This is a genomic window from Nocardia sp. JCM 34519.1 (assembly GCF_020361265.1).
Classification (GTDB): Bacteria; Actinomycetota; Actinomycetes; order Mycobacteriales; family Mycobacteriaceae; genus Nocardia; species Nocardia arthritidis_A.
This window is the reverse complement of record NZ_JAIRBR010000028.1, coordinates 56,866-106,310: the sequence shown is the minus strand read 5'-3', so window position 1 is coordinate 106,310 and position 49,445 is coordinate 56,866. Positions and strand designations below refer to the sequence as shown.

Below are 49,445 nucleotides of genomic sequence, written 5' to 3'. Positions count from 1 at the left end.
CTGGCCGCGTTGTCGTCGTCGCCGATACAACCCCGGTATCGGCTCCTCCTCCGCCTTGCCAGGCGACGAGCTGGACCACGGAGGCATCCGGCCGGACTTCGAGGACAGGCCCTAAACCCGGCGGATCCGCCGATACGTGGGCAGGGCCTTGGTGGCGGCGGCGAGTTCGGTTGCCAGCCACTCGAAGTCGTGATCGCCGAGCGGGGAGACGGTGATCCGCAGGTGATCCGAGCCCGGATGGTCGCGCACCTCGAACGGGCCGCCCGGCGCGGCCTTGATCCCGGCGGCGGCCAGCGAGATCATCGCGGCGTTCTCCTCGGCCACCGGCAGCCACAGGTTGATGCCGTCGGCGCGCGGTGCCTGCACCCCGCGCCGGGCCAGGGCGCGGCGCAATTCGGCTGAGCGCCTGCGGTATTCGGCCCGCGCGTGCTCGACGGCGCGGACAGCGTCCTGATCGTCGAGCATGGTGAGCAGCAGGCGCTGCAACAGGCGAGAGGTCCAGCCCGGTCCGAGCATGCGGCGTTCGACGACCGGATCGAGCAGCCGCGCCGGTCCGCCCACGACGGCGATCCGCAGATCGGCGCCATGCGATTTGGAGTAGGAGCGGATGTGCACGGTGCGGCCGGGCAGCCGTGCGCCGAGCGAACGCAGTGGGGCGGAGGCGATTCCGGTGGAGTGATCGTCCTCGAACACGAGAGTGCCGGTGGGCGCGAGGATTTCGGCGAGGTCGCGGACCCGGCGCGCGGTGAGCGAGGCTCCGGTGGGGTTCTGCGCGCGCGGTTGCAGGATCAGCGCCGCGACACCGTATTCGGTGACCGCGGCCGCGAGATCGGCGGGTAGCGGGCCGGATTCGTCCATTCGCACCGGGACGGGCCGGGCGCCGATGCGGCTCAGCAGATCGAGAAACGGTGGGAAACAGGGATCTTCGACGGCCACCGCGTCGCCGAGCCGGACATGCGCGGTGAGCAGGCGGTCGACGGCGTCCAGCGCGCCGTCGAGTACGGCGATGGTCTCGGGCCGGAACGGCCAGTCGGCCCGCAGCTTCGCCGCGAATTCGGGCAGCACCGCATCGCCGAGATAGTTCGACGCGAGGTCGCCCCCCGTCCCCGCGTCGGCCAGCACGCGCAGCGCCGCGCTCGGATCGGGCAGCAGCCGGGCGTCGGGTGTGCCCCGGGACAGATCGAGCCGGAAGGCACTGTCGGAGGGCGGATGCAGCCGCTGATAGCGCCCCTCCGGTTGGGAAATCCGGGTCGCCACCGGTTCGCCGACGAAGGTGCCCGCCCGGCCGCGCGCGATGATGGCGCCCGTCGCGGCCAGCGCCCGCCAAGCCTGGTTGACGGTGGCGGGGGAGACTCGCAGTTCCCTGGCCACCTCGCGCACCGTCGGCAGCCGAGTGCCCGGTTGTATTGCGCCGGAACGGATTCGGCGGCTCATCGCGGCCGCGATACCGGCCGGGGTTCGGTCCTCGAGATCGGTGAGAAAGCTCGCGGCGGACCCGCCCGCGGCCGGTTGCGCGCCGTCCGCGGGCGCATGCTGATCGGTCGCTGGGTCGATTGTCACGATCTCATTCTGCTCGGCCGAAAGTCGTTGTAATTCAAGGGGCCCAAAACGTAACGGGCGCGAAACTGTTTCCGTAATCTTGTAACACAACTGAATCAGTTCAGGGTGGAGGATCACAAACATGGCAATCGTGCGAGCCGCCCTAGTCCAGACAAACTGGACGGGCGACAAAGAGTCGATGATCAAGGCACACGAGGACTACGCGCGGCAGGCGGCCGCGCAGGGCGCCCGGGTGATCTGCTTTCAGGAGTTGTTCTACGGTCCGTACTTCTGCCAGCTACAGGACGCCAAGTTCTACGACTACGCCGAATCCGTACCCGGCCCGACGACGGAGCGATTCGCCGCGCTGGCAAAGGAATTGGGCCTGGTGATGGTGCTGCCGGTGTACGAGCAGGAGCAGCCGGGCCTGCTGTACAACACCGCGGCGGTGATCGATGCCGACGGCAGCTACCTGGGCAAATACCGTAAACACCACATTCCGCACGTCAGCGGGTTCTGGGAGAAGTTCTACTTCCGTCCCGGCAATCTCGGCTGGCCGGTATTCGATACCGCCGTCGGCCGGGTCGGCGTCTACATCTGCTACGACCGGCATTTCCCGGAGGGCTGGCGCGCGCTGGGCCTGGCCGGCGCGGAAATCGTGTTCAATCCGTCGGCCACCTCGCGCGGACTGTCCGGATATCTGTGGAAGCTGGAACAGCCCGCATCGGCCGTTGCCAACGAGTACTATATCGGCGCGATCAACCGGGTCGGCATCGAAAGCGATTACGGTGACGACGATTTCTACGGCACCAGCTATTTCGTCGACCCCGAGGGCAAATTCGTCGGCGAGGTGGGTTCGGATCGCGATCCGGAACTGATCGTGCGCGATCTCGATATGGATCTGATCAAGACGGTGCGCGACCGGTGGGCCTTCTACCGCGACCGCCGCCCGGAGGCCTACGGGCCGCTGGTACAGCCGTGATAGCGGGGGATGCGGCATGAAGACATTCATCCATGGCGGCACCGTGGTCTCGGCCACCGGATCCCAACCGCTGGACGTGCTCGTCGACGACGAAACCATCGTCGCCGTACTGCAACCCGGTTCCACCGCGCTCGGCGCGGACCTGAAGGCCGACGCCGACGTCGCCATCGACGCCACCGGCAAATACGTGATTCCCGGTGGCGTCGACGGACATACGCATATGCAGATGCCGTTCGGCGGCACCGAGGCCTCCGACACCTTCGAAACCGGAACCCGCGCGGCCGCCTGGGGCGGCACCACCACCATCATCGACTTCGTGGTGCAGAAGCCCGGCGAGCGCGTCCAGGACACGCTGAACCTGTGGCATCAGAAGGCCGCGGGGCAGTGCGCCATCGATTACGGCTTCCATCAGATCGTCGGCGAGGTGAACGACGAATCCCTCAAGGGGATGGCCGAATTGGTGTCGGAGGGGGTGACCAGCTTCAAGCTGTTCATGGCCTATCCCGGCGTCTTCTACTCCGACGACGGGCGGATCCTGCGGGCCATGCAGTCGGCGGGTGACCTCGGCGCGTTGCTGATGATGCACGCGGAGAACGGAATAGCGATCGATGTGCTGGTCGCCCAGTCCGTCGCGCGCGGCGACACCGCACCCTACTTCCACGGCACATCGCGGCCGTGGCAGCTGGAGGAGGAGGCCACCCACCGCGCCATCATGCTGGCCCAATTGACCGGCGCGCCTTTATATGTCGTGCACGTCTCGGCGAAGCAGGCGCTGGAGCAGATCGCCGCCGCGCGCGGCAACGGGCAGAACGTCTTCGGCGAAACCTGTCCGCAGTATCTGTACCTCTCGCTCGAAGAACAGTTGGGCGCACCGGGTTTCGAGGGCGCCAAATGGGTGTGCTCGACGCCGCTGCGATCCAGGGCCGAGGGGCACCAGGACGCGCTGTGGCGCTACATCCGCACCGGCGATGTCACCGCGGTCAGCACCGATCACTGTCCGTTCTGCATGAAGGATCAGAAGGAACTCGGCATCGGCGATTTCAGCAAGATTCCCAATGGGATCGGCGGCGTCGAACACCGGATGGACCTGATGTTCCAGGGCGTCAAGAACGGCTGGATCTCGCCGGAGCGCTGGGTGGAGGTCTGCTGTACCACGCCGGCGCGGATGTTCGGCATGTATCCGCGCAAGGGTGTGATCAGCCCGGGCGCCGACGCCGATATCGTGATCTACGACCCCAATGGGCACACCAGCATCGGATACGGCAAGACCCACCACATGAATATGGACCATTCCGCTTGGGAGGGTTTCGAGATCGACGGCCACGTCGACACGGTGCTGTCGCGGGGCCGGGTGATCGTGGACGGCGGCCGGTATTCGGGCAGCACGGGCCACGGCCGGTTCGTGAAACGCGGACTCTCACAGAACCTCATCTGAGCACGCAGTTGGATTGGAGTGTGCCGCATGGATATCGGTGTGGTGCTGCAATGCACGCCGCCCGCCTCGCGGGTCGTCGAACTGGCCAGAATCGCCGAGACACACGGGTTTTCGCACGTGTGGACCTTCGATTCGCATCTGCTGTGGCAGGAGCCGTACGTCATCTACAGCCAGATCCTGGCCGCGACGCGCAAGATCGTCGTCGGCCCCATGGTGACCAATCCGGCCACCAGGGACTGGACGGTGACGGCGTCCACCTTCGCCACGCTGAACGATATGTTCGGCAACCGCACGATCTGCGGGATCGGGCGCGGTGATTCCGCGGTGCGTACGCTGGGCGGCAAGCCGACCACCATCGCGACATTGCGTGAATCCATCAGGGTGATACGGGAATTGGGGAACGGTCGAGCCGCGCGCATCGGCGATACCCAGGTGCGGTTCCCCTGGGCGGCCGATTCCCGGCTCGAGGTGTGGGTGGCGGGCTACGGTCCGCGCGCACTCGACCTGACCGGCGAGGTGGCCGACGGGTTCATCCTGCAGCTGGCCGATCCCGACATCACCGCGTGGACCATCGCGCGGGTGCGTGCCGCCGCCGAGCGGGCCGGGCGCGATCCCGGATCGGTCAAGATCTGTGTCGCCGCACCGGCATACGTCACCGACGGGACGGCGGCCGCCCTGGACCACGCCAGGGAGCAGTGCCGGTGGTTCGGCGGTATGGTCGGCAATCACGTCGCCGATATCGTCGCGAAATACGGTGCGGGAAGCGAGATTCCGGCCGCGCTCACCGAATATATCGCTGGGCGGCAAGGTTACGATTACAACCAGCACGGCCGGGCCGGGAATACGCACGCCGAATTCGTGCCGGACGCCATCGTGGACCGGTTCTGCCTGCTCGGCACGCCCGACGATCAGCTGGCGCGGCTGCGCGAGCTGGAGAAGCTGGGCGTGGACCAGTTCGCCGTCTACCTCCAGCACGACGCCAAGACGGCGACTCTGGAGGCGTACGGCGAATCGGTGCTGCCGCGGCTCGCGCCTCCGGTGACCGCGACGGAGGCGGTCGGGTGACGCTGCGTGGATTCGGCGGCCGCGGCGCGCGAGCCGGGTACGCGGTCGCCGCGTTCGCGCTGCTCGCCGCGCTGTGGGAACTGGTGAAATACCTTGTGCCGGAACAGGGTTTGAGCGTCGGCGGGCAGCGCCTGCTGCCGCGCACCACCGATGCGGCGATGCCGCACGTGTGGTCGGTGGTGACCGTGCTCGGGGAGCGCGACGGAAAGTCGACCGTCGGCGCGACCCTGCTGCGCACCGCCGGATTCACCCTCGGGCTGGCCCTGCTCGCCCTGGTGCTCGGCACGGTGGTGGGCGTGCTGCTCGCGGTGCTGATGCAGCGGTTCGCCTTCGTCGAACGCGGACTGCTGCCGTATGTCGTTGTCTCGCAGACGGTTCCGCTGATCGCGCTGGCGCCGCTGGTGGCCGGGTGGGGCGGCAAGATCGTCATCGCGGGGCAGCCGTGGCAACCGTGGATGAGTATCGCGGTGATCGCGTCGTATCTGGCGTTCTTCCCGGTGGCGGTGGGTATGCTGCGCGGGCTGCAGGCCCCGGCCAAGGCGTCGGTCGAACTGCTGCACAGTTATTCGGCGAGTTGGTGGCAGACGCTGGTGCGGCTGCGCTTCCCGGCCGCGGTACCGCATCTGCTGCCCGCGCTGCGACTGGCCGCCGCCGCCTCGGTGATCGGCGCGGTGGTCGCCGAGATCTCCACCGGCACCGCGGGCGGAATCGGCCGCCAGATCATCGTTTTCGCCCAGCAGGCGACCGGTGACGCGGCCCGGCTCTATGCCGCCGTGCTGGCGGCCGCACTGCTCGGCGTCGCGGTGACCACCGTCGTCGCCCTGATCGAATTCGCATTGCGCCGCTACAGCCGTCCTGCGGGAGCGCGCGACTCAGGAGGTACCCGTTGACCGCGCACACATCGCCCGACGAGGTGACGACCACCGAAGGCAGCACGATTTCGGCCGTCGCCGAACCTGAAACCCGGCTACCAGCGGTCGAATTGGCACATGTCGGCAAGATCTTCCAGGCCGGATCGGTCACCGCACTGCAGGACGTCTCGCTCACCGTCGCGGCGGGCGAATTCGTCTCGCTCATCGGACCTTCCGGCTGCGGCAAATCCACCCTGCTGCGGATCATCGCCGATCTGGAGGAGCCGACCAGCGGCACCGTGGCGGTACACGGCAAAACGGCCCGCCGGGCTCGGATCGATCAGGATTACGGCATCGCCTTCCAACAGGCCGGATTGCTGGATTGGCGCACGGTACAGGCGAATGTGGAGCTGCCGCTCGAACTGCACAAGGTGCCCAAACGCGAACGCCGAACGCGCAGTGCGGAATTGCTGGAGATGGCCGGGCTCACCGAATTCGCCCGGCGCTATCCGGCCGAGCTGTCCGGCGGCATGCAGCAGCGGGTGGCCATCGCCAGGGCGCTGGCCCGCAAACCGTCGCTGCTGCTGATGGACGAGCCGTTCGGTGCGCTGGACGAGATGACCAGGGAGCGGATGCAGGCCGAATTGCTGCGCATCGCCGAGGAGACCGGCGCCGCGGTGGTTTTCGTGACGCATTCGATTCCGGAGGCGGTATTCCTGTCCGACCGGGTGGTGGTGATGTCGCCGCGGCCCGGCCGGATCACCGAGATCGTGCCGACCGGCTGGGATCGCACCGAGGCCGACGCCGACGATATCCGGTCCAGCACACCGTTTTTCGATGCGGTCGCGGCGGTGCGCGCGGCGCTGCACGGCGGGCACGGCGCCCGGGCGGCCGGACGGGAGCTGCGATGAGGGCGCTGCCGCTGAAATCCGTACTGCCGCCACTGATTTTCGGGGTCGGGGCGCTGGTGCTGTGGCAGGTGGTGACGGTGGCGGCCGGGGTGCCCTCGTTCCTGCTGCCGTCGCCGACGGCGATCGCGCACGAATTCGCGGACAATTTCGATCGGATCTGCGCGGCCGCGCGGGCCACCGGAGCGAATGCCTTGATCGGTCTGCTGATCGGCGCCGTTTCCGGCATCGCGGCGGCCGTGCTGGCGGTACGCTTCCACGTGATCGACGGCCTGCTCACCCCGCTGGCCGCCGCCGCGGCGGCCGTACCCATCGTCGCCCTTGCGCCCCTGTTGAATTCGATGTACTCCACCACCACCGATACCCCGCGGCGAATGGTCGTGACGATCGTCGTGTTCTTCCCGATGTTCGTCAGCACGGCCCGCGGTCTGCGCCAGGTGCCCCAGGTGCACACCGACCTGATGACCTCGTACGCGGCGGGCGGCTGGCAGGTCACCCGCACCGTGCGGCTGCCCGCCGCGCTGCCGCACCTGTTCACCGGGTTGCGGATCGCCGCGCCGGGCGCGGTGATCGCCGCGATCATCGCCGAATACTTCGGGGGTCTGCAGAACGGACTCGGCAGCCGCATCACCTCGGCGGCCGCCAACACCGCCTATCCCAGGGCCTGGGCATTTGTGGTCGGCGCCATGATCGTCGGCCTGCTGTTTCTGGCCGCGGTCCTGATTCTGGAACAACTCACTCGCCGTCCCCGCACCAAGCTGGGCCTGCTCGACTATCCCCGGAGATCGAAATGACAGTTGCCACCAAGCGATTGCGCGCCTGCCTGGCGCTCGCCGCGGTGGTCGCGGCCACCCTCACCGGCTGCAGCACCACCGAAAGCGGTTCCACCACAACGGCCGACGGACTCACCAAGGTCCGCTTGCAGTTGCAGTGGTTCAAGCAGGGCCAGTTCGCCGGCTACCTGGCCGCGGTCGACAAGGGGTTCTACAAGGAGCAGGGCCTATCGGTCGAAATCCTCGACGGCGGAACGGATATCGTGCCGCAGACGGTGCTGGCGCAGGGGCAGGCCGACTATGCCGTGGCCTGGGTGCCGAAGGCGCTGGCCTCGCGCGAGGCCGGGGCCGGGATCACCGATGTGGCACAGATCTTCCAGCGTTCCGGCACCAAACAGGTCTCGTTCAAGGGTGAGAACATCACCGGCCCGGCCGCGCTGCGCGGTAAGACGGTCGGAAACTGGGGCTACGGCAACGAATTCGAACTCTTCGCGGGGATGACCAAGGCGGGCCTCGACCCGGCCAAGGACGTGAAACTGGTGCAGCAGCAGTTCGATATGAACGCCTTCCTGTCCAAGGATATCGCCGCCGCCCAGGCCATGTCGTACAACGAGTACGCCCAGGTGCTGGAGACCAAGAATCCGGCGACCGGAAACCTCTACAGTCCAAGCGATTTCAACCTCATCGACTGGAACGATCAGGGTGTCGCGATGCTGCAGGACGCGATCTGGGCCAACACCGCCAAGCTCGGCGACAGCAAATATCAGGACCAGACGGTGAAATTCATCGCGGCCTCGCTGAAGGGCTGGGCGTACTGCCGCGACCACGTCGACGAATGCCGCGACATCACCGTGAAGGCGGGCAGCACGCTGGGCGCCTCGCACCAGCAGTGGCAGATCAACGAGGTGAACAAGCTGATCTGGCCGTCCCCCAACGGAATCGGGATGGTCGACAAGGCGGCATGGGATCGCACCGTGAAGATCGCCAAGGAGACGAAGAACCAGGACGGCGCGACGGTGTTGAAGAAGGATCCGGACGCGGGCGCCTATACCAACGAGTACGTGACGAAGGCCTTGGACCTGCTGAAGAACAGTGGAATCGATGTCACCGGAACGGGTTACCAGCCCATCCAGGTGACCCTGACGGAAGGCGGTAAGTAAGGTGACCGATCACGTCTTCTATCCGTGGAGCGCGCAGGCGAGCGTCGACCCGGTGCCGATCGTCGGCGGCTCGGGCTCATATTTCTGGGACGCCGACGGCAAACGGTATCTCGACTTCTCCTCACAATTGGTGAATCTCAATATCGGACACCAGCATCCGGAGATGATCGCGGCCATCGTCGCGCAGGCGCAGCGGTTGACCACCATCTCGCCGACGGTCGGCAACGAGGCGCGCAGCGAACTGGCCCGGCTCATCGTGGAACGCGCACCGGGTGACCTGAACCGCATCCTGTTCACCACCGGCGGCGCCGAGGCCATCGAGCATGCGGTGCGGCTGGCCCGCAGCTATACCGGACGCACGAAAATGCTTGCGGCGTACCGGTCCTACCACGGCGGCACCGGCACCGCGATCGGGTTGACCGGTGAGCCGCGGCGCTGGGGCGCCGAGCCGACCAATGTCGACGTGGTCCGTTTCTTCGGTCCCTATCCGTACCGGTCCCCGTGGGGCACAAGCACTCCCGAAGAGGAGACGGCGGCGGCGCTGGCGCACCTGCGTCAGGTGATCGAGTTGGAGGGCCCGCACCTCATCGCGGGCCTGATCCTGGAGACGGTGGTCGGCACCAACGGCGTGCTGGTTCCGCCGCCCGGCTATCTCGCGGGTGTGCGCGAACTGTGCGACGAATACGGCATCGTCTACATCGCCGACGAGGTGATGGTCGGATTCGGCCGGGTCGGCGAATGGTTCGCGGTGCAGGCCTTCGGCGTCGCGCCCGACATCATCACCTTCGCCAAGGGCGTCAACTCCGGATATGTGCCGCTCGGCGGGGTGCTGATGGCCGAGCGGATCGCCCGGCGCTACGACGATACGGTCTACCCGGGCGGGCTCACCTACGCGGGCCATCCGCTGGCCTGCGCGGCGGGCGTCGCGTCGATCGGCATCTTCGAACGCGAGGGCATCCTCGACCACGTTCGGTCTTCCGGTTCGGATGTGCTCGGAAAAGGCTTGCAGGACTTGGCGTCTCGGCATCCGAGCGTCGGCGAGGTGCGCGGGCTCGGCTTCTTCTGGGCGCTGGACCTGGTGCGCGACCCGGCCACCAGGGAGCCGCTGGTGCCGTTCGGCGCCGCGGGTGCGGCGGCCGCCCCGATGGGCGCGGTCACCGCCGCCGCGAAGGCACGCGGGCTGTGGCCGTTCAACGCGGGCAACCGATTCCAGATCGCCCCGCCGCTCACCACCTCCGCCGACGAACTGCGCACCGGACTCGAGATCGTCGACGAGGTGCTTTCGGTGGCCGACGGATACGTCACGGGATGACATAACGGGATCGTGTCGCGGCGTGGATCGCCGTTCGCGCGAGCTAAATTCGACGCACCTACCCTCCGGGAGCTGCGCCATGACCGATACCGAAGATCGTCAGGAGCTCGCCTCACCCGATACCCGCCCGCCGGTGGCCACCGGCGGGATCGCCGCCGTCGCCGCGGTATCGGCGGTCGTACTGCTGTTCGCGGCGAGCAGATACGACTACTTCGGCGACGAGCTGTATTTCCTGGCGGCCGGGCGGCACCTCTCCTTCGGTTACGCCGATCAGGGACCGGTGCTGCCCGTGCTGGCGCGGACCATGGACACCATCGCGCCGGGTTCGTTCTTCCTGCTGCGGCTGCCCGCGGTGCTGCTCACCGTGCTCGCGATCGTGTTGACGGCGCTCATCGCCCGGGAGTTCGGCGGCGGCCGCGCGGCGCAGGTGCTGGCCGCGCTCGGCTACGCCACCTCGCCGTTCCTGCTGCTGCAGGGCAAACTGCTCACCACCAACGCGGTCGACACCGTGCTGTGGGTGATCATCACCTGGCTGCTCGTGCACTGGGTGCGCAGCCGCTGGGATCCGCTGCTGCTGTGCGCCGCCGCCGTCACCGCCATCGATATGCAGGTGAAATGGCTGATCCCGTTCTTCTGGATCGCGGTGGCGGTCAGCTCGCTGCTGTTCGGGCCGCGTGAGCTGGTGCGCAGGCCGCTGCTGTGGGCGGGTGGTTTGCTGGTGCTGGTCGTGACGGCCCCGACGCTGCTCTGGCAGAGCCACCACGGCTGGCCGCAGCTGGAGATGGGCAAGGTGATCAGCGGCGAGCAGGGGATTCTCGGCGGTTGGCTGATGTTCATTCCGCTGACGGCGTTGACCGCCGGATACCTGGGTGCGGTGCTGCTGGTGTACGGCGTGTGGGTGCTGCTGCGCGAGCCGCGGTTGCGGGCGTACCGGTTCCTCGGTGTCACGTTACTGCTGCTGGTGGTGACCTTTCTCGTGGTCGGTGGGCGAATCTATTATGCGGCGGGCATGTTCGGGGTGGTGATGGCCGCGGGCGCGACCGGGATCGTCGCGCTCGCCGAGCGGCTCGGTACCGGCGGACGGCGGGCGCTGATCGCGGGCGGCGTCGTATTGACAACCGTCGCGGCGGGTTTCGTGCTCTGGGCGACGCCGTGGCGGTCGGCCGACGGTATCGAGCCGCCGAAGAGCCAGGCCGACGCCACCATCAATATCGGCGTATACGGCGAATTCGGTTGGCCCGAACTGACTTCCGCGGTGTTGCGGGCCTATTACGAACTGTCGGAGCAGGAGCGGGCGAATGCGATCGTCATCACCGACACCTACTGGCAGGCGAGCGCGCTCGACCAGTTCGACCGGAATCGCCTGCCGCCCATCTACAGTCCGAGCCGCGGCTACGGATACTTCGGCGCCCCACCGGATTCCACGAGTGTGGTACTCGCCGTCGCGGTGAACGAATCGTTCCTGCGCTGGGATTTCGACCGGGTCGAGCCGGTGGGCAAGGTGGACAGCAGGCTCGGCTACCCGGGCAGCACCCAGGACGTCACCATCTGGAAGTGCACCGGGCTGCGGCATCCGTGGTCGCAGGTGTGGCCGGTCTGGATGCATCTGTAGCGCGCATTATTCTTCGTCCATGACCGAGATCTGGCACAACCCGCGGTGCACGAAGAGCCGTGCCGCGCTCAGCTTCCTGGAAGACGCGGGCCTCGACTACACCGAACGCCGCTACCTCGATCAGCCGCCCACCGTCGCCGAACTCAAGGCGGTGTTGCGGCGGCTCGGTGCGGAGCCGTGGGAGATCACCCGAACCGGCGAACAGGCGGCGAAGGATCTCGGCATGTCCACGTGGGGCCGCACGCCCGCCGATCGGGAGCGGTGGATCGAGGCGCTGGCCGCGGACCCTCGGCTGATCCAGCGGCCGATCGTGCTGCTCGACGACGGCCGCGCGGTGCTCGCGCGTTCCGAGGACGCGCTGCGCTCACTCGAATGACCGCGTTCAGGTGAACATTTCGGGGACGAGCACCCGGGTGTCGGGGACGAACGGCCAGTCCGGATCGGCGAGGTGCGCGCGCAGCCGCTCCTCGGTCCACCACCAGCCGTCCGCGATCTCCTCCGGTTGATGCCGGATCGGCCCGTCGTAGCGCAGCTCGTACGCGAAAAGGTGGCAGCGCATGGGCCTTCCGAGCCATTCGCCGTCCCAGGACGCGCTGGCCAGCGGCAGCGGCGGGGTTTCGGCGACGATGCCGAGTTCCTCGGCGAGTTCGCGGGTCGCGGTGTCGGCCGGATCCTCGCCGGGGTCGACGACGCCGCCCGCCAGGCAGTCGTGCATACCGGCGAAAACCATTTTGGTCTCGGTGCGGCGGTGCACGTATATCCGCTCGCCGTCGCCGGAGCGGACCAGCACGCCGGCGCTGGCGTGCCAGAGCCCGTCGCGGTAGACGGTGGCCCGGTCGGCCGCGCCGATCACCCGTCCGGCGCTGTCGTACACCGCGATCCGCTCCGAGTGTGGTTGTGCCGGCACCGGAAGAGGGTACCGTTGTGCCGTCCGGTATCCGAAGAGAGGACCGCGTCGATGACGTTGCCGCGCGCGCTCGGGAAATTCAATCGGTACGCCACCAATCAGGTGGCCGGTCTGGTCGCGGGCCGGGCGCCCGGATTCGGCATCGTGGTGCATCGGGGCCGAAAATCCGGGCGGGTATACCGCACCCCGGTCTCGGTTTTCGAACGCGATGGCGGTTACCGCATCGCGCTCACCTACGGGACCGGCGTCGACTGGCTCAAGAATGTGCTCGCCGCAGGGGATTTCGAGCTGCAGGTCAGGGGGAAGGTCGTCGAATTGACCAATCCCGTTGTGCACCATGATCCTTCGGCCGGTTGGGCGCCCGCGCCGGTGCGGCTGGTGCTGCAGACCATCTCCGCGACCGATTACGTGCAGGCCCAACCGGCCTGAGCTCGGTTACGTACGGTTCTTGACCCGCTTGGGCCGCACGCCGGGCTTCGGGGCGTTCGTGGCCCGGATCTCCGCGGTGCGCTGCGCCGCCGCGGCGGCCCGTTGCCGCTCGTCGGCGTCGAGCCTGCGATAGACCAGGTGCTGCTGGGCGAAGGTGCATGCGTTGTTGGTGACGAAGTAGAACAGGATCGCCACCGGCATCACCATGCCGCCCACCAGTGCCATCGCCGGGAACAGCCACAGGCTGAGCGGGCGCATGAACGGAATCGGCGTCGAATCCTGGCGCGCCATCGAGGTGCGTGCGGTGAAATGCGTTGCCACCGCGGCGATCAGCATGAGCGGCACGGCGACCAGCGCCGCCGATGCGACGAGATCACCGGCGGTGGCCATCGCCGTCGACAGCGGTACGCCGAGGATCTTCGCGTGCAGGAACGACTGCACGTCGTCGGCGCCGAATACGTAATTCGGTGTCGCGGCGTTCTGTTCGGGTGTCATCCGGCCCGAGGACAGGAACGGCAGATTCGTGTGCTGCCCGGTGCGATCGAAGGATCGCAACACATGGAACAGCCCGAGGAAAAGCAGGAGCTGCGCGAATACGGTCACCATGGTGAGCAGGGTGGCCAGGGCGCTTATCCCGTTCTCCTGATACAGCTTCTGCAGTTCGGTGCTCTGCTTGATCCGGTCCGCTTTGTACTGCTGCTGGATCTTCTTCATCTCCGGCCTGATGCGCGCGATAACCGCTTGGGTGCGAGCTTGTTTCAGGAACGGCAGAAAAAGTACGGCGCGGAAGGTGAGCACCAGGAATACGACGGCGAGAATCCAGGCGAGCCCGCTCGCCGGACCGAAGACGAATCCGAAAACGCTGTGCCACACCGCGAGTACGGCCGACACCGGATAGTAGATGAAGTTGAGCAAGGTGGATACCTGACTGTGGGGCGTGCGTCGCGCACGCGCGGACGTTGGTCAACCGCTGCCGACGTCCCCGCGGCCGTGCCTCGGGCGCGGGTGGTCAGCCGACCGCGCGACCGGGCGCTCGTGGCCGGACCCGCCCCGGCGCGTCCGGATTGCTCTGCCGCAGAAAGGATCCCCGCAATCGGCGCTGCGCGGACGGTGGCGGACCGGAGACGTAGACCCGGATCGGCACCAGCCGGGTGGTCTGCAATGCGACCAGCGCCAGCACCAGCTCGGCGGCCACCATACCGACCACCGCGAGTGATGTCGCCTTGTCCGGCACGGCGAACAGCGCCAACGCGGGCAGGACGGTCGCGAAGATCGCAAACGCCGTCAACTGTGCCCGCGTGAACATGCTGCCGAGCGTACCTGCGGCGGTCGGGCGCGGCCAACAGCGGCGACCGGGCGGACCGGTCGGTACCGTTGGTGATATGGCACTGAGTTCACAGGAACGTCAGGAATTTCTTGCTCAGCCGCATATCGGTGCGCTCGCCGTCACCGCGGGCCCCGACCGTGCCCCATTGACCGTCCCCATCTGGTACCAGTACGCACCCGGCGGCGAATTATGGGTGCTGACCGGCCCGAAGAGCCGCAAATTCGCCCTCATCGAGCAGGCGGGCCGCTTCAGCCTGATGGCCGAGACCCTCGAACCGAGCGTTCGATATGTCACGGTCGAGGGCCCGGTCACCCGGGTTGTTCCGATGACCGACGAACTGCACCTCGAGATGGTCACCCGCTATCTGGCTCCGGAGAAGGTCGACGCCTACCTCGCCAAATCCGCGACGTTCGGCCCTCAGGTCGCCATCTATATGCGCCCCGAGCACTGGCTCTCCGCCGACCTCGGCGCCCTTTAGCGCCGGTTCACGCGTTACGAGCCTGGCTTGCGGCATCGAAAACTGTTGCTGCAAAAGAGGGCTCGGCCCGTGGCGGGTGCAGCAGCCGGTGCACGACGGCGCTCGTCGCGGTGGCGATGACATCGTCGACCCAGTCCGGAATGGGGGCCGCGTTCGCGATGTACTCGCGGACCAGCCCATAGGGAATCGCCTTGACGGCCGCCACCGCGATCGCCATGTGCTGCTCGTCGGCGTCGCCGAACTGCGCCGCGACGGCGGCGCGCAGCGCATCGTTCATCCGGTCGTTGACGGTGGCGATCTCGGCGCGCAACTCATCGGGCACCACCTCGAGCAGCTCCTCGCGCCGGAACATCTTCATCGCACGAGCTTCGGTGGGGTGCGCACGGCAGTATTGCGCCAGGTGTATGGCGGCCGCGAGCAGCGGGTCCGCACCCGACAGTGCGGCGATGAACCCGATATGGAAGCGCTGGATCGAGCGTAGCCACAGTCGTGCGAGCAACTCTTCACGGGAGGCGAAGCGCACGTAGATGGATCCGGTGTGGACGCCGGAGGCCGCGCTGATCGCGGCGATGGTCGGCCGGGTCGTCGCCGGATCCGCGAGCAGATCGCGTGCGGCGTCGAGGACTTGATCATCGGTGAAGCGCCGGGGTCTTGCCACGGGGAACAGCCTAAGGCAAAGTTTTGGAATATGGATTCAAAAACGGCGTTCCCGCTGACGGGCACACTGGTCACCTTCATCGGATCGGCGCATACCGCGCTCGGCTGCGTCATCTGGACGACCGGTCGAGAGCAGACCGAGCCCGCCTTCTGGTTCACCGCGTTCGGAGTCGCCGCCATCGGCCTCGGTATCGCCGTAATCGAAACGGAGCGAACCCGCGGCTATGTGCCCGCGTCGGTCCTCGCCGCGATCGCTGCCCTCACGGCATTCGGCCTCGTCTTCGAGCCCGTGTCCGGGTTCCTCACCGTCCTGGTGCCACTGGCCGTCGGCGTTCGCGGCTGGCTGCGGCATCGCCGCAGCGCCGCCGTGCGGCCGACTTTCCCGATTCCGGCTCGGCCACATGGGATTTCGGCGCTTGATCGGTCGGTCACGACGCATGGACGATAGGTATCTATACGCGAAACATGTTGCGGCGCACCATTGATAGGCGTCGATCTGCGAACATCGGTTGCGGCGCAGGGGTATTCGCCCAGCGCCGCAACCGGTGATCTACTGAGCCGGGGCGAGGGAGCGAGCGGGACCGAACCAGCGGTTCAGCGCCGCGCGCAGGCCCGGATCGTCCGGGTGGACGGGGGAGTCGGTGGCCCAGGCGACGTAGCCGTCGGGCCGGATGAGCAGGGCGGCCGCGGGTGCGTCGGGGCTGGTGGCGTTGACCAGATCGATGCGGTCGGTCCAGCCGTCGAGGTGTTCGGACCAGGGCTCGCCGGTAAGGTTCAGCAGGACCGGGCGGGCAGCGTGCAGCAGTTCGGCGACCCGCTGGCCGGTGTCGAGGCGGAAATCCGGTACGAGATAACCGGATACGCGGTGCTCGTCGCCGGTGTCGTAGCGAACGTCGGCCCCGGCCATGAGGTTGGCGATGTAGGCGACATTGTCCGGATTTCGCAGCAGCTCGCCGAAAAGCTGACGCAGTCCGGTGATCTCGGGTCCCGGTGATACCAAAGCGGATTGGGCGAGCGAATGCATCGCGGTGCGCTGTGCGACCACGTGCCGCTCGGACCAGTAGGTGTCGAGCAGCCCAGCGGGCGCCCAGCCGTTGAGTTGTGCGGCGAGCTTCCAACCCAGGTTGAACGCATCTTGCAGGCCGAGGTTGAGGCCGGGGCCGCCGATCGCCGAATGTACGTGTGCCGCATCGCCGATCAGGAAAATATTGCCGACGCGATACTCCTGCGCCACCCGGGTGTTCTGTCCGACGACGCGGCGTAACGCGAATGGACCGGGCCCGGTCGGCGGCTCGATCGGGACCGGCACGCCGAGCAGGCGTTCGACCGCGTCTCGCAATTCCTGGAAAACTATCGGCGCATCCTCGTCCACCAGTTCCGGCCTGTGCTCCATGGCGCCCATTACGGTTCCGGTCGGCAGCTGCGCGAAGATGAACATGCCGCGCTCGACCCGGTTGTGACCGAAGTGGAAACGGCCCGCGCCCGGGATCTCGATACCGCCGTCGGCGGTGCGCAGCTCGTCCGACACCGTGACGTGCCCGAACCGCGCGATGAGCGAATCGTTTGTGCTGCCGGGGAATTCGATACCCGCGAGCTTGCGCACCGCGCTCTTGCCGCCGTCCGCGGCGACCAGATAGCGGGTGGCCATTTCGAGCGGACCGTCCGGTGTCGCGACCGTGACGACCACGCCGTCGTCGTCCTGGCGCAGCTCGGTTACCTCATGGCCCCACCTGATATCCACCGCGAGCTCGTCGGCGAGCACGAGCAGCTTCTCGATCAGCTCTGGTTGCGAAATCAGCAGGGCGGTAAGTGGATTCGGATCGACAGCACTGAGGTCCAGCGGGATGGCGCCGAATATGTGCTGGGGCATCGGTTGCGGGCCTTCGAGCAGCCCGCTCCACGCGGTGTAGAGCCCGCGCATATCGAGAACCCGCGCCACCGGGCCGACCAGGCCGTTCGCCTTGGGTTCGCCACTCGGACCGGTCAAGCGCTCCAACACGATCGGCCGAATACCGGCGCGTGCCAGCTCGCAGGCGAGCATCAGCCCGTTCGGTCCGGCACCGGAAATCACTACGTCAATACGGTTTTCGGACATGACAAAGACACCTCTTGTCTCACTTGGTGTTTCGGAGCCGATTGCCCCGTTTACGGGCACGGCAAGGTAAAACCTTTGCCGCTTTTGATATTTCGGTTACGTGTCAGCTCGGGTCGGACGGTACGGGCAGTCCTGCGGCGATCGCCTCGAAGGATTTCTCGAGCAGCGGGATCACCGACGTCGGGGGATCGGAGTGGATGTAGACATGGATGGCGGCCCGGTAGGCGGCCATCGCCGTCCCCGCGACCAGGTGCGGATACAGATCGTGCTCCGGATCGGTGCCCGATCGTTCGGCGATGGCCGCTATGAGGTTGCCGAAGACTTCGGATTCCATGAACGCGTTCTGGATCTCGGACCGGGCAACGAACTTACGGACCTCCGCCAGATGCGCCGAGCTCGGCACCAGCCCATATCTCAGGCCGTCGCGCTCCAGCGGATCCAGCACCGCCGCGGTGATCGCGGCCCAGATCGGCTCATCCGCCGGGCGGGTGCGCAGCACCTCGACGGTGCGTCGCATGCGTTCGACCTGGCGGTAGGCCAACGCATCGTATTTACCGTTGAAGTAGTTGTTGAACGTGCGCACCGAGACGCCCGCCCTGGCGGCGATGTCCTCCCGGACCACATTGTCCAGCCCGCGTTCGAACATCAACTCGAATGCCGCGTCGCTCAACGCCTTTCGGGTATCGAGCTTCTTGCGTTCGCGGAGTCCGAGCTTCTCCTCTGCCATGACACGAGCATGACAGAAAATTGCCCACCGGGCAATGTTTCCCGGTGGGCAATTTTATGGCGAACGGGTTGAGCGGCAACGACTCCGGTGGCGAAACTGCTGTACTACCCGCCCTGGGCCGCGCCGACCAGGGTCTTCGCCACCCGGTCCAGGAAGTCCGTGACCAGGGGCCGTGCGGTGGGGGTGTCCGGGAACCGGGTCCGCAGCGACAGGCCGTCGTCGGTGCGGGTGAACCAGAGCTGGACATCGTCCAGGGACGCGCTACGGCTGAACTGCACCGGATTGCGCGGCCGGGTGCGGGTGGTGTCGCAGCGCGAACCACCCGGCAGGTGGCGGTAGTCGGTATACGAGACGCTGAACAGGTCGTGCCTGGTGCGCCGCAGTTCCGGACCGAGTGCGGCGAGCACCTGGGTGGCGGGCACATGGGCGAGCCGCTGCCCGTTCCGGATGGCCGCGTCGGCTCCCGCCACGGTGGTCGCGAAATCCTTCGCAGCGGGCACGCGTGCGGGCGCGTTGGCGACGAGCCAACCAAAGGTGTTGTGATGCCGTGGTTCTCGGCGGGTGTGCACCGGGAATACCAGATCCGTCGCCGCGCCGCCGCCCAATTCGGCGGCGGCCAGCGCCACCGGCGCGAGCAGCGCGGCGAACAGGGAATGACCGGCCGCCCGCGCCCGCCGGTGCAGCGCATCGGTGGCCGTCGGGCCGAGCAACGGCCGGACATCGCCGCCGAACGGCGCCCGCGAACCCGCCGGAATCCCCAAATCCACTGGGAAATGCGGCAGATCGTCGCCCGCCTCGCGCAGGAAATCCCGCCAGCCGCGGATCAGCGGCCCCGTCGTCGCCGACGGAACGGCCGCCTCCCGGCCCGAATAGCACAGGAAACTCCCGGCTTCGGGCAGCGCGACCCGCGTCGTATCACCCTCGTCCAGCGCCGCTCGGTAGAGCTCGTCCAGTTCGGTGACGGCGATGGTGATCGACCAGGCATCGCAGATGGCGTGGTCGAAACCGACTATCACGGTGGAGATTTCGGGCCTGCTGACCGCGCCGAGGAAATACGGCGGGAACCGGAACGGATCGCATGCCGCGTCCAGCCGGGCGCCGAGCAGCGCGCGCAGTTCCGCGGTGGAATCCGCGGCCACCGGCGCCCGGCGTTCCAGCCGAATGTCGGTGTCCGACACCAGATGTACCGCGACCGGACCGCCGCCCGCCGGCTGGGCGAAGCAGCAGTGCAGCGCGTCGTGCCGCGGAATCCAGGCCGCGAAGGCCGCTTCCAGCGCGGCCTCGTCGATCGGCCCGGCCACCTCGAACTGTGCCGCGAGCCAATTGGTCGGCGAGCCGGAACTCAGGTGGATGGCCTGATTCGAGGTGGGCGGTGTCGGGTCGAAGGCCGGGCCGGGATCGGCGATCGCGGTCCACTCCAACAGTTTTCCGGGTTCGGGATCGAGGTGATCGAGGAATAGCAGACGCATCACGGCCCCTGTACGGTCGAAAGTGCCGAGTCCTCGGGCGCACTCGCGGTGAAGTCGCCGGTGGCGGCCACCGTGCGCAGCGTCTCCCGCACCCGGTCGAGGTAGCGCGTCGCGGAGGCGTGCGCGGCCTCGGTGTCCGGATACATCATGGTGACGTGCAGCCGGTCCAGTTCGCGGCTGAACCACACCGGCGAGGTCTGCCCGATCTTGCTGCGCGAGCCGAGCCCGTTGATACCGCTGACGCCCGGTAGCGCATTCTCCAGTGCCGCACCGGAAATGGCGCGCACATCCATATAGGAGATCCACGGCCATTCGGTGGTCGGCGGCACCTTGGCCGCGGTCAGTTCCGCGGCCCTGGACAGCGCGGCGTGGATCGGCACATCGGACAGCGGCTTCACCCAGTCCAGTGCGAAGCCGGCCCGGCCGATCAGCGCGGAGAACTGTTCGGTGCGGTCGAGTTCGAAGTAGATCGGCAGCAGGTTGATGAACCACCCTTGGGCCAGTTGGTATTTCGGCTCCTTGCGGGTGCCGACCACGTTCAGGGCGAGGTAGTGCGCGCGCCCGCTGAGCGAGAGCTCCGCGAGCGCGATCGCGGCGAACAGGCCCGAGGAGAACGAGCCGCCCGCGTTCTTGCACGCGGCGGCGAACTGTTCGCATTCGGCCGCGTCGAGCAGATCGACCTTGATGCCGCGGCTGTCGACCGCCTCGCCCGGCGCCAGGCCGAGGTCGATGGGCAGCGGACGCACCCGTTCGGCATTGTCGGCGATCATGGCCGCGATCCGGTCCAGCTCCGGCGAACCCGCCGCGACGGCGGCCCGCTCGGCCTTCGCGAATTCCACGTAGCTGCCCACCGGCAGCAGCGGCGGCTCCTGTCCCGCCGCGTACGCGGCGTAGATGCCGTGCAGTTCGAAGATCGCCCCGACCAGCGAAAGTCCGTCGCTGAACGCGTGATCGATGCTGTAGAGCAGGGTGAAGCCATCCGGTCCGTGATCGATGGCGCCGCAGAAGAACGCGGGCCAGCGGGTCGGATCGGCGGCCGAGCGGAACCTGGCGATCAGGGTGTCGCGCAGTTCCTCACCCGAGGCGAAGCTGCCGCCGTAGGTGGTGACCAGGTCGACCTCGTCCGCGCCGAGCAGATGCCGGGTGACGGCGAAGCGGCCACCGGTCTCGTCGAGATCGAACCAGGAGCGCAGGGTTTCATGCCTGCGCAGGAAGGTGGCGAAGGTCTTGCGCAGCGCCTCCGGGTCCAGCGGCGTCGCGACGGTGAAGCACAGCCCGAGCTCGGAGGCGAGCGGGTTGTCACCGTAGCGCCGGTCGGCCCAGCGGCGGATATGCGACTCCTGCAGGAAAGTCGGTGGGACGGAAGAGGGTTCGGCGTCCGCGACCGCGGTGAGGGTGGCGGCGGTCGGCGAGAACTCAACCAGCGCACCGGGTTTCGGCAGCCAATCTTCGGTGAGGGTCATTTCCATGACAGCGGCGCTCCTTCGATCGGACGGATGGCGGCGTCCCCGTAGCGGACGAATTCGGCGAGCAGATCCCGCATCCGCAGCACGTGGCGGTGGATATCGCGGGTGGCCCGGGTGGTGCCGGGGTAACGCGTGTTGAGCGTGACGCCCGACGGTGTGCGGATGAACCAGAAGAAGAATTCGTTATCCGACACATTGCGGCTGCGCAGCCACCTGGTATCGGTCTCGACCCAGGTGTCCGACAGCGGGAGGGCGCGAACGTCCATGTAGGACACCATGAACGAGATGCGCGGGCGTGCCTGCAGCAGTTCGCAGACCCGGCCGAACGGCACCGTCGCCGCGGTGCGAACGCGGCGCAGTTCCTCGCCGGCGGGGCCGATCAGCTCGGCGATACCGCGCGCGGCGGCGGTGTCGAGCTGGAACGGCGCGAGGCCGACGAACCAGCCGAGCGTATCGGCCCACTGCTGCTCGCTGCGGGTGTGCAGCGGGATGACGGTCCGGAAGTCCCGGCCCGCACCGTATTCCGTTGTGGCGGCGGCGAATGCGGCGAGCAGCACGGGGAACAGGCCCTGCCGCTTTTCCCGGGCGGCGGCCGATGCGGCGTCGGCGCCGTCGGCATCGAGCACCTCGATGGTGAGGTTGCGCTGCATCAGCCGGGTCGGCTGCTGTTCGCCCGCGCCGAGTTGGATGGGCCGGGCGGCCACCCGGCTCAGCGGCGCGGTGGGCGCGAGCGGCCCGGTGGTCGCGTCGGATTCGCCCGCGGTCCTGGCGTCGGACAGGAATTCCTGCCAGGTCCGCACGCCGTCGGTGTCGACGGTCGCGGCGTCGGCGCTGCTGCGCTCCTGGTCGCAGAAGTCCAGGTAACTACCCGGGTTCGATTGTGGCGGTTGGTTTTTCGGGTCGAGTGCGGCGGCGTAGAACTGCCGCAGCTCGCTGCCGATGGTGATGGTCGAATAACCGTCCAGGATGGAGTGGTCGGCGGCGATGACCACGGTGAAACCGCCGCGGTTGGCGATGGTGACGCAGACGTAGGCCGGCCACCGGCTCGGTGCGGTGCCCTGATCCAGCAGGCCCTGGACCAGGTGATAGGTGGAGATGGTCGAGGTCGGTCGTCCGGCGTCGACGGCGTGCACCCGGATCTCGCCGGGCGGAAGGGTGTAGCGCGCCGGTTTGCCGCCCTCGATGGTGACGTGGCTGCGCAGCCCCTCGTGCCGGTCGATCCAGGCGTCGAGCGCACCGCGCCACGCCTGCGGGTCCAGCGGACCGTCGATGCGGAACGCGTGGCCCAGCCAGTAGTGTCGTTGATCTCGAATTCTGCTGTGCTCCAAGGCATCTCGCAGATGATGCTCGTGGTTGTAGGACACCGCCCTGTTGTCGCGCGGCCAGTCCGCCCAGTGCCTGCGGGCGGTCGGCTGCCACTCGATGACGTGGCCGGCCGACAAGGGGTAGTCGGCCAGTTCGATGAATTCCATGACGCACCTTCAGCTGCCCATCGGTAATTCTTTGCAGAGTCCGGATTACCGATCCGAAAATAGTGACAGTTTTTTTCACATCCGAGAAGCGGGGCTGCGGTCGGGTTTCAACCCCTGGACGTCGTCGTCTGGTTCGGAATGAGAAAACCATAAGAGATTTCAAAGCGTTATGTGACGGTGAGGTGAGTCACCGGTATTTACACCGCAAACGCGGGAAACGGCGCCGGGACGGACCGAATGGTCTGTCGCAGCGCCGTGGCCTGCAAAGATGTGAAGCGAGGCTTATTAAGTTAGCTGGAAGTGTGCTGAAATCGGTGGCGCACCTCACCTGAAATTCATCATAGCTATACCGAAACGTTACAGGCGCAAGCCCATAAAAGTGAGGTGGCTCGCAGTCGAAACTGCTGGTCGGCTAGCTGTTGTGGGTTGAGGCAAGTGTTGTTGCCTTGACCAGCTGCGATGGTCCTGTGATCTCCGAGTGTGACCCGCTTCGGGCTGCCAGCAAACCGGATAAATCGGTTGAAATGGACATAATGGATGCTCGGATTCGCTCGCGATCCGCAATCATCGGGCCGTTGTCTGGTGTCGATCGGTGAAATACCTGGCGCAACTTTATTTCCATCTGAATGGTTTTGGCCGGGACCAGCAATTTCTCGTTTTCGCCTTTTTGCTCAATATGCTCGAGCGGCCGGCGAGGTCTAGGGGGCGAAATCTGCGGACTCCAACCGCCGGGCGAGCCGGGCGGCGGAGAGCGTCATCGCGTCGGCGGGCCGGTGCGGATCGAGTCCGGTGAGCTCGTGCACCCGCGACAGCCGGTAGGTCACGGTGTTGCGGTGCACGTTCAACTGGCGCGCGGTGGCCAGCTGGTTGAACCCGCTGTCCACGAACACCTCCAGCGTCTCCGCCAGCAGCGGCTGGGCGTCGAGCGGCGCGAGCACCGCGGCCAGTCCGGGCCGGGCCGCATCGCTCACCGCGACCGTGTACTCGAACTGCAGATGTTGCCTGCGGCACAACACTTCTCGATGGGCCAGGCAGCGGCCCAGCTCGGCGAGCACCCGCGCCTCGTGGAACATCACCGGAATCGCCTCGCGGGAATGCGCGGCCCCGACGCCGACCCAGTAGGGCGGCGGCCCGGCCTGCGCCGCGGGCAGGCGCCCGAGCAGCGCGGCCTCGGTCGCGGTGCCGTCGTCGCCGGGCTGCAGCGGGATGAGCGCGGTCCAACCGCCCGCGTCCAGCCGCAGGAAGACGCCGGGAATCGCCTCCACCCGGTGCCGCAGCGCCGATGCGGGCCCGCCGCGCGTGCCCGCCAGCCGGAACACCGCGACGAGGAAGGAATCGGCCACCGGGATCACCGGATCGTTCACCCACTCCACCGGATCCTGGCCGGATAGCAGCGCGTCGGCGATGCCGCGGCGGCGTTCCAGCAGATCCCAGCGCGGATCGTGCACGCGCTGGGAGGCGGCCGTCGAGATCCGGGTGATGATCAGCGTGACGTACTTCAACAGCGCCACCGATACGTCGAGCATCAGCTCGCGCTCACTCGGCGTCGCCACCGAACGCAGCCGCTCCCAGAGGAAGGCCGCGCCGAGCCGGTAGCGGTCGAGCACCTCGGCCAGCGGGGTGCCGTCGCGCAACCGGTCCATCGCCAGCTCGACCAGCTCCCTGCTGTCCTCCTCGCTGGGCTCGACGCCACGGCGTAGATACTCGAAGAAGAGGTCGACGTTCAGCTTGGTTCCGCGCGCGAAATCGGTCTCGACCAGCGATTGCGGCATCTTCTGGTACGGCGGCAGCGCGGTGTAGAACCCCTCGACCATCGCGGCGGCCCGCCGGTGGAGGTCGTCGAACACCCGGGTCCGCGATGGCATCATATGGTTCCCCAGTCTCGGACTAGCTCGAGTACAGCGCCTCGATGGTATCCGTATAGTTTGCGGTGATCGGCTTACGTCGCAACTTCCCCGTAGCGGTCAGATAGTCGCCGCCGTTCTCCCAGATGTCCGGCAGCACCGCGTACTTCCTGATCTGTTCGACCCTGGACAGCCTGCGGTTGGCCGCCGCGACACCGTCCTCGATCGCGGCGAGCACCCGCCGGTCGCGCGCCAGCTCGGCCACCGAATTGGCCGCGATGCCGTTGCGCTCGGCGAATGCCGCGGCCAGCTCCGGGTCGAGCAGGATGAGTGCGGTGTTGAACGGGCGCTCATCGCCGATCGCGACGACGGTGCCCGCCAGGGGGGTGGTCTCGGCGACGGTGTTCTCGATATTCGACGGCGACATATTCTTGCCCGCCGCGTTGATGATCAGCTCCTTCTTGCGGTCGATGATCGAGAGGTAGCCGTCGGCATCGAAGCGGCCGATATCGCCGGTGTGCAGCCAACCCTCGGAATCTATTGCCTCGGCGGTCTTTTCCGGCGCGTTGCGGTAGCCGCGCATCACCATCTTGCCGCGGACGAGCACCTCGCCGTCCGCGGCGAGCCGCACCTCGGCGCCCGGCAGCGGCGTGCCGACGGTGCCGATCTTCACCCTTTCCGGACCGTTGAGCGTTGCGCCCGCGGTGCATTCGGTCATGCCGTACCCCTCACACAACGGCAGTCCGAGCGCGAGGAAGAACTCGTGCACCTCGGGCGGAATGGCGACCGATCCGGTCACCGCGACCCGGACCTTATCGAGGCCGAGCCGGAACAGGATGGGGGACAGCACGATTCGATCGGCCAATCGGTACTGTACGCGGTTGCCCAGTCCGGGTGCGCGGCCGTCGGAGATCGCGCGCACCCGGGCGCGGCCGACACCGATGGCCCAGTGGATGAGCGCGCGCCGGACCGGATTCTCCGCGGCGAACCGTTCCTCCAGCGCGCCTTTGACTTTCACCCACACCCTCGGCACGCCGAGGAACACGGTCGGGTGCACGGCGGTCAGCGCCTCGGCCACCTGCTTGAAATCCGGGACGGTGGTGATCTCGCCGCCCTCCTGCATCGTCAGATAGTGCGCGAACCAGCGGTTGGCCGCATGCGCGTCCGGCAGGTAGGAGATCACCCGGTCGTCGGGGCCTCCGCCACCGAATTGCTCGATGATGCGGGCGTTTTCGAGGAAATTCGTGTGGGTGAGCTCGACGCCCTTCGGCGGGCCGGTGGTGCCGGAGGTGTACACGATGGTCAGCAGATCGTCCGGCTGCACCTTGCGCCAGGTCGCGTCGAAGTCGAAATCCTTTGCCGGATTCGCTATTACGTCGTCCAGCGCGACGGTGCCCGCGGGCGCGCCGTCGACACAGATGATGTGCTCGACGATGGAGCCCTGCTCGGCCGCCAGCGCTACCGCATCGAGAACCCTTGGTACGAACTGGGTTTCGCAGATCACCGTCTTATTGCCCGCATTGCCGAACTGGTATGCGAGCAGCTCCGGCGGATTGGTGTTGTATACCGAGAACGGTGTCGCGCCGGTGTGCAGCACCCCGGTGTCGCAGAGGTGGAATTCCGGCCGGTTGGTCAGCATCAGCGCCACCGTTTCGCCAGGGCCGATGCCGAGCCCGGCCAGCCCAGCCGCGATATCGCGGACGCGGTCGCCGTATTCGCGCCAGGTGAGCGTCTGCGTGCCGTCGTAGCTGCGGATCGCCACCGCGTCGGCGTACCGCGCGACATTCGCCTGGAATGCGGCACATAGCGTGTCCGGGCGGGTGCGCGCCGCCGGGACCTTCGATGAAACCAAGGACCTGACCTCTTGTTCGAGAAATTGGGTGAGGTCACGACAGGGGCGACCTCATCGTCTGTTATCAGCACAACGCATGACGGCACGGGCGCGCTAGCGGCAAACGCCAAGAGTGTTGCGCGCCGGATTGTGCACTCGACCAAAGTCGGCAGGATGCCGGATTCGGCCGACCGGAGTTGGTTCGACTGCCCGACAGCGCGATTGGCGTACCGCGCGGTCCGGGCATCGATTCGCATCCGGTGCGGGCGTCAGGAGTCGTATCGTGAAATGCGGCGAGCAGAACCCTCGTTCGCCTCGCCGAACCGCGGGAAAGCGCCGGGCGTCAGCGAGGAGAAAATCGTGCCGAATCCAACCACCGACGGGATAGTCGAATACATCAGCACCGAGGAAGTCGAATACGTCGATATCCGCTTCTGCGACGTTCCCGGTGTGCAGCAACACTTTTCGATTCCGGCCAGCGGATTCGGCCCGGATCTCGTCGACAACGGGGTCGCCTTCGACGGCTCGTCGGTGCGCGGCTTCCAATCCATCCACGAATCCGACATGCTGCTGTTCCCGGATCTGCGCACCGCACAGCTCGATCCGTTCCGGCAGGCGAAAACGCTGAACATCAACTGTTTCGTGCACGACCCGAACACCCGCGAGGCCTACAGTCGCGATCCGCGCAACGTCGCACGCAAAGCCGAGGAGTACCTGCGCAGCACCGGCGTCGCCGACACCGCGTATTTCGGCCCGGAGGCGGAGTTCTACATCTTCGACGCGGTTCGCTACGACACCACCATGAACGGCGCTTTCTACGAGGTGGATTCGGCGTCGGCGGATTGGAACACCGGCGCGAAGTACAACCCGGACGGCACCCTGAATCGCGGCTACAAGGTACGCCCCAAAGGCGGCTATTTCCCGGTGGCGCCCTATGACGCCGATGTCGACGTGCGCGACAGCATGTGCACCAATCTGCAGCGGGCCGGTTTCGAACTGGAGAAGGGCCATCATGAGGTCGGCACCGCGGGGCAGGCCGAGATCAACTACCGTTTCAACACTTTGCTGGCCGCCGCCGACGATCTGCAGCTGTACAAGTACATCGTGAAGAACACCGCGTGGCAGTCCGGCAAGACGGTGACGTTCATGCCCAAACCGCTGTTCGGCGACAACGGTTCCGGTATGCACGTGCACCAATCCCTGTGGAAGGACGGCTCGCCGCTGTTCTACGACGAGCAGGGGTATGCCGGATTGTCCGATCTGGCACGGCATTACATCGGCGGCCTGCTGCTGCACGCGTCATCGCTGCTCGCCTTCACCAACCCGACCGTGAATTCCTACAAGCGGCTGGTTCCCGGGTTCGAGGCGCCGGTGAACCTGGTCTACTCACAGCGCAATCGCTCTGCGGCCGTTCGTATTCCGGTCACCGGCACGAATCCGCGGGCCAAGCGGTTGGAGTTCCGCTGCCCGGATTCGTCGGGCAATCCGTATCTGTCCTTCGCGGCGATGATGATGGCCGGGCTGGACGGCATCAAGAACAAGATCGAACCCGCCCAGCCCATCGATAAGGATCTCTACGAGCTCAGCCCGGAGGAGTCCGCCGAGGTCACCCAGACCCCGGCGAGCCTGGAATCGGTGATCGCCCGGCTGGAGGCCGACCACGACTACCTGACCGAGGGCAATGTCTTCACCGAGGATCTGATCGAGACCTGGATCCGGCTCAAGCGCGACACCGAAATCGCCGAAATCAACGTCCGCCCACACCCTTACGAATTCGAACTCTACTTCGACGTGTAGGTCGATTCGCGAGGGCGCAGCAGGTCTCCGACGATCGTGTCGCGGTCCAGCGGTACGCCGAGGCTGCGGGCATTGCCCTCGAAGAGGGCGAATACGGATTCGGTGAGGATGCCCTCGATTTGGTCGGAGGTCAGTACCGGATCGGCCTCGGCGCGCCAGTCGTTCACCACGCCGTCGACGAAGCCGATGATGCCGAAGGCCATCGGGCGGGCGCGGGCCGGATCGATGCCGGAGCGGGCGAGCGCGACCGCGAACAGGTCGGCCAGGCGGGTGCCGATGCGATCCTTGGCCCCGGCGATGGGGTCGTTCGAATTCCCTTGGGGCGCGGCGTTTCCGAGGAAGCGATGCAGGTTCGGATGTTCGGCGACCCAGCGCACGTAGGTGCCGACGGCGCCGCGCACCGCATCGCGCACGGTGCCGCCGGGATGCAGGGTCGGCATCAGCTCGGCCAGCAGCGATTCCAGGATGCGGCGGCGGATCTGCTCGTCGAGATCGGGGCGGCCGTCGAAGTGCCGGTAGACCACGGTGCGCGGCAGCCGCAGCTGCTCGGCGATCTGCTGCACCGAGACCCCGACGCCCGCGGTCTCGATGGCGGTGATCGCGGCGTCGATGACCTCGCCGCGCCTGCGCGCCTTATGTCCGGTCCAGCGGGCGGCGCGGCCGTCGGTACCGGGCTTTTCGCTGGTCGTGGTCACAGGAATCACGATACTCGCCCAGCTATTGACCGGTACAGTGTGTATCACTAATCTGTCTGTAACAGCTTGTATCGGTTATTCGAGAGTCGGAGAGCTGGCCATGGGCAACGAAGCCGCAACCATCGCGCAGGAATCCTTCGCGCAGCGACTACTCGCCGGATCGGTGAAGAAGTCGTACGACCCGGTCGTCGATATGGACTGGGACGCGCCGCTGGATCCGGACAAACTGTTCCTGCCCGCCGAGGTGGTCTCGCTGTACGGCACCGAGCTGTGGGAGGCGATGACCCCGCAGCAGCGGCGCGAGCTGTCCCGCCAGGAGCTGGCCAACGTGCTGTCCATCGGCATCTGGTTCGAGAATCTGCTGAACCGCCTGCTGCTGCGCGAACTGCTCGCCGGCGATCCGACCACCAGGCATTCGCACTACACGCTCACCGAGATGGGCGACGAATGCCGGCACATGATGATGTTCGGCAAGCTGATCGATCGCATCGAGGCCCGCCCGTACTGGCCGCGCCGCGGCGGCAGGTTCGCTATCGGTGTGCTGCCGCTGTTCCTGCGCGGTTCGATGACCTGGGTCGGCGCGCTGGTCGGCGAGGAGATCTTCGACGCGCTGCAGCGCCGGACGCTCGACGATCCGCAGTTGCAGCCCTTGGTATCTCGCGCCATGCGCATCCACGTCACCGAGGAGGCGCGGCATATCGGCTTCGCCCGCGACGCGCTGGCCCGGCGGGTGCCCACCATGTCGCGGGCCGAGCTGGCGTACACGAAACTCTGTGTGGCCGTTGCGGCTCCGCTGTTCGTCTATCTGATGACCAACCGGCACATGTATACCCGCGCCGGGCTGGACGGCCGGGCCGCCCGCCGGATCGCCGTCCAGAATCCGTTCGCCAAGCGCGCTTTGGGCGTCGGCGCCGCCAACCTCGGTCAGTTCCTCGACAAGCAGGGGCTGATCGGGCCGGTCGGCAAGTGGATCTGGCGGCGCAGGGGCTTGTGGGCATGAGCGCCGATGAGCCCGAAATCCTGGTTGTCGGAGCGGGTTTCGGCGGTATCGGGATGGCGGCCGAGCTGCGCCGGGCCGGTATCGACGACTTCGTGATCCTGGAGCAGGGCGACGATGCTGTGCCTCGCGCGGCGGACAAGTACGACATCGCGCGGCATATCCGCTTCCGGTCGGAGGTAGTCGCACTCGATTTCGACGACGCCGAGGACCGGTGGTCGGTGCGCACCGCCGAAAACGCACTGTGGCGGCCACGAGTGGTCGTGCTGGCGCCCGGAACGGGGTACGAGCCCGCATTTCCGGCCTTCCCGGGACGATATTCGTTCCGCGGCACCAGCTTTCACGCCGCGCGCTGGAACGACGGCATCGACTGTATCGGCAAGCGGGTGGCGGTCGTCGGGAGCGGCGCGCTGGAATTCCTGCCGGAGCTGGCGAAACAGGCTGCGCGCGTTGCGATATTCCAGCCTGCGGCACCTAAGTCGTTGCGGCACGGGCTGTTCGAGCGCACACCAGGTGTGCGGCGGCTCTCCCGGTGGATATCCGGAAAATACGATCCGATTGCCCGGCACGATAATGCCGAATTGGTTACGGATCCGATCGTGCGGATAACCGAATCGGGTATCGCCACCGCCGACGGCCGGGAACGGGAATTCGACGCCATCGTCTACGGAACCGTATTCGGGATCACCGACCGATTCGCCGATCGACATCTCGTCGGCGCGAATGGGCTGACCATTCAACAGGCGTGGCGCGATGGCCCGGAAGGGTTTCTCGGCGTCGCCGTGCACGGATTCCCCAATCTTTTCCTGATCGCGGGTCCGAATTACGGTGGCGGGCGATCCGGCCTTTCCGTGATCGAGGCGCAGGCCCGCTATATCCGCCGATGCATCGAACGGATGCGGCTGACCGCGAGCACCCGGATGGAGGTGCGCGCCGCGACCCAGCACGAATTCAACCGGCGGATGCGGGCGAAATCCGCGGACGGGTTTCACAATTCGGGCGATCGGTGCCAGGACGAGCAGGGGCGCGGCCTGACGGCCTGGCCCGGATCCACCGGGTCCTACCTGCGCACCCTGCGTCGATTCGATCCGAACCACTACGAGCTCACCGTGCCCGTCGATCGGGAACCCGCACACGAATACGCGGGCCCGGCGCTGCTCGACGCACCGGGTTCGGTGCTGCCGGTGGAGGTGGCGCTGAGCGGTCACCCGGACCCGACCGACGGCCTATACCACTGGTATGGACGGATATCCGCGACCACCGGTTCCGATTTGCCCGATCCGGGTCGGTCCGAAGTATTTCTCACCATTCCCGGCGGCGCCGCGACCCCCGCCCGCCTGCAGGAACGGGATCCGTGGGGGAATCTGCGCATCGTCGGCGTCGGCGTGCCGCCATACCCGTTGGAGCCAGCGGAGATCCGCAGTTCCTAGGGTTAACCGTGTCTTAACCCCGTAGCGTATTGATATGACGCTCAACGTCGCCGCGACCTGTATAGTCCCGGTGCGGCGGGAGGACTCGCCCCAGTTACGGAGGGAGTCCGGGCAATGACCGCATACAGGGCACGGTGGCTCGCAGCGTCGATGGTCAGCGGGGGCGGAAATTCCGGACGCACCGTCGAGTGCAGTGGTTCCGCGTTCGCGCCCGGGCCGGTTCCCGGCCCGATATCTGCGTCGTATCCTGTTGTGCCCCACCCGATCCGGGCATTGACGCGACAATTCGTCCTGCCCGTCTGCTGGGCCATGCGCGAAAGCAGTACCGTCGCGGCGGGCTGACCCCGTCGCGATCCGAGGAAAAAAACGATTTCGGCCGCCGGCTCTTCCGGACGGCCAAGCCATGGTTCCGCATCGACCTGTGCGGAATCACCGTCATCTCAGCTGACAAGGGGTTCGTGTGGAAGTCGATGAGTTGGTCGTGGTCGCCGATCACAGTTCGACGGAAGGCAGCAGGAACGTGCTTGCGGGAGCGGCCGAATCGCTCACCGGACGCCCGCCGCGGCTGATCGACGCCCGATATTTCATGACCGGCGGCGGTGGCCGGGTCCGGTTGCTCGACGGCATGCTGCGCCTGGAGGTGCCGTCCGAAAACCTCGCCATCACAGCGTCGGCGGTCGTCGTCTACGAGATCCCGCCCGAACTGCGGACCGGGCTCGCGCCGTTCCAACATCAGCTGCGCCGGTTCGGGGCTCGTTCGCTCGGCACGGACGTCGAGGCGTGGCAGATCGCCACGGACAAGCACCTCACCGTGGAGCGGCTCGCCGCCGCCGGTGTCGGGCAGATGGAATCGGTGGGCTCCCGCGACGCCGGACCGGGCGGCATGGTCGCCGCGTTCGAGCGGCTCGGCGGCGACGTCTGGGCCCGGCCGACCACCGGCACCTGCGGTGAAGACGTCTTCCACGTCACCAGTTACGACCAGCTCGACGAGGTGGCCGGATTCTACGACCGGTTCGGTCAGGATTGGCTGATCTCCAGGGACGCAGGCAATTTCGACGCGGCAGGCCATCGCCACCAGTACCGGGTGGTCGTGCTGGAGGGCCGGGTGCTGCGCGCGGCCGAACACGTCCAGCTCGACCCGGACGCACCGTGCAATGTCGCGCGCGGCGCGGTATCGACGGCCGTCCCGCTGCACGAGCTGCCGCCCGGCGTCGCCGAATTGGGTATCGCCGCCACCGAGGCGCTCGGCCTGCCGTTCGCCGGTGTCGACCTCGCGCCGGAGAGCGGGGGTGTGGTTTTCGAGGTGAACGTGCATCCGCGGATCAGCCCGAAATCCGCGGTGGACGTGGCGATTCCGTATCTGATGGCGCATCTGGCCCGGCCGGGCACCATTGCGCCGGAGGCGGAGCTGGCCACCGAATTCGTTTGCTAGCCAAGACAATTCAGTGCCGGTGCAGTTCGGCGGCGAGCGCGACCAGTTCGGGTAGGTAGTCGCCGTCGGTGCGGGCGAAGCGCAGCGCCGCATCCAGCGGGAAGGCGCGCACCTCGACGATCTGTTCGGCGTCGGGCGGATTGGTCGGCGTCGCGGTGAGCGCGACGTCGACCGCGACCCACAGCCAGGCCTTGTTCGGGTGCGGATGCCAATCCCGGTACGGCACAGGGTCGTTGGCGGTGGCGTAATGGGCGCCCAGCCAGGTCGGCGGACCCGTCGGCCGTGCGCCCGCCTCCTCCAGGAGTTCCCTGGCGAGACAGTCCTCGATGGATTCGTGCTGTTCGCGGGTGCCGCCGGGCAGCAGCCAGCGGTCGCGGTCGTCGCGGCACAGCACCACCTCGGCGCCGGTGAAGCACACCGCGTGCACGTTGGTGACCAACTCGTCGGGCGGTGGGTCGGTGGAGAATTGGACGTCGAGATTGCCCCATGCCCAATGGGTCGGCCGGTGCAGCAGCGGATATCGCTCGGCGTAGCTCACGACTCGACCGTATCGGGTCGCGGTGCGGCGGTTGCTATTCGGTACCGCCGATCTGTAGATGCAGATGTGTGCGGTAGCGCCTGCGCCGGTGCGGCGCCACCGGGCATCCGGGATGATCCGGATGCCGGATGAGGCTCGGCTCGCCGATAGCGGTCGGCAGGCCCGCCGGATCGGGGCCGGTGGAGCGGTCCTGCCACTCACCGGCCGCGAAATCGTAGACGCTGCGGAAGAAGTCGGCGACGAACATATCGCCGTCCGGATCGCCGAGCGGATGCGCGTCCGGTTCGTCGAGGCGGTAGCGCAGCGGTGGCCCGGCGTGCGCGGGCCAGTCGCCGCCCGGGGTGGCGGCGGTGGCGACGCCACCCCAGTGGTCGGCCACCGTGATCCGGCGGCGCACCTCCCCGACGCGCATGACGACGCCCGCGACATCGATCGCGCGGCCGGTGCGGTGGCTCTCGCGCAGTGCCGCGCAGTGCCCGCCCGGGTCGAGCAGCAGTTCGGTGACGCCGAAATTGTCCCGGAGGAATTCGGTGAACCTGATGAGCGCCAATGCGTTTCGTGGATCGAGCAGGCCCGGCCGGTAGGGCGCGCCCGCGGTGTCGTGCAACCGGACGCCCGCGATGATCCCGGGTGTGTGCGGGCCGAGACCGTCCAGTAGCACCCCGTTCGCCGTCGACGGTTCGGCGAGACGAATTACCTGTTCGTTCGCCAGCTTCCGTAGCCGCGCGTATGCCGCGGCACTACTCATCGCACGCGCCGGACCCGGCATGGCGCACCTCCCGATCACCTGTGCGCCACCCGAAACCCGGTGACGCGTACCGAGGATCGGACAGGCGCGCGGAAAGGACACGAGTAGCGGTCTACTCGTGTTCGGGTCCCGCTCTACTCGGCGACGGGCCGGCGATCGGTCGGGGGCCTGCCGCGATAGCGCCCGGCGTTATGAATCACCCTGCGATTGCGCGGTATTCGCGGCCAGTGCGGCCATGCCGCTCGCCACCTTCGCGCGCACCTCGGCGGCCGGTATCGAGTCGGCGGTGCATCCGGTGAGCGCCGCCGCGTAGCACGCGCGGGCGGTATCGAATTCGCCGAGTTGCCGGGCCAGGTCGCCGAGACCACGCTGGGCGTCGGCGAACATCTCGGCCGAGCCGACCGTGTGGGCGGCGCGGCCCGCCCGTTCGTAATCCGCACGCGCCGCGGGGAAATCGCCCGCGGCGGTGCGGGCGTCGGCGCGGCGAATCAGCAGATCGGCCGAATCCTCCACGGTGCCCAGCTGTTCCGCGAGCCCGATGGCCTCGTCGGCCAGCGCCAGGCTTTGCGCCAGCGCGCCGTCGCGCTGGGCCGCCGCCGAAAGTTTGTCCAGAGCCGAGGCCATACCCCAGCGATCGCCCACGGTCCGGAATTCCGCCAGGGCCGTGGTGAATTCGGCGCGCGCGGCCGCTTCGTCGCCGAAGTACTGGTGGCGCAGGCCGGTGCCGAGCCGCAGCAGGCCCTGTGACCAGGGATCGGTGTCGAAAAGGTCGCGCTGGGTTTCGGGATCACCATCGGGATCGACGATCGATCCGGCGACCATGGCGAGCATCAGCACGGCATGCGGCAGGCGCAGTGGGCGTTTCGCGGCCAGCAGGGCGCGCGCCGCGTATGCGAGTTCGGCCGGACCCGCCGCACCGCCCGCGGCGGCCATCGTGATGCACAGCGCGTATTCGGCTGCGGGGAAGCCGGTTTCGCTGTTCGCCAGGGTGGCGGCGATGCGGGCGGCCGGTTCGGCCGCCGCCGAGCGCAGGCCGCGCAGCCACAGATACCAGGACAGATCCGGCGCAAGCCGCCCGCCGAGCTCCGGATCGTTGTCGGCACACCAGCGCAGCGCCGCGAGCAGATTGCCGTGTTCGGCGGTGAGCCTGGCCAGTGCCGGGAGCTGGTCCGCGCCGCGCAGCAGCGGATCGGTCACGGCCGCGAGCCGCGCGAAATGCGTTGCGTGGGTGCGCTGGAAGCGTTCCCGCTCACCCGAGGCGGTTAGCTGCTCGGCACCGAACTCGCGAATCGTCTCGAGCATGCGATAGCGGCCGTCGGTCGCTTCGACGAGGGATTTCTCCACCAGGCCGGTGAGCAGGTCGTCGGTATCCGGTACGGCACAGATCTGTTCGGCATCGGCCAACGTGCAGCCGCCCGCGAATACGGTCAGCCGCCGGGCGAGCGTGCGCTCGGCGGAATCCAGGAGCTCCCAACTCCATTCGACGACGCCGCGCAGGGTGCGGTGCCGGGGCGCGGCGGTACGGCCGCCGCGGGCAAGCAGCCGGAAGCGATCGGTGAGTCGCGCCTCGATCTCGTCCAGCGACAGCGCGCGCAGTCGGGCGGCGGCGAGTTCGATGGCCAGCGGCAGTCCGTCGAGTGCGGCGCAGATGCGTCGCACGGCGGCGACCGTCCTCGAGTCGAGCGTGAAACCGGGACCGGCGGCCGACGCGCGCTCGGCGAAGAGTGCCACCGCCGCACGTCGCGCGGCGGTGTCCGGGTCATCGTCCGGGCCGCCGACATCCAATTGTCCTACGGGGAACAGTAATTCGCCGGTGATGCCGAGCGCCTCCCGGCTGGTGGCCAGCACCCGGAGGCCGGGGCACGCGGTGAGCAGCCGGTGCGTCAACGCGGCGACGGCGGCGACGATGTGCTCGCAGTTGTCCAGGACGAGCAGCAGGGCGCGGCCGGAAAGGGCTGCCGTGAGCCTGGTTTCGATATCGGCGGCCGCGGCCCGGACGCCCGCCGCGGTCGCGACCGCGTGCACGACCTGATCATCCGCGGCCACGACGGTGAGATCGACGAAACACACGTCGCCGGGGCTCCACTCGGCCGCCGCGATGGCGAGCCGGGTCTTGCCGGTACCGCCCGGCCCGGTCAGGGTGACCAGTCTGGTTCTACCGAATGCCGTTGCCAGGCGCGATAATTCGTCATCACGGCCGATGATTTCGGTCAGCTGGGCGGGCAGTGTCCGGCTGCGCGCCGGTGCGGCCGATTCGCCGCGCAGCACCTCGAGATGGGCAGCGGCCAATTCCGGGCCCGGATCCGCACCGAGCTCCGTCGCGAGCAATTCCCGGCCCGCCTCGAAGACCGCCAGCGCGTCGGCCTGTCGGCCATCGGCGGCCAGGGCGCGAACGAGCAGAGCTCGTGCACGTTCCCGAAGCGGTTGGGCAGCAACGATTTCGGTGAAATCATCGATGACCCACCCGGCCTCGCCGAGCGCCATCGCGGCCGCGGCCCTGTCCTCCTGCGCGGTGAGCTTCGCCTCGGTGAGCCGGGTGACCTGCACATCGGCGAACGGCATGTCGCGGACGTCGGCCAGCGCCGGACCGCGCCACAGCCCGAGCGCCTCGTCGAGCAGGGCGGCCGCACCGGTCGCATCACCGGCCGCCAGCGCCCGCCGACCGTCGGCGGCGAGGCGGGCGAACCGATGCGCGTCCACCGCATCGGGATCCACCGCCAGCCGATACCCGGCGCCCTCCGCGACCACCTCCACCGCATGATCCCGCAGCACCCGCCGCAGCCGGGAAACCTGCGACTGCAACGCATGTCCCGCGTCCGCAGGGACATCCACCCCATACAACCCATCTATCAACGCATCCCGGCCGACCGTGCGCCCGGCCTCCAGCGCCAACATCGCCAACAACGCCCGCACCCGCGGCCCACCCACCGCCACCACAGCCCCATCCGACCGCATCACCAGCACGGCACCGAGAACCCCGAACACATCAACTTCCCATCGGCCCGGCAACGCACACGCGCACGAGTATGCACTCGACCCACCCAGTCAGGCATCCGGTGGTCGCCCCGTCACCGCACCCGATGGGCGAGCCGAACAACAGCCTCGGCTCGTGGGCGGGTTCTGCGCGCTGCCGTGGATTGTGCGTTGGCGAACGAACACCTCGGCTTGTGGGCGAGTTCCGCGCTGCCGTGGGTTGTGCGTTGGCGAACGAACACCTCGGCTTGTGGGCGAGTTCCGCGCTGCCGTGGGATGTGCGTTGGCGGAGGAGCGCTCCGGCTTGCGGGCGGGTTCAGCGCGCTGCTGCGTGATGTGTGTCGGCGGAGGAACACCTCCGCTCATGGCGAGTTCCGGGCGTTACCGCGGGCGGCGCTGCCCCTTTCAGATAGATCGCGCCGCCTGCATGCGAGCTGGTGCCAGGTCGGGCGGATACGCATCGCGGTCCGCCGTAGGCGCACGCTCGGTGCTCCCAGGCGTCACGCGCCGGTGAGCGCCGGTGAGTGGACGGTGCGCGTTCGGTGAGCGCTGTCGATGAATGTGGTTCGCGGAACGGATCATCCATCGCAGAGGAGTTCGAAATGTCAACGCTCACCGGCAAAACCGCTCTCGTCACCGGCGGGTCGCGCGGAATCGGGCGCGCGGTCGCGCTGCGGTTGGCCGCCGAAGGCGCGCTGGTTGTCGTGCATTACGGCGGCAATGCCGAGGCCGCGGCGCGGACGGTCGGCGAGATACAGGCGGGCGGTGGGCGCGCCTTCGCGGTGCGGGCCGAATTCGGCACGCCCGACGGCATCGATGCGCTGTTCGACGGGCTGGCGGCGGGTCTGTCCGGGCAACGGCTGGACATTCTGGTGAATAACGCGGGCGGCGGTGGGAACGGCGGTTCGCTCGGGCAGCTCACCCCGGCCGAGGTGGACCGGTTGTTCGCGGTGAACGTGTCCGCGCCGCTGTTCGTCACCCAGCGGGCGGTGCCGCTGCTGCGTGACGGCGGTCGCGTGGTGAACATCTCCTCGATCGCGCCGCGGGTGGCCGCGCCGTCGCAGGTGGCGTATGCGATGACCAAGGGCGCGATCGATGTGATGACGAAAACCCTTGCGGTGGAACTCGGTTCGCGTGGCATCACGGTCAATTCGGTGGCGCCCGGCCCGGTCGAGACGGAAACCATGGCGTCGGTCCTGAACTACGACATGCGCGCGGCGATGGGTGGTATGACCGCGCTCGGCCGGATCGGGCAACCCGCCGATGTCGCCGACGTGATCGCCTTCCTCGTCTCCGATGCCGCCCGCTGGATCACCGGTGACGTGATCGATGTGAGCGGCGGCACCGCGCTGAGCCCGGCGCTCGGCGGACAGTAGCGAACTTCCTTGTTCCCGAGGTGATTTCGCTGGCCGAACAGCGCCGAGCCGCCGCGGAGACGCCGCGACTCGGCGGGTTCAGCGCTCCCGGGCCAGCGCCCGATAGCTCACATTCCACACCCATTCGATCGGTCCGCGTTCGAAGCGCCGCAACCACAGATGCGCGCCGGTCACGATCACCGCGGCGGTGACGAGATAGATCGCGATCGTGAAAGGTACTCGCGCGGTGTCGGACACCCGCGCCGCGAGCCCGAATCCCCAGCCGTAGCACAGGATCGACGCGACCAGATTCTGCAGGATATAGCAGCTGAGCGCGGTCCGGCCGACCTCGGTGAGCCTGCGCCCGACGAATCCGACCCGTGGCCGTCGCAGGTAGAATTCGGCGACCAGCGCGAGAATCCCCAGCGAGACGAACGGCGCGGTGCCGTATCTGGTGAACGCCATCGCGTCACCGCCGACCAGCACGCCGACGAGCAGGTCGACGGGCAGTGCGATCCCGAAGCCGATCGCCATGAACCGCTTGCGGATCCGCGACCCCTCGACGCGGAACACGCCCTTGCGATATAGGAACGCGCCGGTGAGGAACAGCGCGATCGACATGGCGGAGATGAATACCGGCTCGAACCGGAAGGTGCCGAGGTGCGTCAACCGGAAGCCGACGAGATCCCAGAAGGAGCCGTCCGCATAGGGATTCGGGTCCAACGGTTGGGCGGGTTTCGACTGCTGTGGCGCGAATATCATGCCCGCCGCGACGACGGTCAGAATCGCGATGTGCACGGCTGCCGTGTGCATCAGCCAGCGGCGTTGTGCCCGTTCACTTTTCGCGATAATGAAGGCGACGATCAGACCGGTGACCGCGTAGCCCGTCAGCACATCGAATTCGGCGATGAACAGGAAGTTCAGCAGCCCGTCGAGCAGTAGCAGCCCGGCTCGCCACGGGTAGTTCCCCGGCCAGCGCCGTCCGGCCCGGCGCGCCGAATTCTGTTGGATGGCAAGGCCGATGCCGAACATGACGGTGAGCAGTCCGAGGAACTTGCCCTGGACCAGTTGCTGAAGCACCCGCTCGACCCAGATCCAGCCGTGCGCGGACCGATCGACGTCGTGCAGATATCCGATCATGCCCTCGGGGTTGGCGAGGATCCAGATATTGGTGCCGAGCGTGCCGAGTATCGCGATGCCGCGCAGCACATCGAGCGTCGCCAAGCGGGACGCGACGCCACCCGTGCTCGCGGGCGCGACACCCTGGTGCCCGCCGGGAGCGGAGACGGTCGATTCGGTCATGCCGTCGACTATCTCGGCCGCGCACCGGAACCCGTATCCTCCGGAAGTACCACCGCGAGGATGATTGCCGAATCCATATGCGCGGGCTTGCGGCGGCATCGCGCTACGCGTACCTACGCATTCGCTTCGGCCATGCGCGGTCTGAGGACGGCTTTGCCGTCAGCGCCTACTAGGCTCGAACGTATGCAGCGCATCATCGGTATCGAGGTCGAGTACGGCATCTCCACTCCGACGGAGCCGTCGGCCAATCCGATACTCACCTCCACTCAAGCGGTTCTCGCCTACGCCGCCGCGGAGGGGGTGCCGCGCGCGAAGCGGACCCGGTGGGATTACGAGGTGGAATCGCCGCTGCGCGACGCCCGCGGTTTCGATCTGAGCCGGATGAACGGCCCGGCCCCGGTGATCGACGCCGACGAGGTCGGCGCGGCCAACATGATCCTCACCAACGGCGCCCGGCTGTACGTCGACCACGCGCACCCCGAATACTCCGCGCCCGAGGTGACCGATCCGCTGGACGCGGTGATCTGGGACAAGGCGGGCGAGCGCGTCATGGAGGCGGCGGCAAGGCATGCGTCGAGCGTGCCGGGTGCGCCGCGGCTGCAGCTGTACAAGAACAATGTCGACGGCAAGGGCGCCTCCTACGGCGCCCACGAGAACTACCTGATGAGCCGCGACACCCCGTTCAACCAGATCATCGTCGGGCTCACTCCGTTCTTCGTCTCGCGGCAGGTGATCTGCGGTTCCGGCCGGGTCGGCATCGGCCAATCGGGCGATCACGCCGGATTCCAGCTGTCCCAGCGCGCCGACTACATCGAGGTCGAGGTGGGCCTGGAGACCACGCTCAAGCGCGGCATCATCAACACCCGCGACGAACCGCACGCCGACGCCGACAAGTACCGCCGCCTGCACGTGATCATCGGTGACGCGAACCTGGCCGAGATGTCGACCTATCTGAAGGTCGGCAGCACCGCGCTGGTGCTCGATCTGATCGAGGCGGGGGAGGACCTGTCCGATCTGCAACTGGCCCGCCCGGTCACCGCGGTGCACGCGATCAGTCACGATCCGACGCTGCGCGCCACCGTCGCGCTCGCCGACGGCCGCGAGCTGACCGGCCTTGCGCTGCAACGGCTTTACCACGAGCGGGTGGCCAAGTTCATGGATCGCGAAGGTAATGACGATCCGCGCGTACAGGACATCCTGGACAACTGGGCGATGGTGCTGGACCTGCTGGAGCGCGATCCGATGGAGTGCGCGAGCCTGCTCGACTGGCCCGCGAAACTGCGTCTGCTGGAGGGTATGCGCCAGCGCGAAGGCCTGAGCTGGGCCGCCCCGAAACTGCATCTGATGGATCTGCAGTACTCCGATGTGCGCCTGGACAAGGGCCTGTACAACCGCCTGGTAGCCCGCGGTTCGATGAAGCGGCTGATCACCGAGCAGCAGGTGCTCGACGCGATGACCAATCCGCCCACCGACACCAGGGCCTATTTCCGGGGCGAATGCCTGCGCCGCTTCGGCGCCGATATCGCGGCGGCGAGCTGGGATTCGGTGATTTTCGATCTCGGCGGTGATTCGCTGGTCCGAATTCCGACGCTGGAACCCCGCCGCGGCACCAAATCGCATGTCGGCAAGCTGCTCGACGGTGTGGACACCGCCGCCCAACTGGTCGAACAGCTGACAACCTAGCGTTTGCTGTGGCCCGCTCCCGGGTGGAGTGGCGAATGCGACAGCGAACGATTCGGCCGCATATCGGCATGGAATCCGACAAGCTGTCGTTCATGCTGGGTAGTGTTGTTGTACGAGCACGGACATTGCTCATGATCGGGGTCGTGCTCGGCTAGGGCTCCGATCATGATGAGGACTACAGGAGGTCGGCTGCCATGGCACAAGAGCAGACCAAGCGCGCCGGGGGCGGCGACGACGATGAGGGCCTCGACGGCGTCGACGCCGCGGGCCAGGAGCGCCGGGAGAAGCTGGCGGAGGACACCGACGACCTGCTCGACGAGATCGACGATGTGCTCGAGGAGAACGCCGAGGACTTCGTCCGCGCGTATGTTCAGAAGGGCGGCCAGTGACTGCAGGTGACCCCACGCGTCTCCACTTGGGGTACGCCCTCTCATCCTTCTCCGAGTATCTGCGTGAGCACGCGCCGGATCTGTTGCCCGGCAACAGGTTCGGCGCGTTGGATGGTGCGGCCGTGAAGGATATCGCGCCGCACGGCACCACGATCGTCGCGATCAGTTATCGCGGCGGCGTGCTCATCGCGGGCGACCGGCGCGCCACCATGGGAAACCTGTTGGCGCAGCGGGATATCGAGAAGGTGTTCATCACCGACAGCTACTCCGCCTCCGGAATCGCGGGTACCGCGGGCATGGCGGTGGAGATGGTGCGGATTTTCGCGGTGGAGCTGGAGCACTACGAGAAGATCGAGGGCGTCTCGCTGACCTTCGACGGTAAGGCCAACAAACTGTCGAAGATGGTGCGGGACAATCTGCCCATCGCCATGCAGGGTCTGGCCGTCGTGCCGATCCTGGTCGGCTACGACGTGAACGCGACCGATCCGGACCGGGCCGGCCGGATCGTCTCGTTCGACGTGGTGGGTGGCCGCAGCGAGGAGCGATTCGGTTACGCCGCGGTCGGTTCCGGCTCGACGTTCGCCAAATCGTCGTTGAAGAAGTTGTACGCCAAGGGAATTGATCAGGAGCGTGCGCTGCGGATCGCGGTGGAGGCCCTGTTCGACGCGGCCGACGACGACACCGCCACCGGCGGTCCCGACCTGGTTCGCGGGATCTATCCGACGGCGATCGTCATCGATGAGGAGGGTGCGGTCGAGGTGACCGAGGCCCAGCTCGCGGAGATCACCCGCGCGATCGTCGCGGACCGCGAGGCCGCGGAGGAAGGGAGTGCAGGCGCATGACCCTGCCGTACTTCATGTCGGCCGAGCAGATCGTGCGCGACAAGACCGAGCTCGCGCGCAAGGGCATCGCTCGGGGTCGCAGTGTCGTGGTGCTCGTGTACGACAGGGGCGTGCTGTTCGTCGCGGAGAATCCGTCCGCGACGCTGCACAAGGTGAGTGAGCTGTACGACCGGGTCGGTTTCGCCGCGGTCGGCAAGTACAACGAGTTCGAGAGCCTGCGCCGCGGTGGCATTCTGCAGGCCGATCTGCGCGGTTACCAGTACGACCGCCGCGACGTCACGGGGCGGGCGCTGGCCAACGCGTACGCCTCCGCGCTCGGCTCGATCTTCAGCGACCAGATGAAGCCGTACGAGGTGGAGATCTGCGTCGCCGAGGTGGGGTATCCGGAGCAGGATCCGCGTTCGGTGCTCTACCGGATCACCTTCGACGGTTCGATCGTCGACGAGCGCGATTACGTGGTGATGGGCGGTACCACCGAACCCATCGTGACGGCGCTCAAGGCCTCCTACAAACCGGGTCTCGACCTGGCCGGTGCGGTCGGCGTCGCCGTCAAGGCGCTGCAGGCCGGAGCCTCGGAGGGGCCGGAGAAGGAGAAGCGGGTGATCGGGGTGAGCCTGCTGGAGGTGGCCACGCTCGAGCAGGCGCGGCCACGGCGGGCCTTCCGCCGGATCACCAGCGCCCAACTGGAGCAGTTGCTGAATCCGGCCAAGGGTAAGGCGAAGCCGAAGGCTGAGGACACGGAAGCGGAGTAGTCAACCGGCACAACACAATCCCGGGCCCGCGAAACCGGTCGGTCGACCGTGATCGCGGGCCCGTGGTGTGTCAAGGGGCCCACGAGCTCGGGGTCTTGGCAGAATCGGCGAAACCGCCCAAATCGTTGCGAAGACGTATGCATCCCGGTTCTCCGCAGCCCCACGCGACGGTACGACATAGCTGTAATGTCGATAGTGTGCAGCGACGAATCATGGGGATCGAGACCGAATTCGGTGTTACGTGCACCTTCCACGGTCACCGTCGGCTGTCCCCCGACGAGGTAGCCCGGTACCTTTTCCGCCGGGTCGTGTCCTGGGGCCGTAGCTCGAACGTGTTCCTCCGCAACGGTGCTCGGCTCTACCTCGACGTCGGGTCGCATCCGGAGTACGCCACCGCCGAATGCGACAGTCTGCACCAGCTGGTCACCCACGACCGTGCGGGCGAGCGGGTGCTGGAAGAGCTGCTCATCGACGCCGAGCAGCGGCTCGCCGAGGAAGGTATCGGCGGCGATATCTACCTGTTCAAGAACAACACCGATTCGGCGGGCAACTCCTACGGCTGCCACGAGAACTTCCTTGTTGTGCGGGCCGGTGAGTTCTCCCGGATCTCCGATGTGCTGCTGCCGTTCCTGGTCACCCGCCAGCTGATCTGCGGCGCGGGCAAGGTGTTGCAGACGCCGAAGGCCGCCACCTTCTGCCTCTCGCAGCGCGCCGAACACATCTGGGAGGGCGTCTCCTCGGCGACCACGCGGTCGCGGCCGATCATCAACACCCGCGACGAGCCGCACGCCGATGCGGAGAAGTACCGCCGCCTGCATGTCATCGTCGGCGATTCGAATATGTCCGAGACCACCACCATGCTCAAGGTCGGCACCGCCGCCCTGGTGCTGGAGATGATCGAGGCGGGCGTCTCGTTCCGAGACTTCGCGCTGGACAATCCGATTCGCGCCATTCGCGAGGTTTCGCACGATCTCACCGGACGGCGTCCGGTGCGGTTGGCGGGCGGCAGGCAGGCCAGCGCCCTCGACATCCAGCGCGAGTACTACGCCCGCGCCGTCGAGCACCTGCGCAACCGCGACCGCGATCCGCAGATCGACCAGGTCGTCGACCTGTGGGGTCGCACCCTGGACGCGGTGGAGAGTCAGGACTTCGCCAAGGTCGACACCGAGATCGACTGGGTGATCAAGCGCAAACTCTTCCAGCGCTACCAGGACCGCTACAACATGGAGCTGGCCGACCCCAAGATCGCCCAGCTCGATCTGGCCTACCACGACATCAAGCGCGGCCGCGGCGTCTTCGACCTGCTGCAGCGCAAGGGCCTGGCCAAGCGGATCACCGAGGACGAGGCCGTCGACGCCGCGGTGGACACCCCGCCGCAGACCACCAGGGCGAAACTGCGCGGCGACTTCATCACCGCCGCCCAGGAGGCGGGCCGCGACTTCACCGTCGACTGGGTCCACCTCAAGCTGAACGATCAGGCCCAGCGCACCGTGCTCTGCAAGGACCCGTTCCGCTCGGTGGACGAACGAGTCGACCGGCTCATCGCGTCGATGTAGAAAACCGCTTGCCAAGCGTGGCCGTAGCGCTGCATATATGCGCTATGGCCACGATCCGGATTCATGACGTACCCGAAGAGGTTGTCGAGGTGCTCCGTACCTGCGCCGCCGAAGCGGGTATGTCGCTCTCCGCGTATCTGCGGCAGGAATTTATCGCGATAGCGCGACGCCCTCCGAAGATCGAAGTCCCAATTCGTCGCATCTGATCGACGTCGAAGTCTGGAGCTGTTGCGCACTCCGTCACTGACGGTCGCGGCATGCCTCGGAACGGATTCCGGTGGTCGGTGCCGTGTGGCAGGCTGACCGGCGGTAGTGTTGTTGGACGACCGAGGGGGGATGTTCATGGCGTTTTGGAAATCGGCGCTCAACTTTTCGAACAAGTTGGAGAATGCGCGGACGCTGTTCTGGGCGTGGATCATGGTGCTGGTCGGGGTTGGGCTGCTCTGCTTCGGCGGGTATCTGTTCGTCAAGTCCGGATCGCATTGTGCGCCAACGGGGTCGGGGCATCAGAGTTGTGCGGCGTCATCGGATCGGTCCGGTGGGCTGAAGCTGGCTGGTGCCGGTGTGGTGTTGACGGTGCTCGGCGGGATTCTGTTCCATCCGTGGTTCCGGCCGAAGAAGCACTGGTTGGTCGAGGTCGCCGACACGTACGAAGACGCACTGGCACAACAGAATCGGCCGCCGGGGTGGCAGGGGGCGAATCAGCCGGGATACCCGGCGGCGGGGGCATACCCGCCCGCACAGGGATATCCGGCGGGTGGATACCCACCGGCACAGGGGTATTCGCCCAGCGGGCATCCGGCCACGCCCAATTACGCTGCTGGGCAGGGTTATCCGCCGCAGTCCGGCCAAAGCGCACCTGGCGTACAGCCTTCGGGTTACCAGCCCACACCCGGTGCCCAGCCGCAACCGGGTTATCAGCCCGCACCTGGCGCGCAGCCGCGGCCGGGTCATCAACCCGCACCCGGCGTGCAGCCGCAACAGGGTTACCAGCCCGGACCGGGCGCACAGCCGGGCCCGGGTTATCAAGCGCCACCGGGTTATTCGGGCGCACCCGGGTATCAGCAGCCCTCCGGCTACCCGGCCCAGCCGCCGGGTTCGTACCCGCCGCCCGGTTATCCACCGCAGCGGAACTGAGATCAGACGTTCCCGAGGATCGCCGAATTCCTGGACGCGGTCGGCGCGGTGAACATCCGCGTCACGACGGGACTGAGCAGCCGGACCGGGTGAGCGAACGAGCGGCTGCGCGCGGTCGGTGACGGCATCGGGTTCGCGGCGGCCGCATTCGGAGCGGGCCGGATCGGCGGCCCGCCGCATGCCGACCCGACCTCACCCCTCCGCGAGATAACGCTCGACCGATTCCACCTTCGAGGTGATCGCCCCGGTGACCCCGGGCCGGATATCCGCCTTCAACACCAGACTGCAGCGCGGCGCGACCGCCATGACCGCGTCGGTGGCCTGTTTGACGACGCCCATCACCTCATCCCATTCGCCCTCGATGGTGGTGAACATGGCATCGGTGCGGTTGGGCAGTCCGCTGGCACGCACGACGCGCACGGCCTCGGCGACGGCCCGGCCGACCTCGACGCCGGTGCCCAACGGTGTGACGGAGAACGCGATGATCATGATTCGATCATGCCCGGATCCGGCGTATCGCGGCCGAATCATCGACACGGCCCGCCGGCGAATCGCGCGCCGCCGCGCGGTGGGCGCGTGCCGCCGATTACCCTCTATCGGGTGGCGATATCCAAGGTCGAGCGGCTGATGAATCTGGTCATCGCGCTGCTGTCGACCCGGCAGTTCCTGACCGCGGAGCGGATCCGGGAGAGCGTCGCTGGTTACGAGGATTCGGTCAGCGACGAGGCGTTCAGCCGGATGTTCGAGCGGGATAAGAACGAGCTGCGTGACCTCGGCATTCCGCTGAAGATCGGTCCGGTGAGCCGGTATTCGACGGCGGAGGGCTACCGGATCAACCGCGACGCCTACGAGCTACCCGAGATCGATCTGACCAGCGCGGAGGCCGCGGCGGTCGCGGTCGCGGTGCAGATGTGGGAGTCGCCCGAGTTGGCGGCGGCCGCCGAGGGGGCGCTGCTGAAGTTGCGGGCGGCCGGAATTCATGTGGAAACCGATGCGGCGGTGGCGTCGGTGCCCGCGGTGCCCGCGCGCACCAGGGGTTCCGAGCCGGTGCTCGGCAAACTTCTCGCCGCGATCGATGCCGGGCAGGCGGTGCGGTTCGAGCATCGCGGCGCGATCAATGCCCCATACCTGATGCGGGATGTGGAGCCATGGGGTGTGGTGACGCACCACGGCCGCTGGTATCTGGTCGGGCACGACCGGGATCGCGACGCGGTCCGCAGCTTCCGGCTCTCCCGGATCGGTGAGGACATCACCCCCTACGGTCCGCCGAATTCGGTGCACAAACCCGAAGGCGTCGACCTGCGTGCGATCGTCGCCGAGGTCACCGGCAGTTCGCCGACGGTCAGCGGCACCGCGACGGTGTGGGTGGCCGACGGCCGGGGGCGCGAGCTGCGCAGGCAGGGCACGGTGGTCGAGGAGCGGTCCATCGGCGGGCGGCCGGGCGCGATCGTGGAATTCCCGATCCGCTCGCGCGACTGGGTGGCCCGGTTGATCACCGGTCTGGGCCCCGACGCGGTGGTGCTCGCCCCGGACGAGTTGCGCGCCGATGTGATCGCCCGGCTGCGTTCGGTGTTCGACCACACGGAGGTCAGGGCGTGAATTCGCGGCTGTCGGTTCGGCTTTCGCGGCTGCTGAACATGATCCCGTACTTCATCGCGAATCCCGGTATCAGCGCGGCGGAGGCCGCCGACGATCTGGGTGTCACCGCCAAACAGCTGATGAGCGACCTCAACCAACTGTGGATGTGCGGCCTGCCCGGCTACGGCCCCGGCGACCTGATCGATCTGTCGTTCTCCGAGGAGAGCATCGAGGTCACCTTTTCCGCCGGCATCGAGCGCCCGCTGCGGCTCACCTCGACGGAGGCGACGGCCCTGCTGGTGGCGCTGCGTTCGATCGTGGATATGCCGGGCATGGTGGATCCGACGGCCGCGCATGCGGCGATCGCGAAGATCGAGGCGGCGATCGTCGGCGAGGGCGCCGGATCGGCCGAGATCGCGGCGCCGGTGGAGGCGCCCGCGGTGGCGACGGTGCGCTCGGCGCTGGCCCGGCACCGGGCGCTGCGGCTGGTGTATTACTCGGCGAGCCGGGATGTGGTGTCCGAGCGGGTGGTCGATCCGATCCGAATCGTGTTGGTGGACAACAACAGTTACCTACAAGCGTGGTGCAGGTCGGCCGAGGGGGTTCGGTTGTTCCGGTTCGACCGCATCGAGGCGGCCACGGCGCTGGACGAGCCGGCGCGGCCGCCGAGCCATGCCACCGAGGAGTCGGCGGCGCTCGACCTCTTCCAGGACGATCCGGCGGTTCCGTTGGCGCGCTTGCTGATTCGCGCCGACTATGCCTGGGTGCTGGACCAGTATCCGATGCACAAGGTGGCCGTGCACCCGGACGGTGGCCTGGAGGCGACCATGCGGTTCGCCACGCTGGACTGGATGGCGCGACTGTTGCTCGGCTTCGGTTCGGGTGTCACGGTGCTCGGCCCGCCGGAACTGGTCGCCGCGGTGCGGGAGCGGTCGAATGCGGCGCTCGCCGCCTATGAGGAAGCCGGATTCGAGGAGGCTGCTCCCGCGTGACGGGTCAGGTGATGGTGCTCGGCGCGGGCAGTGTCGGCGTTTACGTCGGCGGGCGGCTGGCGTCGGCGGGCGCGGACGTCACCTTCGTCGGCAGGCCGCGGGTGCTGGACGAGATCGCGGCGTCGGGCCTGCTGCTCACCGATCTGGACGGCAACGATGCCGAGGTGCCCAACACCAGGTTCTGGGTGGCGCCCACGCCGGATTCGGCGGGTTCGGTGGATCTGGTGCTGGTGACGGTGAAATCGGCGGCGACCGCCGAGGCGGTGCGCGATCTGGTCGGCCGGATCAAACCCGGCACCTTGGTGCTCAGCCTGCAGAACGGCATCGGCAACGATGCGGTGATCCGGGAGATCCTGCCCACCTGTGTGGTGCTGGCGGGCATGGTGATGTTCAACGTGGTGCAGCACGGCGGCGGGCATTTCCATCGCGGCACCGAGGGCGGGCTTGCCGTGCAGGACGATCCGGCGCTGGAACCGTTCGTCGAACTGTTCGCGGCCGCGGGGCTGCCGCCGCGCCGCTACCCGGATCTGCTGCCGGTGCAGTGGTCGAAACTGCTGATCAACCTGAACAATCCGATCAACGCGCTGTCGGGACTGCCGCTGCGGGAGGAATTGGCGGATCGCGACTTCCGGCGCTGCCTGTCGCTGACCCAGCGGGAGGCGCTGGCCGCGATGAAAAGGGCGCGCATCAAACCCGCCCGGCTCACCCCGCTGCCGCCGGAACTGTTCGCCCGGTCGCTCACGGTGCCGGATGCGGTATTCCACCGGCTCGCCGGGCAGGTGCTCGCCGTGGATCCGCAGGCGCGCTCGTCGATGGCCGACGATCTGGCGCTCGGTCGCAAAACCGAAATCTCCTGGTTGTGTGGGGAGATCGTCAGCCTCGGCGCGATGGTCGGCATGCCGACCCCGGT

General features: G+C 67.4%; 45 protein-coding genes (1 of these 45 running past the window's edge). 27 read left to right on the top strand and 18 right to left on the bottom strand.

Going from position 1 to position 49,445, the window contains the following annotated elements; translation table 11 throughout:
- Positions 1 to 111 precede the first annotated feature (111 nt).
- On the bottom strand, positions 112 to 1,560 hold the full coding sequence (locus tag LGY53_RS39720) for a PLP-dependent aminotransferase family protein (protein ID WP_225731836.1): 1,449 nt from the start codon (positions 1,558 to 1,560) through the stop codon (positions 112 to 114).
- Between the two features lie 121 nt (positions 1,561 to 1,681).
- Between LGY53_RS39720 and LGY53_RS39715 the strand changes: the two genes are divergently transcribed.
- From LGY53_RS39715 to LGY53_RS39670, 10 genes are all read left to right on the top strand, one after another.
- Positions 1,682 to 2,521, top strand: a complete 840-nt coding sequence (locus tag LGY53_RS39715) for a nitrilase-related carbon-nitrogen hydrolase (protein ID WP_225731835.1) — start codon at positions 1,682 to 1,684, stop codon at positions 2,519 to 2,521.
- Positions 2,522 to 2,537: 16 nt separating this feature from the next.
- A complete protein-coding gene (hydA, locus tag LGY53_RS39710) occupies positions 2,538 to 3,956 on the top strand; it encodes a dihydropyrimidinase (protein ID WP_225731834.1) in 1,419 nt (472 codons plus the stop codon).
- 27 nt (positions 3,957 to 3,983) lie between these two features.
- Positions 3,984 to 5,021 carry a TIGR03842 family LLM class F420-dependent oxidoreductase gene (locus LGY53_RS39705; RefSeq protein WP_225731833.1) on the top strand — a complete coding sequence of 346 codons (1,038 nt, stop codon included), beginning with the start codon at positions 3,984 to 3,986 and terminating at the stop codon, positions 5,019 to 5,021.
- Positions 5,018 to 5,911, top strand: a complete 894-nt coding sequence (locus LGY53_RS39700; RefSeq protein ID WP_225731832.1) for an ABC transporter permease — start codon at positions 5,018 to 5,020, stop codon at positions 5,909 to 5,911. The genes LGY53_RS39705 and LGY53_RS39700 overlap by 4 nt, the downstream gene beginning before the upstream one ends.
- 47 nt (positions 5,912 to 5,958) lie before the next feature.
- A complete protein-coding gene (locus LGY53_RS39695; RefSeq protein WP_374111309.1) occupies positions 5,959 to 6,783 on the top strand; it encodes an ABC transporter ATP-binding protein in 825 nt (274 codons plus the stop codon).
- Positions 6,780 to 7,574, top strand: coding sequence for an ABC transporter permease (locus LGY53_RS39690; RefSeq protein WP_225731830.1), 795 nt, complete (start codon positions 6,780 to 6,782; stop codon positions 7,572 to 7,574). Before LGY53_RS39695 ends, LGY53_RS39690 begins: the two co-directional genes overlap by 4 nt.
- Positions 7,571 to 8,713, top strand: a complete 1,143-nt coding sequence (locus LGY53_RS39685) for an ABC transporter substrate-binding protein (protein WP_225731829.1) — start codon at positions 7,571 to 7,573, stop codon at positions 8,711 to 8,713. The genes LGY53_RS39690 and LGY53_RS39685 overlap by 4 nt, the downstream gene beginning before the upstream one ends.
- Before the next feature lies 1 nt (position 8,714).
- Complete coding sequence (locus LGY53_RS39680; RefSeq protein ID WP_225731828.1) at positions 8,715 to 10,025, top strand: aspartate aminotransferase family protein; 1,311 nt, start codon at positions 8,715 to 8,717, stop codon at positions 10,023 to 10,025.
- Between the two features lie 79 nt (positions 10,026 to 10,104).
- Positions 10,105 to 11,637: a glycosyltransferase family 39 protein gene (locus LGY53_RS39675; protein WP_225731827.1), complete on the top strand. Its 1,533-nt coding sequence runs from the start codon at positions 10,105 to 10,107 to the stop codon at positions 11,635 to 11,637.
- Between the two features lie 19 nt (positions 11,638 to 11,656).
- Complete coding sequence (locus LGY53_RS39670; protein WP_225731826.1) at positions 11,657 to 12,013, top strand: arsenate reductase family protein; 357 nt, start codon at positions 11,657 to 11,659, stop codon at positions 12,011 to 12,013.
- A gap of 6 nt (positions 12,014 to 12,019) precedes the next feature.
- On the opposite strand, the gene LGY53_RS39665 is transcribed toward LGY53_RS39670, so the two are convergent.
- On the bottom strand, positions 12,020 to 12,544 hold the full coding sequence (locus LGY53_RS39665) for an NUDIX domain-containing protein (protein ID WP_225731825.1): 525 nt from the start codon (positions 12,542 to 12,544) through the stop codon (positions 12,020 to 12,022).
- A 51-nt stretch (positions 12,545 to 12,595) separates the two neighbouring features.
- Between LGY53_RS39665 and LGY53_RS39660 the strand changes: the two genes are divergently transcribed.
- A complete protein-coding gene (locus LGY53_RS39660; RefSeq protein WP_225731824.1) occupies positions 12,596 to 12,973 on the top strand; it encodes a nitroreductase family deazaflavin-dependent oxidoreductase in 378 nt (125 codons plus the stop codon).
- 6 nt (positions 12,974 to 12,979) lie between these two features.
- Here the strand turns inward: LGY53_RS39660 and yidC are convergent, their stop codons facing one another.
- On the bottom strand, positions 12,980 to 13,888 hold the full coding sequence (gene yidC / locus LGY53_RS39655; RefSeq protein WP_225731823.1) for a membrane protein insertase YidC: 909 nt from the start codon (positions 13,886 to 13,888) through the stop codon (positions 12,980 to 12,982).
- Positions 13,889 to 13,982: 94 nt separating this feature from the next.
- Positions 13,983 to 14,279, bottom strand: a complete 297-nt coding sequence (locus LGY53_RS39650; RefSeq protein ID WP_225731822.1) for a DUF6412 domain-containing protein — start codon at positions 14,277 to 14,279, stop codon at positions 13,983 to 13,985.
- A 76-nt stretch (positions 14,280 to 14,355) separates the two neighbouring features.
- On the opposite strand from LGY53_RS39650, the gene LGY53_RS39645 reads away from it, so the two are divergent.
- Entirely contained in the window at positions 14,356 to 14,778 is a 423-nt protein-coding gene (locus LGY53_RS39645; protein WP_225731821.1) for a pyridoxamine 5'-phosphate oxidase family protein, read from the top strand.
- 7 nt (positions 14,779 to 14,785) lie between these two features.
- On the opposite strand, the gene LGY53_RS39640 is transcribed toward LGY53_RS39645, so the two are convergent.
- Entirely contained in the window at positions 14,786 to 15,436 is a 651-nt protein-coding gene (locus LGY53_RS39640) for a TetR/AcrR family transcriptional regulator (protein WP_225731820.1), read from the bottom strand.
- Positions 15,437 to 15,466: 30 nt separating this feature from the next.
- Here LGY53_RS39640 and LGY53_RS39635 point away from each other — a divergent pair, with 30 nt between their 5' ends.
- Positions 15,467 to 15,883, top strand: a complete 417-nt coding sequence (locus LGY53_RS39635; RefSeq protein WP_225731819.1) for a DUF6463 family protein — start codon at positions 15,467 to 15,469, stop codon at positions 15,881 to 15,883.
- A 102-nt stretch (positions 15,884 to 15,985) separates the two neighbouring features.
- Here the strand turns inward: LGY53_RS39635 and LGY53_RS39630 are convergent, their stop codons facing one another.
- From LGY53_RS39630 to LGY53_RS39600, 7 genes are all read right to left on the bottom strand, one after another.
- A complete protein-coding gene (locus tag LGY53_RS39630; protein ID WP_225731818.1) occupies positions 15,986 to 17,530 on the bottom strand; it encodes an FAD-dependent monooxygenase in 1,545 nt (514 codons plus the stop codon).
- A 103-nt stretch (positions 17,531 to 17,633) separates the two neighbouring features.
- A complete protein-coding gene (locus tag LGY53_RS39625) occupies positions 17,634 to 18,257 on the bottom strand; it encodes a TetR/AcrR family transcriptional regulator (protein WP_225731817.1) in 624 nt (207 codons plus the stop codon).
- Positions 18,258 to 18,361: 104 nt separating this feature from the next.
- Positions 18,362 to 19,726, bottom strand: coding sequence for a condensation domain-containing protein (locus LGY53_RS39620; RefSeq protein WP_225731816.1), 1,365 nt, complete (start codon positions 19,724 to 19,726; stop codon positions 18,362 to 18,364).
- On the bottom strand, positions 19,726 to 21,195 hold the full coding sequence (locus LGY53_RS39615; protein WP_225731815.1) for a condensation domain-containing protein: 1,470 nt from the start codon (positions 21,193 to 21,195) through the stop codon (positions 19,726 to 19,728). Before LGY53_RS39615 ends, LGY53_RS39620 begins: the two co-directional genes overlap by 1 nt.
- Positions 21,186 to 22,664, bottom strand: coding sequence for a condensation domain-containing protein (locus LGY53_RS39610; protein ID WP_225731814.1), 1,479 nt, complete (start codon positions 22,662 to 22,664; stop codon positions 21,186 to 21,188). The genes LGY53_RS39615 and LGY53_RS39610 overlap by 10 nt, the downstream gene beginning before the upstream one ends.
- 698 nt (positions 22,665 to 23,362) lie before the next feature.
- Complete coding sequence (locus LGY53_RS39605) at positions 23,363 to 24,529, bottom strand: CdaR family transcriptional regulator (protein ID WP_225731813.1); 1,167 nt, start codon at positions 24,527 to 24,529, stop codon at positions 23,363 to 23,365.
- 22 nt (positions 24,530 to 24,551) lie between these two features.
- Positions 24,552 to 26,360, bottom strand: coding sequence for a long-chain fatty acid--CoA ligase (locus LGY53_RS39600; RefSeq protein ID WP_225731812.1), 1,809 nt, complete (start codon positions 26,358 to 26,360; stop codon positions 24,552 to 24,554).
- Between the two features lie 339 nt (positions 26,361 to 26,699).
- Between LGY53_RS39600 and glnA the strand changes: the two genes are divergently transcribed.
- Positions 26,700 to 28,136 (top strand): type I glutamate--ammonia ligase, encoded by a 1,437-nt coding sequence (gene glnA, locus LGY53_RS39595; RefSeq protein ID WP_167475730.1) that lies wholly within the window; start codon positions 26,700 to 26,702, stop codon positions 28,134 to 28,136.
- Here glnA and LGY53_RS39590 read toward each other — a convergent pair.
- Complete coding sequence (locus LGY53_RS39590; protein WP_225731811.1) at positions 28,121 to 28,831, bottom strand: TetR/AcrR family transcriptional regulator; 711 nt, start codon at positions 28,829 to 28,831, stop codon at positions 28,121 to 28,123. The genes glnA and LGY53_RS39590 overlap by 16 nt on opposite strands.
- Positions 28,832 to 28,931: 100 nt before the next feature.
- On the opposite strand from LGY53_RS39590, the gene LGY53_RS39585 reads away from it, so the two are divergent.
- The 3 genes from LGY53_RS39585 to LGY53_RS44320 all read left to right on the top strand — a co-directional run bounded on the left by LGY53_RS39585 (position 28,932) and on the right by LGY53_RS44320 (position 32,690).
- Positions 28,932 to 29,831 (top strand): diiron oxygenase, encoded by a 900-nt coding sequence (locus tag LGY53_RS39585; RefSeq protein ID WP_225731810.1) that lies wholly within the window; start codon positions 28,932 to 28,934, stop codon positions 29,829 to 29,831.
- A complete protein-coding gene (locus tag LGY53_RS39580; protein ID WP_225731809.1) occupies positions 29,828 to 31,258 on the top strand; it encodes a DUF4873 domain-containing protein in 1,431 nt (476 codons plus the stop codon). The genes LGY53_RS39585 and LGY53_RS39580 overlap by 4 nt, the downstream gene beginning before the upstream one ends.
- 460 nt (positions 31,259 to 31,718) lie before the next feature.
- Positions 31,719 to 32,690 carry a RimK family alpha-L-glutamate ligase gene (locus LGY53_RS44320; protein WP_225731808.1) on the top strand — a complete coding sequence of 324 codons (972 nt, stop codon included), beginning with the start codon at positions 31,719 to 31,721 and terminating at the stop codon, positions 32,688 to 32,690.
- 10 nt (positions 32,691 to 32,700) lie between these two features.
- On the opposite strand, the gene LGY53_RS39570 is transcribed toward LGY53_RS44320, so the two are convergent.
- The 3 genes from LGY53_RS39570 to LGY53_RS39560 all read right to left on the bottom strand — a co-directional run bounded on the left by LGY53_RS39570 (position 32,701) and on the right by LGY53_RS39560 (position 36,961).
- On the bottom strand, positions 32,701 to 33,228 hold the full coding sequence (locus tag LGY53_RS39570; protein ID WP_225731807.1) for an NUDIX hydrolase: 528 nt from the start codon (positions 33,226 to 33,228) through the stop codon (positions 32,701 to 32,703).
- A gap of 34 nt (positions 33,229 to 33,262) precedes the next feature.
- Positions 33,263 to 33,976, bottom strand: a complete 714-nt coding sequence (locus LGY53_RS39565; RefSeq protein ID WP_225731806.1) for a hypothetical protein — start codon at positions 33,974 to 33,976, stop codon at positions 33,263 to 33,265.
- A gap of 189 nt (positions 33,977 to 34,165) precedes the next feature.
- Complete coding sequence (locus LGY53_RS39560) at positions 34,166 to 36,961, bottom strand: BTAD domain-containing putative transcriptional regulator (RefSeq protein ID WP_225731805.1); 2,796 nt, start codon at positions 36,959 to 36,961, stop codon at positions 34,166 to 34,168.
- Between the two features lie 590 nt (positions 36,962 to 37,551).
- On the opposite strand from LGY53_RS39560, the gene LGY53_RS39555 reads away from it, so the two are divergent.
- Positions 37,552 to 38,325 carry an SDR family oxidoreductase gene (locus LGY53_RS39555; RefSeq protein WP_225731804.1) on the top strand — a complete coding sequence of 258 codons (774 nt, stop codon included), beginning with the start codon at positions 37,552 to 37,554 and terminating at the stop codon, positions 38,323 to 38,325.
- Between the two features lie 78 nt (positions 38,326 to 38,403).
- On the opposite strand, the gene LGY53_RS39550 is transcribed toward LGY53_RS39555, so the two are convergent.
- Entirely contained in the window at positions 38,404 to 39,606 is a 1,203-nt protein-coding gene (locus tag LGY53_RS39550) for a DUF418 domain-containing protein (RefSeq protein ID WP_225731803.1), read from the bottom strand.
- A gap of 183 nt (positions 39,607 to 39,789) precedes the next feature.
- Here LGY53_RS39550 and dop point away from each other — a divergent pair, with 183 nt between their 5' ends.
- The 6 genes from dop to LGY53_RS39520 all read left to right on the top strand — a co-directional run bounded on the left by dop (position 39,790) and on the right by LGY53_RS39520 (position 45,965).
- Positions 39,790 to 41,289 carry a depupylase/deamidase Dop gene (gene dop / locus LGY53_RS39545; protein ID WP_225731802.1) on the top strand — a complete coding sequence of 500 codons (1,500 nt, stop codon included), beginning with the start codon at positions 39,790 to 39,792 and terminating at the stop codon, positions 41,287 to 41,289.
- Between the two features lie 194 nt (positions 41,290 to 41,483).
- Complete coding sequence (locus LGY53_RS39540) at positions 41,484 to 41,678, top strand: ubiquitin-like protein Pup (protein WP_040835795.1); 195 nt, start codon at positions 41,484 to 41,486, stop codon at positions 41,676 to 41,678.
- Positions 41,675 to 42,520: a proteasome subunit beta gene (gene prcB / locus LGY53_RS39535; RefSeq protein WP_225731801.1), complete on the top strand. Its 846-nt coding sequence runs from the start codon at positions 41,675 to 41,677 to the stop codon at positions 42,518 to 42,520. Before LGY53_RS39540 ends, prcB begins: the two co-directional genes overlap by 4 nt.
- Positions 42,517 to 43,272 (top strand): proteasome subunit alpha, encoded by a 756-nt coding sequence (gene prcA, locus LGY53_RS39530; RefSeq protein ID WP_225731800.1) that lies wholly within the window; start codon positions 42,517 to 42,519, stop codon positions 43,270 to 43,272. The genes prcB and prcA overlap by 4 nt, the downstream gene beginning before the upstream one ends.
- 197 nt (positions 43,273 to 43,469) lie before the next feature.
- Positions 43,470 to 44,828 (top strand): Pup--protein ligase, encoded by a 1,359-nt coding sequence (gene pafA / locus LGY53_RS39525; RefSeq protein ID WP_194252436.1) that lies wholly within the window; start codon positions 43,470 to 43,472, stop codon positions 44,826 to 44,828.
- A 342-nt stretch (positions 44,829 to 45,170) separates the two neighbouring features.
- The gene (locus LGY53_RS39520) at positions 45,171 to 45,965 is read left to right on the top strand and encodes a hypothetical protein (RefSeq protein WP_225731799.1); all 795 of its coding nucleotides are present in this window, start codon (positions 45,171 to 45,173) and stop codon (positions 45,963 to 45,965) included.
- Between the two features lie 192 nt (positions 45,966 to 46,157).
- On the opposite strand, the gene LGY53_RS39515 is transcribed toward LGY53_RS39520, so the two are convergent.
- Entirely contained in the window at positions 46,158 to 46,454 is a 297-nt protein-coding gene (locus tag LGY53_RS39515) for an MTH1187 family thiamine-binding protein (protein ID WP_225731798.1), read from the bottom strand.
- Positions 46,455 to 46,565: 111 nt separating this feature from the next.
- Between LGY53_RS39515 and LGY53_RS39510 the strand changes: the two genes are divergently transcribed.
- The 3 genes in view from LGY53_RS39510 to LGY53_RS39500 are tightly spaced (each overlapping or abutting the next) and all read left to right on the top strand, a layout consistent with a single transcriptional unit that may run on beyond the window.
- Positions 46,566 to 47,564 carry a YafY family protein gene (locus LGY53_RS39510; protein ID WP_225731797.1) on the top strand — a complete coding sequence of 333 codons (999 nt, stop codon included), beginning with the start codon at positions 46,566 to 46,568 and terminating at the stop codon, positions 47,562 to 47,564.
- A complete protein-coding gene (locus tag LGY53_RS39505; protein WP_225731796.1) occupies positions 47,561 to 48,535 on the top strand; it encodes a YafY family protein in 975 nt (324 codons plus the stop codon). The genes LGY53_RS39510 and LGY53_RS39505 overlap by 4 nt, the downstream gene beginning before the upstream one ends.
- Positions 48,532 to 49,445 carry the 5' portion of a 2-dehydropantoate 2-reductase gene (locus tag LGY53_RS39500; protein ID WP_225731795.1) on the top strand. The gene runs 115 nt beyond the window's last position, so the window shows 914 of its 1,029 coding nt (coding positions 1–914); the start codon lies at positions 48,532 to 48,534; its stop codon lies beyond the right edge, outside the window. The genes LGY53_RS39505 and LGY53_RS39500 overlap by 4 nt, the downstream gene beginning before the upstream one ends.

Bases quoted from the DNA above. Each gene is read 5' to 3' on its own strand.
- LGY53_RS39675 (WP_225731827.1), top strand. From the start codon at position 10,105: ATGACCGATACCGAAGATCGTCAGGAGCTCGCCTCACCCGATACCCGC.
- LGY53_RS39565 (WP_225731806.1), bottom strand. From the start codon at position 33,976: ATGAGTAGTGCCGCGGCATACGCGCGGCTACGGAAGCTGGCGAACGAA.
- LGY53_RS39645 (WP_225731821.1), top strand. From the start codon at position 14,356: ATGGCACTGAGTTCACAGGAACGTCAGGAATTTCTTGCTCAGCCGCAT.
- LGY53_RS39670 (WP_225731826.1), top strand. From the start codon at position 11,657: ATGACCGAGATCTGGCACAACCCGCGGTGCACGAAGAGCCGTGCCGCG.
- LGY53_RS39635 (WP_225731819.1), top strand. From the start codon at position 15,467: ATGGATTCAAAAACGGCGTTCCCGCTGACGGGCACACTGGTCACCTTC.
- dop (WP_225731802.1), top strand. From the start codon at position 39,790: ATGCAGCGCATCATCGGTATCGAGGTCGAGTACGGCATCTCCACTCCG.
- LGY53_RS39605 (WP_225731813.1), bottom strand. From the start codon at position 24,529: ATGCCATCGCGGACCCGGGTGTTCGACGACCTCCACCGGCGGGCCGCC.
- LGY53_RS39715 (WP_225731835.1), top strand. From the start codon at position 1,682: ATGGCAATCGTGCGAGCCGCCCTAGTCCAGACAAACTGGACGGGCGAC.
- LGY53_RS39520 (WP_225731799.1), top strand. From the start codon at position 45,171: ATGGCGTTTTGGAAATCGGCGCTCAACTTTTCGAACAAGTTGGAGAAT.
- LGY53_RS39580 (WP_225731809.1), top strand. From the start codon at position 29,828: ATGAGCGCCGATGAGCCCGAAATCCTGGTTGTCGGAGCGGGTTTCGGC.
- LGY53_RS39620 (WP_225731816.1), bottom strand. From the start codon at position 19,726: ATGCGTCTGCTATTCCTCGATCACCTCGATCCCGAACCCGGAAAACTG.
- LGY53_RS39555 (WP_225731804.1), top strand. From the start codon at position 37,552: ATGTCAACGCTCACCGGCAAAACCGCTCTCGTCACCGGCGGGTCGCGC.
- LGY53_RS39685 (WP_225731829.1), top strand. From the start codon at position 7,571: ATGACAGTTGCCACCAAGCGATTGCGCGCCTGCCTGGCGCTCGCCGCG.
- LGY53_RS39610 (WP_225731814.1), bottom strand. From the start codon at position 22,664: ATGGAATTCATCGAACTGGCCGACTACCCCTTGTCGGCCGGCCACGTC.
- hydA (WP_225731834.1), top strand. From the start codon at position 2,538: ATGAAGACATTCATCCATGGCGGCACCGTGGTCTCGGCCACCGGATCC.
- LGY53_RS39585 (WP_225731810.1), top strand. From the start codon at position 28,932: ATGGGCAACGAAGCCGCAACCATCGCGCAGGAATCCTTCGCGCAGCGA.
- LGY53_RS39515 (WP_225731798.1), bottom strand. From the start codon at position 46,454: ATGATCATCGCGTTCTCCGTCACACCGTTGGGCACCGGCGTCGAGGTC.
- LGY53_RS39540 (WP_040835795.1), top strand. From the start codon at position 41,484: ATGGCACAAGAGCAGACCAAGCGCGCCGGGGGCGGCGACGACGATGAG.
- LGY53_RS39650 (WP_225731822.1), bottom strand. From the start codon at position 14,279: ATGTTCACGCGGGCACAGTTGACGGCGTTTGCGATCTTCGCGACCGTC.
- LGY53_RS39660 (WP_225731824.1), top strand. From the start codon at position 12,596: ATGACGTTGCCGCGCGCGCTCGGGAAATTCAATCGGTACGCCACCAAT.
- LGY53_RS39615 (WP_225731815.1), bottom strand. From the start codon at position 21,195: ATGGAAATGACCCTCACCGAAGATTGGCTGCCGAAACCCGGTGCGCTG.
- prcA (WP_225731800.1), top strand. From the start codon at position 42,517: ATGACCCTGCCGTACTTCATGTCGGCCGAGCAGATCGTGCGCGACAAG.
- LGY53_RS39550 (WP_225731803.1), bottom strand. From the start codon at position 39,606: ATGACCGAATCGACCGTCTCCGCTCCCGGCGGGCACCAGGGTGTCGCG.
- LGY53_RS39705 (WP_225731833.1), top strand. From the start codon at position 3,984: ATGGATATCGGTGTGGTGCTGCAATGCACGCCGCCCGCCTCGCGGGTC.
- LGY53_RS39690 (WP_225731830.1), top strand. From the start codon at position 6,780: ATGAGGGCGCTGCCGCTGAAATCCGTACTGCCGCCACTGATTTTCGGG.
- LGY53_RS39630 (WP_225731818.1), bottom strand. From the start codon at position 17,530: ATGTCCGAAAACCGTATTGACGTAGTGATTTCCGGTGCCGGACCGAAC.
- LGY53_RS39625 (WP_225731817.1), bottom strand. From the start codon at position 18,257: ATGGCAGAGGAGAAGCTCGGACTCCGCGAACGCAAGAAGCTCGATACC.